51 protein-coding genes (1 of these 51 only partly in view) are annotated in these 56,977 nt (G+C 63.0%); 35 read left to right on the top strand and 16 right to left on the bottom strand.

Features of this window, described 5'->3' with window-relative positions; genetic code table 11:
• Positions 1-35: 35 nt before the first annotated feature.
• Complete coding sequence (locus JAO73_RS06320; RefSeq protein ID WP_198976252.1) at positions 36-611, bottom strand: hypothetical protein; 576 nt, start codon at positions 609-611, stop codon at positions 36-38.
• A 118-nt stretch (positions 612-729) separates the two neighbouring features.
• Here JAO73_RS06320 and JAO73_RS06325 point away from each other — a divergent pair, with 118 nt between their 5' ends.
• From JAO73_RS06325 to JAO73_RS06360, 8 genes are all read left to right on the top strand, one after another.
• Positions 730-1,302, top strand: coding sequence for an RNA polymerase sigma factor (locus tag JAO73_RS06325; RefSeq protein ID WP_198976253.1), 573 nt, complete (start codon positions 730-732; stop codon positions 1,300-1,302).
• A gap of 138 nt (positions 1,303-1,440) precedes the next feature.
• Entirely contained in the window at positions 1,441-2,181 is a 741-nt protein-coding gene (locus tag JAO73_RS06330) for a hypothetical protein (protein WP_198976254.1), read from the top strand.
• Positions 2,178-3,392, top strand: coding sequence for a hypothetical protein (locus JAO73_RS06335; RefSeq protein WP_198976255.1), 1,215 nt, complete (start codon positions 2,178-2,180; stop codon positions 3,390-3,392). The genes JAO73_RS06330 and JAO73_RS06335 overlap by 4 nt, the downstream gene beginning before the upstream one ends.
• Positions 3,393-3,430: 38 nt before the next feature.
• Positions 3,431-3,985 carry a PPC domain-containing DNA-binding protein gene (locus JAO73_RS06340; protein ID WP_198976256.1) on the top strand — a complete coding sequence of 185 codons (555 nt, stop codon included), beginning with the start codon at positions 3,431-3,433 and terminating at the stop codon, positions 3,983-3,985.
• A 112-nt stretch (positions 3,986-4,097) separates the two neighbouring features.
• Entirely contained in the window at positions 4,098-7,400 is a 3,303-nt protein-coding gene (locus tag JAO73_RS06345) for a tetratricopeptide repeat protein (protein WP_198976257.1), read from the top strand.
• A gap of 71 nt (positions 7,401-7,471) precedes the next feature.
• On the top strand, positions 7,472-9,412 hold the full coding sequence (locus tag JAO73_RS06350) for a DUF3857 domain-containing protein (RefSeq protein ID WP_198976258.1): 1,941 nt from the start codon (positions 7,472-7,474) through the stop codon (positions 9,410-9,412).
• 176 nt (positions 9,413-9,588) lie between these two features.
• Entirely contained in the window at positions 9,589-11,565 is a 1,977-nt protein-coding gene (locus JAO73_RS06355) for a DUF3857 domain-containing protein (RefSeq protein WP_198976259.1), read from the top strand.
• A 154-nt stretch (positions 11,566-11,719) separates the two neighbouring features.
• A complete protein-coding gene (locus tag JAO73_RS06360; protein WP_198976260.1) occupies positions 11,720-12,220 on the top strand; it encodes a PaaI family thioesterase in 501 nt (166 codons plus the stop codon).
• A 419-nt stretch (positions 12,221-12,639) separates the two neighbouring features.
• Here the strand turns inward: JAO73_RS06360 and JAO73_RS06365 are convergent, their stop codons facing one another.
• Together JAO73_RS06365 and JAO73_RS06370 are read right to left on the bottom strand one after the other, a co-directional pair.
• Positions 12,640-14,136, bottom strand: a complete 1,497-nt coding sequence (locus JAO73_RS06365) for a DNA integrity scanning protein DisA nucleotide-binding domain protein (protein ID WP_198976261.1) — start codon at positions 14,134-14,136, stop codon at positions 12,640-12,642.
• Positions 14,137-14,193: 57 nt separating this feature from the next.
• Complete coding sequence (locus tag JAO73_RS06370) at positions 14,194-15,006, bottom strand: energy transducer TonB (RefSeq protein ID WP_198976262.1); 813 nt, start codon at positions 15,004-15,006, stop codon at positions 14,194-14,196.
• A 173-nt stretch (positions 15,007-15,179) separates the two neighbouring features.
• On the opposite strand from JAO73_RS06370, the gene JAO73_RS06375 reads away from it, so the two are divergent.
• Complete coding sequence (locus tag JAO73_RS06375; protein WP_198976263.1) at positions 15,180-15,602, top strand: RidA family protein; 423 nt, start codon at positions 15,180-15,182, stop codon at positions 15,600-15,602.
• Between the two features lie 97 nt (positions 15,603-15,699).
• The gene (locus JAO73_RS06380) at positions 15,700-16,653 is read left to right on the top strand and encodes a bestrophin family protein (protein ID WP_198976264.1); all 954 of its coding nucleotides are present in this window, start codon (positions 15,700-15,702) and stop codon (positions 16,651-16,653) included.
• 96 nt (positions 16,654-16,749) lie between these two features.
• Here the strand turns inward: JAO73_RS06380 and JAO73_RS06385 are convergent, their stop codons facing one another.
• Positions 16,750-18,444 (bottom strand): T9SS type B sorting domain-containing protein, encoded by a 1,695-nt coding sequence (locus JAO73_RS06385; RefSeq protein ID WP_198976265.1) that lies wholly within the window; start codon positions 18,442-18,444, stop codon positions 16,750-16,752.
• 364 nt (positions 18,445-18,808) lie between these two features.
• Here JAO73_RS06385 and JAO73_RS06390 point away from each other — a divergent pair, with 364 nt between their 5' ends.
• The 4 genes from JAO73_RS06390 to JAO73_RS06405 all read left to right on the top strand — a co-directional run bounded on the left by JAO73_RS06390 (position 18,809) and on the right by JAO73_RS06405 (position 23,949).
• Positions 18,809-20,383, top strand: coding sequence for an FAD-dependent oxidoreductase (locus JAO73_RS06390; protein ID WP_198976266.1), 1,575 nt, complete (start codon positions 18,809-18,811; stop codon positions 20,381-20,383).
• Between the two features lie 71 nt (positions 20,384-20,454).
• The gene (locus tag JAO73_RS06395; protein WP_198976267.1) at positions 20,455-21,345 is read left to right on the top strand and encodes a cyanophycinase; all 891 of its coding nucleotides are present in this window, start codon (positions 20,455-20,457) and stop codon (positions 21,343-21,345) included.
• A 39-nt stretch (positions 21,346-21,384) separates the two neighbouring features.
• A complete protein-coding gene (locus tag JAO73_RS06400; RefSeq protein ID WP_198976268.1) occupies positions 21,385-21,675 on the top strand; it encodes a hypothetical protein in 291 nt (96 codons plus the stop codon).
• Between the two features lie 87 nt (positions 21,676-21,762).
• Complete coding sequence (locus JAO73_RS06405) at positions 21,763-23,949, top strand: FUSC family membrane protein (protein ID WP_198976269.1); 2,187 nt, start codon at positions 21,763-21,765, stop codon at positions 23,947-23,949.
• Positions 23,950-23,974: 25 nt separating this feature from the next.
• Here JAO73_RS06405 and JAO73_RS06410 read toward each other — a convergent pair whose 3' ends face one another.
• From JAO73_RS06410 to JAO73_RS06430, 5 genes are all read right to left on the bottom strand, one after another.
• Positions 23,975-25,915 carry a sensor histidine kinase gene (locus JAO73_RS06410; protein ID WP_198976270.1) on the bottom strand — a complete coding sequence of 647 codons (1,941 nt, stop codon included), beginning with the start codon at positions 25,913-25,915 and terminating at the stop codon, positions 23,975-23,977.
• Between the two features lie 276 nt (positions 25,916-26,191).
• Positions 26,192-26,539, bottom strand: a complete 348-nt coding sequence (locus JAO73_RS06415) for a DUF5615 family PIN-like protein (RefSeq protein WP_198976271.1) — start codon at positions 26,537-26,539, stop codon at positions 26,192-26,194.
• 3 nt (positions 26,540-26,542) lie between these two features.
• Positions 26,543-26,785 carry a DUF433 domain-containing protein gene (locus JAO73_RS06420; protein ID WP_198976272.1) on the bottom strand — a complete coding sequence of 81 codons (243 nt, stop codon included), beginning with the start codon at positions 26,783-26,785 and terminating at the stop codon, positions 26,543-26,545.
• Between the two features lie 69 nt (positions 26,786-26,854).
• Positions 26,855-28,918 (bottom strand): S9 family peptidase, encoded by a 2,064-nt coding sequence (locus JAO73_RS06425; RefSeq protein WP_198976273.1) that lies wholly within the window; start codon positions 28,916-28,918, stop codon positions 26,855-26,857.
• 121 nt (positions 28,919-29,039) lie between these two features.
• Positions 29,040-29,228 (bottom strand): hypothetical protein, encoded by a 189-nt coding sequence (locus tag JAO73_RS06430; protein WP_190925864.1) that lies wholly within the window; start codon positions 29,226-29,228, stop codon positions 29,040-29,042.
• Positions 29,229-29,364: 136 nt separating this feature from the next.
• Here JAO73_RS06430 and JAO73_RS06435 point away from each other — a divergent pair, with 136 nt between their 5' ends.
• The 4 genes from JAO73_RS06435 to JAO73_RS06450 all read left to right on the top strand — a co-directional run bounded on the left by JAO73_RS06435 (position 29,365) and on the right by JAO73_RS06450 (position 32,451).
• A complete protein-coding gene (locus tag JAO73_RS06435) occupies positions 29,365-29,619 on the top strand; it encodes a hypothetical protein (protein ID WP_168672096.1) in 255 nt (84 codons plus the stop codon).
• 27 nt (positions 29,620-29,646) lie between these two features.
• Complete coding sequence (locus JAO73_RS06440; RefSeq protein ID WP_190925866.1) at positions 29,647-30,375, top strand: hypothetical protein; 729 nt, start codon at positions 29,647-29,649, stop codon at positions 30,373-30,375.
• Between the two features lie 26 nt (positions 30,376-30,401).
• The gene (locus tag JAO73_RS06445) at positions 30,402-31,145 is read left to right on the top strand and encodes an SHOCT domain-containing protein (protein ID WP_198976274.1); all 744 of its coding nucleotides are present in this window, start codon (positions 30,402-30,404) and stop codon (positions 31,143-31,145) included.
• Positions 31,146-31,269: 124 nt separating this feature from the next.
• Positions 31,270-32,451 carry an SMP-30/gluconolactonase/LRE family protein gene (locus JAO73_RS06450; protein ID WP_198976275.1) on the top strand — a complete coding sequence of 394 codons (1,182 nt, stop codon included), beginning with the start codon at positions 31,270-31,272 and terminating at the stop codon, positions 32,449-32,451.
• Positions 32,452-32,556: 105 nt separating this feature from the next.
• Here JAO73_RS06450 and JAO73_RS06455 read toward each other — a convergent pair whose 3' ends face one another.
• The gene (locus JAO73_RS06455; RefSeq protein WP_190925873.1) at positions 32,557-32,985 is read right to left on the bottom strand and encodes an RlpA-like double-psi beta-barrel domain-containing protein; all 429 of its coding nucleotides are present in this window, start codon (positions 32,983-32,985) and stop codon (positions 32,557-32,559) included.
• A 553-nt stretch (positions 32,986-33,538) separates the two neighbouring features.
• Between JAO73_RS06455 and JAO73_RS06460 the strand changes: the two genes are divergently transcribed.
• From JAO73_RS06460 to JAO73_RS06500, 9 genes are all read left to right on the top strand, one after another.
• Positions 33,539-36,454 carry a 2-oxoglutarate dehydrogenase E1 component gene (locus tag JAO73_RS06460; protein WP_198976276.1) on the top strand — a complete coding sequence of 972 codons (2,916 nt, stop codon included), beginning with the start codon at positions 33,539-33,541 and terminating at the stop codon, positions 36,452-36,454.
• Positions 36,455-36,508: 54 nt separating this feature from the next.
• Positions 36,509-38,209, top strand: a complete 1,701-nt coding sequence (gene odhB, locus JAO73_RS06465) for a 2-oxoglutarate dehydrogenase complex dihydrolipoyllysine-residue succinyltransferase (protein WP_198976277.1) — start codon at positions 36,509-36,511, stop codon at positions 38,207-38,209.
• A gap of 183 nt (positions 38,210-38,392) precedes the next feature.
• Positions 38,393-39,100 carry a Crp/Fnr family transcriptional regulator gene (locus JAO73_RS06470; RefSeq protein WP_198976278.1) on the top strand — a complete coding sequence of 236 codons (708 nt, stop codon included), beginning with the start codon at positions 38,393-38,395 and terminating at the stop codon, positions 39,098-39,100.
• 591 nt (positions 39,101-39,691) lie between these two features.
• On the top strand, positions 39,692-40,006 hold the full coding sequence (locus JAO73_RS06475) for a hypothetical protein (protein WP_198976279.1): 315 nt from the start codon (positions 39,692-39,694) through the stop codon (positions 40,004-40,006).
• 45 nt (positions 40,007-40,051) lie between these two features.
• Positions 40,052-40,426 carry a roadblock/LC7 domain-containing protein gene (locus JAO73_RS06480; RefSeq protein WP_198976280.1) on the top strand — a complete coding sequence of 125 codons (375 nt, stop codon included), beginning with the start codon at positions 40,052-40,054 and terminating at the stop codon, positions 40,424-40,426.
• 108 nt (positions 40,427-40,534) lie between these two features.
• The gene (locus JAO73_RS06485) at positions 40,535-40,993 is read left to right on the top strand and encodes a hypothetical protein (RefSeq protein ID WP_198976281.1); all 459 of its coding nucleotides are present in this window, start codon (positions 40,535-40,537) and stop codon (positions 40,991-40,993) included.
• A gap of 170 nt (positions 40,994-41,163) precedes the next feature.
• Complete coding sequence (locus tag JAO73_RS06490; protein WP_198976282.1) at positions 41,164-41,865, top strand: carboxypeptidase-like regulatory domain-containing protein; 702 nt, start codon at positions 41,164-41,166, stop codon at positions 41,863-41,865.
• 124 nt (positions 41,866-41,989) lie between these two features.
• Positions 41,990-42,370 carry a hypothetical protein gene (locus JAO73_RS06495; RefSeq protein ID WP_190925889.1) on the top strand — a complete coding sequence of 127 codons (381 nt, stop codon included), beginning with the start codon at positions 41,990-41,992 and terminating at the stop codon, positions 42,368-42,370.
• 152 nt (positions 42,371-42,522) lie between these two features.
• Complete coding sequence (locus tag JAO73_RS06500) at positions 42,523-43,068, top strand: DUF4126 family protein (RefSeq protein WP_198976283.1); 546 nt, start codon at positions 42,523-42,525, stop codon at positions 43,066-43,068.
• A 7-nt stretch (positions 43,069-43,075) separates the two neighbouring features.
• Here JAO73_RS06500 and JAO73_RS06505 read toward each other — a convergent pair whose 3' ends face one another.
• Positions 43,076-43,999, bottom strand: coding sequence for an EamA family transporter (locus tag JAO73_RS06505; protein ID WP_198976284.1), 924 nt, complete (start codon positions 43,997-43,999; stop codon positions 43,076-43,078).
• A gap of 86 nt (positions 44,000-44,085) precedes the next feature.
• On the opposite strand from JAO73_RS06505, the gene JAO73_RS06510 reads away from it, so the two are divergent.
• The 3 genes from JAO73_RS06510 (at position 44,086) to JAO73_RS06520 (ending at position 47,613) form a co-directional block, all read left to right on the top strand.
• Positions 44,086-45,747, top strand: a complete 1,662-nt coding sequence (locus JAO73_RS06510) for a M1 family metallopeptidase (protein WP_198976285.1) — start codon at positions 44,086-44,088, stop codon at positions 45,745-45,747.
• 20 nt (positions 45,748-45,767) lie between these two features.
• Positions 45,768-46,640: an AraC family transcriptional regulator gene (locus JAO73_RS06515; RefSeq protein ID WP_198976286.1), complete on the top strand. Its 873-nt coding sequence runs from the start codon at positions 45,768-45,770 to the stop codon at positions 46,638-46,640.
• A gap of 112 nt (positions 46,641-46,752) precedes the next feature.
• Positions 46,753-47,613: an SDR family oxidoreductase gene (locus JAO73_RS06520; RefSeq protein ID WP_198976287.1), complete on the top strand. Its 861-nt coding sequence runs from the start codon at positions 46,753-46,755 to the stop codon at positions 47,611-47,613.
• A gap of 52 nt (positions 47,614-47,665) precedes the next feature.
• Here the strand turns inward: JAO73_RS06520 and JAO73_RS06525 are convergent, their stop codons facing one another.
• Entirely contained in the window at positions 47,666-49,171 is a 1,506-nt protein-coding gene (locus JAO73_RS06525; RefSeq protein ID WP_198976288.1) for a phage tail-like protein, read from the bottom strand.
• Positions 49,172-49,428: 257 nt separating this feature from the next.
• Here JAO73_RS06525 and lpdA point away from each other — a divergent pair, with 257 nt between their 5' ends.
• The gene (lpdA, locus tag JAO73_RS06530) at positions 49,429-50,835 is read left to right on the top strand and encodes a dihydrolipoyl dehydrogenase (protein WP_198976289.1); all 1,407 of its coding nucleotides are present in this window, start codon (positions 49,429-49,431) and stop codon (positions 50,833-50,835) included.
• A gap of 83 nt (positions 50,836-50,918) precedes the next feature.
• On the opposite strand, the gene JAO73_RS06535 is transcribed toward lpdA, so the two are convergent.
• Complete coding sequence (locus JAO73_RS06535) at positions 50,919-51,485, bottom strand: hypothetical protein (protein ID WP_198976290.1); 567 nt, start codon at positions 51,483-51,485, stop codon at positions 50,919-50,921.
• Positions 51,486-51,766: 281 nt separating this feature from the next.
• Here JAO73_RS06535 and JAO73_RS06540 point away from each other — a divergent pair, with 281 nt between their 5' ends.
• Positions 51,767-52,654 (top strand): helix-turn-helix domain-containing protein, encoded by an 888-nt coding sequence (locus JAO73_RS06540; protein ID WP_198976291.1) that lies wholly within the window; start codon positions 51,767-51,769, stop codon positions 52,652-52,654.
• A gap of 91 nt (positions 52,655-52,745) precedes the next feature.
• Entirely contained in the window at positions 52,746-53,486 is a 741-nt protein-coding gene (locus JAO73_RS06545; protein ID WP_198976292.1) for an SDR family oxidoreductase, read from the top strand.
• A gap of 80 nt (positions 53,487-53,566) precedes the next feature.
• Here JAO73_RS06545 and JAO73_RS23330 read toward each other — a convergent pair whose 3' ends face one another.
• Complete coding sequence (locus tag JAO73_RS23330) at positions 53,567-54,163, bottom strand: DUF805 domain-containing protein (protein ID WP_317191205.1); 597 nt, start codon at positions 54,161-54,163, stop codon at positions 53,567-53,569.
• Between JAO73_RS23330 and JAO73_RS06555 the strand changes: the two genes are divergently transcribed.
• Both JAO73_RS06555 and JAO73_RS06560 read left to right on the top strand, forming a co-directional pair.
• Positions 54,135-55,028: an AraC family transcriptional regulator gene (locus tag JAO73_RS06555; protein WP_198976294.1), complete on the top strand. Its 894-nt coding sequence runs from the start codon at positions 54,135-54,137 to the stop codon at positions 55,026-55,028. The genes JAO73_RS23330 and JAO73_RS06555 overlap by 29 nt on opposite strands.
• A 76-nt stretch (positions 55,029-55,104) precedes the next feature.
• The gene (locus JAO73_RS06560; RefSeq protein WP_198976295.1) at positions 55,105-55,848 is read left to right on the top strand and encodes an SDR family oxidoreductase; all 744 of its coding nucleotides are present in this window, start codon (positions 55,105-55,107) and stop codon (positions 55,846-55,848) included.
• 63 nt (positions 55,849-55,911) lie between these two features.
• Here the strand turns inward: JAO73_RS06560 and JAO73_RS06565 are convergent, their stop codons facing one another.
• Entirely contained in the window at positions 55,912-56,379 is a 468-nt protein-coding gene (locus JAO73_RS06565) for a peroxiredoxin family protein (protein ID WP_198976296.1), read from the bottom strand.
• A gap of 596 nt (positions 56,380-56,975) precedes the next feature.
• Positions 56,976-56,977, bottom strand: a 2-nt sliver of a protein-coding gene (locus tag JAO73_RS06570) for an NmrA family NAD(P)-binding protein (RefSeq protein ID WP_198976297.1). 880 nt of this gene lie beyond the right edge of the window; only 2 of the gene's 882 nt are visible here; its start codon lies beyond the right edge, outside the window — the gene reads right to left on this strand; the stop codon is cut by the window's right edge — 2 of its three bases fall inside, at positions 56,976-56,977.

Below are 56,977 nucleotides of genomic sequence, written 5' to 3' on the forward strand. Positions count from 1 at the left end.
ATTTACAATCAGCAAATTGAATTTTGAATGAGGGCTTAGTGATTTTCCTCAATCTTGATATCGCCGTGTCCTTTGTGGTAAAGCGTGGTGCCGTGGTACATCACGTAGTATACCCGGTAGAGCTGGCCCCGCCGAAAAGAACTGCCGCTGATGTCGAACTGAAACTCCTGATTGGGCGAAAGGCCCGGTGAAGTAGCCTCGATAAGAGGCTGATACACTTGGTTCACGACCACCACTTTGCAGCGCACCGCTTGGGGGCTTTGCCACGAGCTATAGGAGAACCTAAACGCGCCAATGGCTGGATTGGGGTAGCCGGCGGTGGAGATTTTGCCAGGGTTTTGCACGGGCCCGTTCAGGTCGAGCCCCAAGGATTGGAAAAGCTTTTGCTCCGTGGTGTTCCATTTGCCGTCGAGCGTCCAGTCGGTGGGGTCCGTCGGGCCCATGGGCAAGTTGGTGCCGGTGCGCAAGTCGTGGCCTTCGCCCGGGCCAAAGTTGATGAACAGGCTGGACGACGCGTCCGAGTCGCTTTTGGAGCAGCTGCTGAGTGACAGGCTGGTGCCAAGGGCGAGCAGCGAGAGGCCGAAGGAACGCAAACGGAGTGGCAGAGGCATGGTGGAAAAAGGTTAATTTGCGAACAAGTTACGGCCGTTGGGCCGGGCTGCAACCCTGTCCCTGCGAGTGGGGTCCTTCGCTCGCTATAGCTTTTCAACACTTCGCCTTTCTCTGCACATGGAAGCCGCCGTTGCCTACGTTGACATCAATGCTCCGCTGGTGGAGCGCTGCCGCCTGAACGACCGCCAGGCCCAGGCCGAAATTTACCGGCGCTACGCCAAGGCCATGTTCAACGCGGCCCTGCGCATCACCGGCGACTACGCCGAAGCCGAAGACGTGCTGCAGGAGTCGTTTCTGAGCGCCTTTCGGGAGCTCAGCAGCTACAAGGGCGACTCGTCGTTTGGGGCCTGGCTCAAGCGCATCGTCGTCAACAAAAGCATCAACTGCCTGCGGCAGCGGCGCCTGGCGCTGGTGCCCCTGGGCGAGCAGCACCACGACGAACCGGCCGAGGGCGTCGGCCCTTCGCCCGAAGACGAAGCCGACGTGAGCTACCGCGCCGACGTGCTGCGCCGCTGCATTCAGGAGCTGCCCGACGGCTACCGCGTGGTGCTGAGCCTCTACCTGCTCGAAGGCTACGACCACCTCGAAATTGCCGGCATTCTGGGCATTTCCGAGTCTACTTCCAAGTCGCAGTACAGCCGGGCCCGGGTGCGCCTGCGCGAGCTGGCCGCCCAGCGCGGCCTCAGCTAAGCCACATCCATTCGTGTTTCCATTCGTTATTCTTATTTCCTCACTACTCTTCATCCTTTTTCGCCCGGCCGCGGCAGCCACCCCATTATCCCCGCGGCCCCTTTGGAACCTGGACGAACCGTGCGTTTGCAACCATCCATGAACCCGAACAAGCCCAATTCGTTAGAAAACTTCGTCGACCGGCACCGCGCCGACTTCGACGCGCACGAGCCGCGCCCCGACCTGTGGGCCGCCCTCGAGCAGCAGCTTGCCGAACCCCTGACCCCGCCGGCCCTGCGCCGGGCCGAAGAACTCATTGCCGCCCCAGTGCCCGCCGCGCCGGCCAGTTGGCTGCAGCGCTACGGCGTAGCCGCTTCGCTGGCCCTGCTGGTGTTTGCCGCCGGCGCCAGCGAAGCCTGGAAATCAAACCATGCATCGCCCGCGCTCACGGCCGTTGCTACGCCCAAAACCAGCACCGGCGCCTCGGCTGAGTCCGATGCGGCCCTGTACCAGGGCGGCAATCCCATGGCCATGGCAGCTGCCGAACGCACCACCGGCGCCGACAGCCAACTCGTGCGGGCTGTGCGCGGCATGGAAGCTTACTACACCAATCAGCTGGCGCGCCGCCAGAGCGAGCTGAATGAGATGCGCGGCCCCGGCACCGCCGGCATGACCGCCGACTGGCAGCGCGAGCTGGTGTCGCTCGATTCGAGCTACCGCCAGCTGAAGGCCGAACTGCTGCACCACCCGCAGCCCGACGCCGTGCTCACGGCCATGAACCGCAACCTGCAGGTGCGGCTCGACATTCTGGACCAGCAGCTGAACCTGGGCACCCGTGCCGCCGAGGACCGCAGCACGGGCTCGTTCGTTCTGGCCGACAGCCGCCACGATTCGGAATGAAAAGGCTGATTCGTTCCTGGCGGCTGGCCTTGGTCGCGGCGCTGTTCGCGACGCTGGGTGCGCGGGCGCAGGCCGTGCAGAGGGCCAGCTTCGGCTCGCAGGGCCTGGCCATCGAAGCCTTTATTGCGGTGGAAGTTGCCGCGGGCGGGCCCCAAAACCCGCTGCCGGAACAGGCCACCGAGCAGCAGGAAACCATGCTGCAGGTAGAGCAGCGCCGCCGTCTCAGCCGTAGCTACGCGGTGCCCAAGGCGGGCCGCCCGTTCTCGCTGGACACGCGCTACGGCCGGGTGCAAATCAACCCTTGGAACAAGCGCGAAATCAAAGTAGAGGCCGAACTGATAGCGCGCTCCGAAACCGACCAGGGCGCCCGCCAGGTGCTCGACGCGCTGGGCGTGCAGTGGCTAGACTACGACGCCAAAACCGGCGGCGTGGCCGTGAGCACGCAGTTTGGCCCCCTGCTGCGCGGGCGGCCCGGCGGCTGCCGCTACGAGGTGAACTACACCGTGTGGCTGCCCCGCACCACGGCGCTGCGCGTGCACAACAACTTTGGCGAAGTGAGCATTGCCGGCGACCTCAGCGGCCCCACCGAGCTGGCCGTGGACTACGGCGCCCTGCGCACCGGCCGCCTCGACGGCCCCCGCAACCTGCTGCGCATCGGCAACGGCGACTGCACGGTGGCGTTTGCCGCCCGCGCCAGCATCGACGCCAGCTACGCCCGCCTGCGCCTCGACCAGGGCACGACCGTGGACCTGCGCAACAACTATTCCGACATCGACATCGGCACGGTGCAGGACCTGACCGTGCACAGCAAGTACGGCGACGTGGCCCTGGGCAGCGTGCGCAACCTGCGCGGCTCGTCGGGCTACTCGCGCTTCACCATCGACAAAATCGGCGAGGCCCTCGACATGGCCGTGCGCTACTGCCCCGATTTTGTGGTGCGCGACATGGGCGCCAACTTCCGGCAGGTGAACCTGGACGGGGGCTTCAGCACCATTCGGCTGGGCTTTGCCGAAGCGCCGGTGTTCCGGTTCGACGTGAGCACCGAGCAGGGCCAGCTGCTGGTTGACAAAAGCGCGGTGCGCGTGCTGTCGCAGGAAAACGGCCCGCAAACCAGCGACGTGCTGGGCGTGTTTGGCGGCCCGGTGCCGGCCCCCAACTGCGGCAATGTGAACATCAAGGTGCGCTACGGCACGGTGCGGTTTAGCCGGTAGGGGAGGCGTTTCGCGGCCGCGTGCCGTTCTTTGAAACGATGCATTTCTTTCGTTTCATCTTTCTGTGCCTGCTGGCCAGTTCCGCCGCGGCCCAAGTTGCTCCTGCCGTGCCCCACGCCGCCCAAACCTCCGCGCCCAAAGCCCACGCGCTGCGCCTGCGCCCCGGCGACGACCTGCGCCAATCCCTGACGGCGTATGCGCAGGCCCACCACATCCGGGCGGGTGCCATGGTGACGTGCGTGGGCAGCCTCACGGTGGCCACGCTGCGGCTGGCCAACCAGGAGGGCCCCACCGTGTACCGCGGGCATTTCGAGATTGTGTCGCTGGTGGGCACGCTTTCCAGCAACGGCTCCCACCTGCACTTGGCCGTTTCGGACAGCACAGGGCGCACCATCGGCGGGCATTTGCTGGATGGGTGCCGCGTATACACCACGGCCGAAATCGTGCTGAATGAGCTGCCCGAGCTGGAGTTCCGGCGCGAAACCGACCCCACATTTGGCTACCAGGAGCTGGTGGTTCGTCCTACGGCCGAGCTTAAAAATGAGCCGGTTTCGGGGGGCGCAAAAAAAAGCCGGGCGCAACCAAAAAAATGAGAACGCGAAGATGAAGGCATAGCGGCACATGCTTATACTTGTGGTACTGTAGGCGCCGCTGCTACGGCCGGAGGCCGGGGAGTTGCCTTCTCCGTCTTCCTCTATCATCGTTATGTCTACTGTTACCCGCGGGGCCTCGTTGGCACTGCTCGTGGCGGCCCCCTTGCTCGGGATGGGCCAGCAAACTCCTACCACCCTGCCCAAGCCGGGCCAATTGGTGAACGAAGGCGTGGCCTTGCACGACAAGGAAGACTACGCCGGTGCCATTGCCAAATACCAAGCCGTGACGCCCGGCGACTCGTCCTACGCCTTGGCCCAGAGCGAGCTGGCGCTCACCTACTACGTATCGGGCAAGCACGCAGAAGCCGTGGCCGCCGCCAAGCGTGCCCTGGCCCTCAACCCTTTTGAGCCCGTCACCTACAACACCCTGGCCAATGCCCAAGACGAGTTGAAGCAGGTGGACGCTGCCTTGGCCACGTTTAAGCAGGGCCTGCAGTTGTTTCCCTACAATCAGAATCTGTACTTCAACCAAGGGGTGACGTACCTGCAGCAAGGCCGCACCGCCGAAGCCTTGGCCAGCCTGCAGCACAGCGCAGAGCTCAACCCCACGCACCCCGGCACGCACCGCCTGCTGGCCGTGGCCGCTGCCCGCCAGGGCCAAACCGCCCACGCCCTCATCAGTTGGCTGGCCTACCTGGCCCTTACCGACGCGGGCACGGCCAGCCACAACGTGCTGGTGCAGGCCGAGCGCCTCTCGCAGGGCGTGGCCGTGGTGGAAGACAACGAAAAAGTGAAGCCCGTGGCCCCCAACGCCGCATTTGCCGAACTCGACCAGCTGCTGGAAAGCAAGGTGGCGTTGCAAAAGGAATACGTGTCGAAAGTGAAGTTTCAGGCCGCGGTGGTGAAGCAAACCCAGCTGCTGGTGGAGAAATTTCCGACCGAAGGCGCAGCCGACGATTTCTGGGTGCGGGCCTACGGCCCCATGGTGGCCGTGCTGCGGAAAGACGACAACCTGACGCCCTTCACGTATCTCATTCTGCAATCGGCGGACGAAGGCAAGGGTGCCGGCCCGTGGGTGAAAAGCAACAAAGCCAAGGTGCAGGCCATGCTGAATGCCGCCGTGCCGGCCCTGATGGAAATGCGGCGGCAGCAACAAGTGGCGGGCGGCCCGACGGGCCAGCGTCTGGAGGCTTGGTTCAACGACAACGGCAAGCCCGATGGACTGGGACCGGCCGTGAACGAGAAGGGAAAATTCCGCTCGACCGGCGACTGGATTTCGCTCAGCAGCCAAGGTGCCGTCGACGCCGTGGGGCGCTTCAACGCGGCCGGCCAGCGAGTGGGCCCCTGGAAGGTGCTGCGCCCCGACGGCACGGTGGAGAAAACGTTTGTCTACAACGACAAAGGCGAGCGCGAAGGCTTGGCCCGCGAGTTCCACCCCAACGGCCAGCCGTCGTACGACATCAACTACAAGGCCGATAAGATTGACGGCTTGCTGACGGCCTACAACGAGTGCGGCGCCCGCACCGGCAGCCGCACCTTCAAGGCCGGCAACCTGGAAGGGCCTTACGCCACGTACTACGACAACGGCCAGTTGCTCCTGCGTGCCACCCTGCACGCCGACAAGCAGGACGGCCTGGAGGAAGGTTTCTTCCAGGACGGCACCCTGCAATACACCACCACCTACGCCAACGGCGTGAAGCAAGGGCCGTTTACCACGTTTTACGCCGATAAAACACCGCTGAACAAAGGCACCAACGACAAAGGCGAGCACGACGGTCCCTACACCGAATATCACCCCAACGGCGCCGTGAGCGAAGAAGGCCGCTTCGCCCACGGCAAGCGCACGGGCACCTGGCGCAGCTTCTACCTCAACGGCAAGCCCAACGCCGAGAAGAACTACGACGAAGCCGGCGAGTTCCACGGCGTGTACCACGACTACGACGAAACCGGCCACCTCTACGCCGACACCGACTACGCCCACGGCCGCGTGGTGCGCATTCGCTACTACGACCAAGCCGGTAAAACCTTGGTAGACCAAGCCGTGAAAAAGGGCCGCGTGACTATGCAGGGCCTCGACCCGCAGGGCCACAAGGCCTCGGTGGGCACGTTTGTGGACGGGCAGATGGCCGGCGAATGGAAATGGTTTTACGCCGACGGCGGCGTGCGCGAAATTTCCCATTTCGACGACAAGGGCAACAAGAGCGGCACCTCAGAATTCTACTACCGCGGGGGGCAGCTGCAGCGCCGCACCCGCTTCGGTGCCGATGGCCAGGAAGACGGCTACTACGAGCAATACTACCTGGATGGGCAGCCCGCCGTGACCGGCTACTACCTGGCCGGCGAGCGCCACGGCCCTTGGAAAGACTACTACGTGGACGGCCGCGTGAGCGAGGAGTACGAGTACTATAAAGGCGGGCTCAACGGCCCGGCGCGCAGCTTCGAGCCCGGCGGCAAGCTTACTCAGGAACGCCTGAACGAGTTTGGGGCCCTGCGCCGCATCGTCACCTTCGACTCCGTGGGCAAGGAGATGAGCCGCGTGGAACTCAAGCCCGACAGCAAGGAAATCAACCTGCGCTACCCCAGCGGCAAGCCTCTGTACCGCGCGGCCCTGACCTGCTACAGCAGCAACGGGCCATCCATGTGGTTTCGGCCCGATGGCAGCACCGAGTCATCGTTCGGGCAGGCGAGCGGCCGCCGGCAAGGACCCTTCCGCTCCACGTTCGCCAACGGCAAGCCCGAACGCGTGGGCGAATACCGCGACGGCCAGCCTCATGGCGAATGGCTCACCTACTATTCCAACGGCCAGCTGCGGCGCAAAGGCCGTTACCGCGCCGGCGAGGAAGAAGGCGAGTGGACGTATTACTTCCCCAACGGCCAAGTGGCCATCGTGGAGCAGTACGACGGCGGCAACCTGCACGGCAGCAGCAAGCGCTACAACCCTGCCGGCGAGCTGCTGGAAGAGAAAACCTACGAATATGGCTCCCTGGTGAGCTTCCGCGGGCCGGGCGAGGGCGCGGCCTTCCAGCCGCTGGCCAACCAGACCGGCACCATTGCCGTGGCCTTTGCCAATGGCAAGCCCGCCGCTTCGGAAAGCTTCGACCACAACCAGGCCACCGGCCCGGCCACCTACTACTACGCCTCGGGCGAGGTGTTCCGGCGCACCGCGTTTGCCAAAGGGCTGCGCACGGGCCTGCTGGAAAGCTTTTACCCTGGCGGCAAGCGCATGGAAGAAGAAAACTACCTGCACGGCGAGCTGCACGGACGCTGCCGCTACTACCGCCCCGACGGCACCCTGGAGCGTGAGGAAACCTACCGCAGCGGCGAGCGGCGCGGCCCCACCACCTACTTCGACGCCGCCGGCAAGCCCCTGCGCACCGAGACCTACTGGAACCTGATGGTGTACGATACCAAATAAGGTGAACCGGCGTTCGGTGTGTACCTTGTAGTGGCCTGATACTTACGTAGTCAATTCTTATTTTTTTGTACATGTATTCGTCTACTCTATTCCTGTCGCTGTTCCTGCTTGTGGGCCTAGCGGCGCAAGCCCAGGCGCCTGGCGCAACGGTGGCCGAGATGAAAAAGCAATACCCCGGCGAGAAAGCGGTGTACCTGGAAATGCGCCAGGACCTGACCGTGGAAATCCGTAACGATTCGGTGCAGGTGCTGGCCCGGCACCACGCCGACATGCTGCACCTCGACGAACAGTCGGGTGCGTACGCCAACGACCGGGTGTTCAGCTCGCACTTCAACCGCCTGCAGAAGCTGGAAGCCCGCACCATGGTGCCCAACGGCGACAAGTTCAAGGCCGTGAAAGTGACCGATTTCAAGGACAAGTTTGAGATTCAGTCCGGGGTGTTTTTTGACGATACCCGGTCGACTTCGTTCTCGTTTCCGGCCGTGTCGCCGGGCGCCCGCACCATCACCGATTACACGGTGAAGCACGTGGACGCCCGCTTCGTGATGCCGTTTTTTGTGGGCTCCTACGTGCCCGTGCGCCACGCCGAACTCACCATCACGGCGCCCAGAGGCGTGGTGATTGGCTACAAGACGTTTCACGCCGAAAACACGCCCATCAAGTACACCAAAGAGGAAAAGGGCAGCCAGGTAATCTACCGCTGGACGGCCGACAACCTCACCAGCCCGCCGCGCGAGGACGACGGCCCCGAGGCCAGCTACTACCTGCCGCACATCGTGTTTTTTGTGCAGGAAGCCACTGTGAACGGGCAGCCGCGCAAGCTCCTGGCCGGCGTGCCCGAGCTGTATAACATGTACGCCGACTTCGTGCGGCGCATCGACCGGCAGCCCAGCCCGGCGCTGCAGCACCGCGTCGACTCGCTGGTGGCCGGCGCCAAGACGGAGGAGGAAAAGGTGCGCCGCATCTACTACTGGGTGCAGGACAACGTGAAGTACATCGCCTTCGAGCAGGGCCTGCGCGGCTTCATTCCGCACGATGCCGGCCTGGTGTATGCCCGCCGCTACGGCGACTGCAAGGACATGGCCAACCTCACCAACGAGATGCTGCACCTGGCCGGCGTGAAAACCGCCTACCTGACCTGGGTGGGCACCCGCGACCTGCCCTACAAGTACGCCGAGCTGGCCACGCCCGGCGTCGACAACCACATGATTGCGACCTACGAGCCCAAGCCGGGCCAGTACGTTTTCCTGGATGCCACCAGCAAGCACACGCCCTACGGCATGCCCTCGGCCATGATTCAGGGCAAGGAGGGCCTGCTGGGGCTCGACCCCAAGAATAGCCTGGTGGTGCCCATTCCGGCCATGGACAAAACCCGCAGCGGCTTCGACGACGCCTCCGTGCTGACCCTGGACGGCACCACGCTGCGCGGCACCGGCAAGCTGAACCTGGCCGGCTACACCAAAGTCAACCACAGCTACGGCCTCGATGGGCTGGACCGCACCGCCGAGCCCAAGTACGTGAAGGCGCTGCTGGAGCGCGGCAACAACAAATTCTTCGTTGACAAATACAGCATTGCCAACTTGGAAGCCCGCGACCAGCCCCTGAGCATCAGCTACGACTACCGCCTGCAGGACTACGTGCAGCAAGTGGACGACGAAGTGTACGTGAACCTGAGCCTGGAGCGCCCCTACGCCACCGACCGCATCGACTCGACCACGCGCAAGCTGCCGCGCTACAACGAGTTTGCCCACACCGACCACACCCGCACCGAACTGGTGGTGCCCGCCGGCTACGAGGTGAGCTACCTGCCGCCCACGGTGCAGGCCCAGGGCGACGCCCTCGGCTTTAAGGTGAGCTACGAGCGCAAGGGCGACAAAATCATCCAGGACCGCGAGGTGTACGTGAACTACCTGCTGCTCCAGCCCAAGCAATTCGGCAGCTGGAACGCGGTGGTGAACAAGCTGGGCAGTGCCTACCGCGAGGTGGTGATTTTGAAGAAGAAAAAGACCTAACGTGCCGCTGGCAGCAGGCGGGCGCCTCACCCCCTGCCCCCCTCTCCTAAGGGAGAGGGGGCACCGGTGATGCTTCTGTCGAAATTCGTCAGGCTCCCCGCTCCCTTTGGAGAGCGGCCGGGGGGAGGCGCCACGGAAGAACACCATTAAAAAACAGACTATAAACTCCACCCTCAATGCGCCCATTTCTACTCGCCGCTCTCCTCTTCCTCGCCGGCCTGGCCCAGGCCCAAACCCTGCCGCCCGACCTCGTGCACGCCGGCTACAACTGGGACGTGGGCCGCAAGCAGCGCCTGCCCATCTCCAAAGAGGACGCCGAGCTGCCGGCCATCATTCTGCGCGATTTTACCAGCCTGGAGTATTACTACGACAAGTCGCGCAAGGACCTGCGCCTGTTCACCACCGAGCACCGCATCGTGCGCGTCAACAGTTCCGATGGCATCGAGCGCTTCAACAAAATTGTGGTGCCGGTGCTGGAGTCGGGCGCACCCGTCGACATCAAGGCCCGTACCATCAGCCCGCGGGGCGAGGTGCATGAGGTGAAAGCGGCCGACATGAAAGAGCTGAAGGACCAGGAAGGCGGCCGCGGCTTCCGCGTGTTTGCCGTGGATGGCGTGGAGAAGGGCAGCGAAGTGGAGTACTTCTACACCCGCGAGCGCAACTTCAACCACTTCGGCTACGAGGTGCTGCAAACCGAAACCGCGGCCCGCGACGTGGTATTTGAGCTGATTTCGCCCGAGGCGCTGACCTTCGAAGCCCGCGTGTACCACGGCCCCGCCGTGACCGTGGACACCACCATGACCGGCCGCCGCGCCCTGCGCCTGACGCTGAAATCGGTACCTGCCCTGCGCGAAGAAGCCTTCGCCAACGTGCAAGCCCAGCGCATGCGCGTGCACTACAAGCTGGCTTACATGGCCAACAAGGGCCAGGTACGACAGTTTACCTGGGCCGACGCCAGCCAGTTTGTGTACCGCAACATGACGTCCCTGAGCAAAGACGACGTGAAGGCGGTGGCTAAAGTGCTGGCCGCTGCCAAGCTGCCCACGTCGGGCCCGCTGCCGGAGCGCATCGCCGCGGCCGAAAACTACGTGAAGCTGAATTTCAACCTTGATGAAAACGCCAGCCCGGCCCTGACGCAGGTAGTGGCCACCCACAACGCGCCGGAGGGCGGCTTTGTGCACCTGCTGGCCGCCATCTACCGCACCCTGGGCATCGACTACGAGCTGGTGGTGACCAGCAGCCGCGCCACCAACCCCTTCGACAGCTCCTTCGACACCTGGGACTACCTCGACAATTTTGCCCTCTACTTCCCCGGCACCGGCCAGTACCTGGCGCCCGGCCGGCCCGACTACCGCTACGGCATGCTGCCGGCCGAATGGACCGCCAACTCGGGCCTGTTCATCAAGGGCGTGACCCTGGGCACCATTGAATCGGCGGTGGGCAAGGTGAAGGAAATTCCGGCCCTGGACGCCGACAAAAGCCCGCAGAACATTGACGTGACCGTGGCTTTCGCGCCCGACCTCAGCAACAGCACCCTGCAACTGCGCCAGACCCTGGGCGGCTACCCGGCCCTGCAGATTCAGCCCTTCTGGGCCATGATTCCGGAGGCCAAGCGCACCGAGCTCATGCAGCAGCTCCAAAAGGGCGTGGTGGCCGATGCCACCAACTTTCAGAAAACGACCGTGCGCAACGTGGAGCGCGGCCTGAGCCCGCTCGACAAGCCGTTCATCATCGAAGGCCAACTCGACTCGCCCTCCCTGCTCGACAAGGCCGGCCCGCGCTACCTCTTCAAAATCGGCACCTTGCTGGGCCCGCAAACCGAACTCTACCAAAAAGAAGAGCGGCAGTTCGACGTGGAAAACGACAACAACCGCCGCTACCTGCGCACCATTCGCTTCGAGGTGCCGGCCGGCTACACCGTGCGCAACCTCAACGACCTGAACGTGGACGTGAAAGCCGGCGGCGACGCCGCCAAGCCCGATTACGACTTCAAGTCGTCTTACGTGCAGCAGGGCCAGACCATCACCGTGACGGTGGACGAAAACTACCGCCAAATTCGCTGGCCCAAAGCCGACTTCGAGGCCTTCCGCGCCGTGGTCAACGCCTCGGCCAACTGGAACAAAGTGGTGCTGGTGCTGGACAAGAAAAGCTAGTTCTGAGAAGAATAACAGAACGTCATGCCGAGCGCAGCCGAGGCATCTCGCGTGTAGCAGTACAATCAATCATACGATTGGATTACTTCAGCACGCAAGATGCCCCGGCTGCGCTCGGCATGACGTTCTTTATGGCCCACAAACTTGTCTATTCATGCCCAATTCCACCGCCGATACCCCCAAAGCCGCCGACTTCCGCCGCCAGGTCCTGAACCCGATGAAGCTGCGGCTCTTCCTGATGCGGAAGCTGCCCATGGCGTGGCTGGCCGGCCTGCGCCTCACGCAGCTCACGCCGGAGTCGGCCACGGTCACCATTCGCTACAAATACCTCACGCAAAACCCGTTTCGCAGCCTCTATTTCGCCTGTTTGGCCATGGCGGCGGAGTTTGCCAGCGGCATTCAGGCCATGATGCACGTGCAGGCCGGCGGGCCAGTCTCGATGCTGGTGGTGAGCCTGCAGGGCGACTTCACCAAGAAGGCCGTCGGCCTCATCACCTTCACCTGTCCCGACGGTCCCCGCATCGCCGAGGCTGTTGCCGAAAGCCGCGCCACTGGCGAGGGCCGCGTAGTAGAATGCGTGAGCACTGGCGTGGACGAGGCCGGCGACGTGGTGGCCGTGTTCCGGCTCACGTGGTCGTTTCGGGCAAAGCGGTAAAGGCGTTGTCGGTCATTGCAATCCTGTAGAATGCTTTTTTCTGGTAGCGCCAAGAAAAACCTCTCAGTGAATTACCTCCCACAAAATGGCTGCTCCAAATGCCAACAAGCAGGCTAGGCCAACGGCAGCTTTGATGCGGTCATTTTGACGAATTTTTCTCCGGTATGTAGTGGCCGAATCTTGTGACAGCAAGTAGCCACGCCAGGCATTGTCTGGCGTTGAAAGAGCCCAAATTTCGCCACATGTTCGGCATTGGTACAAGGGAGCATCTTGATACTGGGCTGCGTCGGTGTCTTGTTTCAGCTCATGCAATTTGCCTTGCCGAAGTTTATTCCAAACGGCTGTTTCTACCTGAATAAAATCCTGCTCACTGCTGAACCGGTAGATATTCTGTTGGAAACAGTCATCACACATCGTGTCTACTCCTGCTCCGACGTGATGATGTCCACCAATCCGTCTTCGCTCACCACCACGGCCAGGCAGGGGTAGTCCGAGCTTTCCACGTAGCGCAGGGCGGAGTTGTAGCGGGCGCCGCGGGTGCTGTCGCCGCGGCCCGAGGCGCGGCCGTCAAGAATGACGCCGATGGAGTAGCAGTAGCCTTCCGGGTCGAGCAGCACGGCGCCGTCAATGCTGGTGACGAGGCGGGTGATAAGCGGCGTGAGCGGCACCGGCTCGATGAGCGTGCACTGCAGCTTGAGGCGGTCGGCTTCGGCCAGGGCTTCGGTGGTGATGACCAGCAAGGTGCCGTGCTTCTGGCGGCTGGCTTCGAGCACCACGTCCCAGAGGCGCTCTATTTTGGCGTGGTCGGTGAGGGCGAAGGTGCGCTTGAGCGCTTTGCGGAAGCCGGTGCGGTTGAGGCGGGTGCGGGGCAGGCCGGGCAGGCCGTAGTGCGAGCGCAGCAGCACGTGGCCGTCGTGCTGCAGCTCCCAGGCGTAGTGCGTCACGAAGTTGATGACGAATAAATCTTCGCGCTCGGCGTCGTACTTGCCGGTGAGGCGGCCCAGGGCGTACACGTTTTCGCCGTCGGCGAGCAGATGCACGTCGGGCGTGGTCATCTCCAGCAGCTTGCGCACGGCCCGGTAGTCGGTGAGGTCGGTGGGGCAGGTGAGGGCGAAGATTTCCTCGATGTTGGGGTGGCCGCGGCGTGCCAGCAGCAGCTTGCCCACGCCCTCGGCCCCTTCGTAGCGCAGGCTGCTGATGGTGTTGCAAGTGGCAAAGAGCGTAGCGGCCGCCGGGTCGAGGCCCAGCGCCTGGGCGGGCGTGTCGAGCAAGGATTTACCGGCGCTGCGCAGCAGCTCTTCGCTTTCGCGGGGGCGCACAAACAGGCCCGCCCCGGGCTCGGCATCGTTCAGGGCTTTAAAGATTTCTTCGTTGAAGCGGTACATGGCCGCCACCAGCAGGGAGGGCGCCAGGGGCCGCCCGTCGGTGTAAAAACGGTAGGGGCGCAGCGACGGGTACGCGCGCAGCGGCTTGCGCTGCAGCCGCAAAATGGTGACCACGAAGTAGCCCTTGATTTCCACCGGCCAGCCGGAAAAGTGCTGGTGCAGCGCGTTTTCGTCGAGCGCGTCCAGGATTTCCTGCACGGCGTCGCGGATGCCCATGCCCTCGTGCTTGCGCCGAATCATGGCCGGGGTCACATCGCTGCGCTCGGCGTAGGGGCTGGGCGTGGTGAGCTGAATGATGCGCCCCCGGGCCACCACATTGGCGAAGGCGTCAGCGGGCAGTCCGCAGTCGCCAGGCTCCAGGCAGCGGGCAGGCAGGTCGGTTTCAACGGGAAGCGCCATCACCACCACCTGCGGCTGCAGGTCGTCGTCGAGGGCGTCGAACAGGTCGCGCGCCAGGGACTGCGCGGCGGTGTGGTAGCGCGTTTGGTGGGGCCAGAGAAGGGTGGGGGCAGGGGCGAGCACGGGAATCATAGCACTACAACAAGCAATGAGCAAAAAGCTCCTCTCCCCGGCGCCGGAAAGAAGGCCTTACAATTGAAACAAGACGGGCAAGAGCATCTTTTGCTTGATGGGCTTGCCCTGAAACATGGCCGGCTCCCACTTTGGCGCGGCCTTGATGAGGCGCAGGGCCTCTTCATCCAGCCCGGAGCCCATCTTTTTCACCACCCGCATGTCGGTCAGGCTGCCGTCGGGCTGCACCATAAATTCCACCATCACCTTGCCCTGAATTTTGCGCTGCTTGGCCAGCAACGGGTATTTCTGGTTTTTCTCAATCCAGTCGAAGAAGGCCTGGGTGCCGCCCACGGGCTGAGTGGGGCGGTCGGGGGCCACCACGGCGCGCACGTTGGGGTTGGCCGAGGCGGCAATGTCGGCGGCGGGCGCGGCAATGGGCGTGGTTTTGCCCGCGGTGGTGATGGTGGTGGTGCTGCCCGGCGACATCACAAACGACACCGGCACTACCACGCGCTGGCGCACCACCTCGTTGCGGTGGTGCCGCGCCGGCGTCCATTTCGGGCCGCTTTTGATGAGGCGAATGGCTTCGGCGTCGAGTTCCGGCGACAACGGGTTTTCCACTTTTACCTCGTTCACGGTGCCGGTTTTCTCCACGATGAAACTCACCTTCACGGTGCCCTGAATGCCTTTTTGCATGGCGCTGGCGGGGTATTTCTGGTGGGCCGCCAGAAACTGGGCGTATTTCTCGGTGCCGCCAAGGGGCACGGCCGGCTGGGCCACCGAGTCGTACACGGTGGTGGCCGAGGGCTTGGGCGGCATCTTGAGCTTTTGGGCGTGGGCCCCGAAGCCCACCAGGCAGCCGAACAGTAGAGGAAGAAAGCGCTTCATATCGATGAACGTGAGGGCGAACAGATGGATAAATTCAGGAATAATGTGTGCAAATAACGATACAGAGAACGCAGCCTTCTGAAAAAACCTTGCCATTCGCGTCAATTATCATGGTTCGCGTTGCGCCCAGCGGTTACTTTCGCTGCCGTTCCCGCCGCTTTAAGCCCTCGCCCATGACCGAGTCCCAACCCTCCCGCGCCCCCGAGCCCGTCGGCGCCTACCCCTACACGCGCCGCGTGGGCAACCTGCTGTTTCTCTCCGGGGTGGGCCCGCGCCAGCGCGGCCAGAAGGCCATTCCCGGCGTCGAGGTCGACGAAGACGGCAACATCCTGCAGTACGACTTCGAGAGCCAGTGCCACGCCGTGTTTCAGAACGTGCGCTACATTCTGGAAGAGGCCGGCGCGCAGTGGGACGACCTGGTGGACGTGACCGTGTTTCTGACCAACATGAAAGACGACTTTCCGGTCTACAACCGCCTCTACGCCGAGTACTTTGCCACGGCCCAGCCCTGCCGCACCACCCTCGAAATCAACTGCCTGCCCACGCCCATCGCCATCGAGCTGAAGTGCATCGCGGCCCTGGGCGAAAAAGGCTAAGGCGCAAACGGCAGAGGCGCGCCCGCCGCTGGCCGTAGCGCCAAGCCCGACATAACGGACCGGTTTCCGTATGCAGGTCAATTACTACTGACTTTGCATGTACGTTCGAAAAAATATACGCTTCGGCGTGGTATGGCGCCTGGTGTGGCGCAGCCTGCTCCTGTTCACCCTCTACGACTCGGTTATCTGCCTGCTCTACGAGTTTGGCGGGGCGCACTGGATTGACATTCCGTGGGCGCCGGTGGCCACGCTGGGCGCGGCGGTGGCCTTTTACATTGGCTTCAAAAACAACGGCAGCTACGACCGTTTCTGGGAAGGCCGGCAGCTGTGGGGCTCCATCGTGAACCTGAGCCGTACCTGGTCGATTCGGGCGTTCGACTTTGTGGAGGCGTCCGGCGGCGGCCTGCTGGCGTCTGAGGCCGAGCTGCGCCGCCTGCACCGGCGCCTGGTGTATCGCCACGTGGCCTGGGCCAACGCCCTGCGCCTGCACCTGCGCCGCCAAACCGCCGAGCTCTGGGATACGGATGTGGCGCCCTTCCTCGACCCCGCCGAAGACGCCGACGTGCGCCGCCTCAGCAACCCGCCCACGCACCTGCTGCGCCAGCAAAGCAACGAACTGCGCCAGCTGCACCAGCGTGGCCTGCTCACCGAATTCCGCCACGTGGCCCTGATGGACACCATTCAGGACCTGTTCAACGCCCAGGGCGGGTGCGAACGCATCAAGAACACGCCGTTTCCGCGGCAGTACGCCTTCTACAGCTTCGTGTTTGTGTGGGTGTTTGCGGTGGTGCTGCCCTTGGGGCTGGTGGCCGAATTTGCCAAAATGGGGCCGGGCCACATCTGGCTCATGGTGCCGTTTGCGGTGCTGGTGTCGGGGGTGTTCAACACCATCGAGCTGGTGGGCCACACCAGCGAAAACCCCTTCGAGAACGAAATGAACGACGTGCCCATGACGGCCATCTGCCGCAGCATCGAAATTGACCTGCGCGAGCTGCTGGGCGAAACCGAGCTGCCCGCCAAAATCGAGCCCGTGGACGACGTGCTGTACTAGCGGCGGCTGGCGCCCGGCAGGCCAGGAATAACACGAAAAAGGGACTTCCTGCTGAGGCAACGCTCAGCAGGAAGTCCCTTTTGTTCAGGAAAGCAGCTATTTCACCACTTCCACCCAGCTTTTGTATTCCTGCAGGCGGCCGGCGCAGTCGGTGTAGCTCACGTGGTAGTAATACATGCCGGCGCTGTTGTCGGCGGCGGTCCAGCCCTGGGCGGCGTCGTAGCCCTCGTACACCTTGCGGCCCCAGCGGCTGTACACGCGAATGTGGTAGCCGGTCACGTCGGTTATTTTGAGGCGCAGCGCGTCGTTCTTGTCGTCGTTGTTGGGGGTGATGACGGTGGGGAAAACCGGCAGCGCGTCGCTTTTCACCACCACTTGCGCCGTGGCCACGGCCGGGCATGTGCCCCCGCTGGTGTAGCTCACCGTGTAGGTGCCCGCCGTGGAGTTGGCCAAATCGATGGCGCCCGAGGAAGCATTGATGGCCAGCCCCGCGGTGCTGCCAAACGTGCCGCCCGCCGGCGTGGCCGCGGGTACACCGCTGCTGCCCGTGCGGCAGAAAGTGGTGGCCGGGTAAGCCAGGGTGGGCACGTTGCGCACCAGCGTGACCGTGGTGGTGCCCACGGCCTGGCAGGCATTCAGCAGGTTGTAGGTCACGGTGTAGGTGCCCGGCGCCGACGCGCCCAGGTCGATGGCGCCCGTGCTGGCATTCAGCACCAGGCCGGCAGCGCTGCTAAACGTGCCCCCGGCGGGTGTGGCCGTGAGCGGCGTGGCCGTGAGCGCGGTGCCGGGTGCCGGCAGGCAGATGGGACCGGGCGCGTAGGCCACGGTGGCCGCGGCGGGCAGCACGGTCACGGGCACGGCGGCCGAGTTGCTCGACTGCACGCGGCACGTCACCACGGCCCGGTACTGCGTCGAGACGGTGGGGCGGGCCGTGTAGGGCACGGTGGTGGCGCCCGCAATGTTGGTGAACGTGGTGCCGCCGTCGGTGGAAGCCTGCCACTGGTAGGTGATGCTGCCCGACACGGTGGCGCCCGTCAGGTTCAGCACCACGGGCAGGCCGGGGCACACGCTGGGCGTGCTGGCCGTGGCCGCGCCGCCGGTGGGCACGCCCAGGCAGTTGGAGCCCAGGCTGATGCCCATCACGTTCAGGACCGGGTCGATGGCGGTTTTGGTTATCGTGATGCTTTGCACCGACTTGCTGTAGTTGGCCACCGCCAGGCTCAGGCGCACTTCGTACAGGCGCGGGTTGCCGGGCGTGAAGTCGACGGCATTGGTCACGTAGCTGACCCGGCTGCCCACGTTGATGGCGGGCGTAATCGTGCCATTGAACCAGTCGGGCACCACTACGTCCGTGAACGTTTGGAAGCTGCCGTCGGTAAAAGTGATTTTGAAAGTTTTGTCGGCGGCCGTGGTGCCGTTGCCTTCGGTGGCCAGCACCATGACCTCGCTGCAGGGCTGCGGGTTGGTCAGGGTGAGCACACTGGGGGTGTTCACGTTATTTCCGGCAATGCGCAGCGAGTTATTGCCCGTTGCGGGGGCCATCTGAAAGGTCAGCCCCGGTGTGCTGATGCTGTTGATTGTGCCGGAAGCGGGCAGCGCATTGCTGGCGTTCAGGCCCGGAAACGTGGCGTTGGCAAAACACCACCGCACGGAGGGAATGCCCCGGTCCACGGTGTTGGTAGTGGAGTTGGCCACCACGGGGTCGTTGCCATTGGCAATGACGTCGTCGGTGTAGCCGGTCACGGCCACCGGCACGTAAGTAGTTTGGGCGAAGGCAGAGTGCCAACCCAACGGGCCAAGCATCGCAAACGCAAGGGCAAAACGGGTAAAAGGTATTCTCATTGGGTGGTGAGGGGGTGAAAAATGAAGGGGTGATGAAGAAAAAATGCGAATGGGTGGTTAACAGGGGGTAAATTAAACACAATAACCTAGGTAATTACGTGAATACTTGCATGCGTACACCGCGCTTATTAATTACTTAAAAAAATGGTCCCGGCTTATGGCCAGTATTGGCGCGGCATTTCGAAAATGTGTTGATGGCCGGCGACACGGAAGCAGCAGAGGCTGCGCCGCAATAGCTGCCGCCAACTAAGCTCGACCTAACGCCAAGCCGCGGCCGGGCGTAAGCACAGGCTCTATCTTCTTCCTTTCGCTCATGCCCACCAAGCTTCCCAATCCCGCCCGTACCTCGGGGGCCACGCCCACTTCGTGGTTTGGCACCGCACCGCCCCTGCCCACATTCCAGCCGCTGAACGAAAACACCGACGCCGACGTGGTGGTGGTGGGCGGCGGCATTGCCGGGCTCACCACGGCGTACCTGCTGAGCCAGGAAGGCGTAAAAGTGCTGCTGCTGGAAGACGGCGAGCTGGCGAGCGGCGAAAGCGGCCGCACCACCGCCCACCTCTCCAACGCCCTCGACGACCGGTACACCACGCTCGAAAACCTATTTGGCCAAGAGGGCGCGCGCCTGGCCGCCGAAAGCCATACCACCGCCATTGCGGCCATCGAAGGCATTGTGAAGAAGGAGAACATCGATTGCGACTTCACCCGCCTCGACGGCTACCTGTTTCTGCCCGCCACCGGCAGCAGCAAAGAGCTGAGCCAGGAGCTGGAAGCCGCCCACCGCGCCGGCCTCGCCGCCGTGGAGCACCTCTCGGAGGCCGGCACCACGGGCTTCGAGCCCGGCGAATGCCTGCGCTTCCCCGGCCAGGGCCAGTTCCACATCCTGAAGTACCTCAACGGCCTGGCCGCCGCCATCACCAAAAAGGGCGGCCGCATCTGCACCCACACCCGCGTGAGCGAGGTGCACGGCGGCGCCCATGCCCGCGTGCTCACCGCCGACGGCGCCGAGGTGAAAGCGCGCAAAGGCATTGTGGTCGCCACCAATTCTCCCTTCAACGACCGGGTGGTGATGCACACCAAGCAGGCCGCCTACCGCACCTACGTGGTGGCCGCCCGCGTGCCCAAGGGCAGCGTGAGCAAAGCCCTGTATTGGGACACGGCCGACCCCTACCACTACGTGCGCCTGCAGGACGTGCCCGCCGGGCCCCGCGGCGGCCAAACCGATTACGACCTGCTCATCGTGGGCGGCGAAGACCACAAAACCGGCCAGGAAGACCACCCCGAAGCCCGCCTGCGCTGCCTGGAGGAGTGGACCCGCGACCGGTTTGCGATGGTGAAGGACTTCGAGTACCGCTGGTCGGGCCAAGTGATGGAACCGCAGGACGGCCTGGCCTTCGCCGGCCGCAACCCCTTGGATTCCGACAATGTGTTCATCATCACCGGCGACTCGGGCCACGGCATGACGCACGGCACGCTGGGCCCGATGATAATTACGGACCTCATCCAGGGCCGCCCCAATCCCTGGGCCGACCTCTACGACCCCGGCCGCATCACCGTGAAGCGCGAAAGCGCCCAGGAGTTCATCCGGGAAAACGTGAACGTGGCCCTGGAATACACCGAGCTGCTGACCGGCGGCGACGTGAGAAGCCCGGAAGAAATTGCCGCCGGCGAGGGCGCTGTGCTGCGCCGCGGCGTCAGCAAAGTGGCTGTGTACAAAGACGAGCAGGGCGCCACGCACGAGTGCTCGGCCATTTGCCCACACCTGGGCTGCGTGGTGCACTGGAACAGCCTCGAAAAAAGCTGGGACTGCCCCTGCCACGGCTCCCGCTTCACGGCCCTGGGCGAGCTGCTAAACGGCCCGGCCGCCAGCGGGCTGGCCCCGGCCTAGAAAACCGCTGTCATCCCGAGCGCCGCGAAAGATGACCAGCGGTGTTTGCCCTTTCCAAATCCACCCTTCCCATGCCTTCCCGCAAACCCAAAACGCCTGCCAAGGCCCAACAGTCCGAATCTACCTGCCTGCCCCCAAAGGGCGTGCTCATCGCCATTGGGGGGCACGAAGACAAGTCGCCCCGCCCCGGCCTTGAGGACGAGGCCAACAGCGCGCCCGATTCTATCCTGCGCCGCTTCGTGGACGAAGTAAAGGGCAAGAAAAACATTCTTGTGCTGCCCATCGCCTCGCAGGAGCCCGAAGAAGCGGCCAAGGAGTACGTCGACCTGTTTGCCAGCCTGGGCGCGGGGCGGGTGGAAGTGCTCGACCTGCAAATGCGCGAGCAAGGGCACCAGGAAGAGGCCCTGCGCCAGCTGGAAGAGGCCGACGGCTTCATGTTCACGGGCGGCGACCAATTGCGCCTCACGGCCCTGCTCGGCGGCACCCCCTGGCTGAAACGCCTCAAGGAGCGGTTCACGCACGAGGAAATCGTGATTGCGGGCACCAGCGCCGGCGCGGCGGCCATGAGCACGCCCATGATTTACCAGGGCCGCGACAACCAGGGCATGCTCAAAGACGAAATCCACGTCACGACGGGCTTGCAGTTTGTGCACGACGTGGCCATCGACACGCACTTTGTGGCCCGGGGGCGCATCATCCGCATGGCCCAGATTATTGCCACCAACCCCGGCTGCATCGGCCTGGGCTTGGAAGAAGACACCGCCGTGGTGGTGCGCGAAGGCCGCGAGCTCGAAGTCATCGGCAACGGCGTGGTCACCATCGTGGACGGCCAGGACTGCACCGACACCAACATCCACCGCATTCAGTCGGGCGAGGCCATCACCATCCGCGACCTGCGGGTGCACATTCTCAGCTGCGGCGAGCAATACACGCTGCCCGTGCAGGAAGACCTGCACCGCTAGGCTAGGGCAGGCGCCGGCCGCGTGCGTATTTTTGAACCAATGAAACCCTCTCTTCCTGCGTTTGTACCTGCGTGGGGCGTGCGGGCCGCGCTGGTGCTGGCCGTGGCCCTGGCCCTGCCCGCCTGCCAAGACCCCCGCCTGGCCCGGCTCGAAGCCGTGCAGCAGCAGCAGGCCCGCGAGCTGGCCCGGCTGCGTCAGCAGCTGGCGGAACGGGACGAAGAGGTGCAGCAGCTGGAAAACTGCGTCGACGACCTGGAGAGCACCGTGTACGCAGACGACTCGACCGCCGACGACGAGGAGCCCAGCCGGCCCAGCACCACGCTGCTCTAGGCGCCTCGGCCCGAAAGGAAGCCGGGGCCGGCCCAATCAAATTGGCCGGGTTCCCGTTTATTCGCAGCCAGTCCGCGCTTCCTCCGAATGAACTCCCACTCCCGTCGCCTCCGCTACTTCCTGTCCGGGCAAAACTTCTCCGACGGCGTGCGCACCACGGTGGCCATTTTGCTGCCGGCGCTGCTGCTGGCCCAGTGGGGGCACTTCGACCTGGGCCTCACCGTGTCGACCGGGGCCGTGTGCGTGAGCGTGACCGACACGCCCGGCCCCGCCGCCCACCGCCGCAACGGCATGCTGGCCGCCCTGGCCGTGGTGGTGCTCACGGCCCTGCTCACCAGCCTGGCGGCCACCAGCGTGTGGCTGCTGGGGCTCGAAATCGGGGTGCTGAGCTTTTTGTGCACCATGTTTCTGGTGTGGGGCGCGCGGGCCGGGGCCGTGGGCACGGCGGGCCTGCTCAACGTGGTGCTGCTGCTGGCCCACCCGCCGGCCCTCCGCGAGGTGCTGCCGCACGTGGGCCTGCTGGCGCTGGGCGGGCTGTGGTACGCCGGCCTGGCCATGGTGGCCTACCAGGTGCTGCCCTACCGCCCGGCCCAGCAGGCGCTGGGCGAGTGCATTCACGCCCTGGCCCGCTTTCTGGAGCTGAAGGCCAAGTTCTATTCCCCCGAAACGGCCCTTGATGAGGACTACCGCGAGCTGGTGGCCCAGCAGGTGGTGGTGAATGAAAAGCAGGAAGCCGCGCGCGACTTCCTCTTCCGCACCCGCCAGATAGTGAACGAAACCACCAGCACCGGCCGCCGCCTGGTGCTCACCTTCGTCGAAACCGTCGATTTGTACGAGCGCATCACGGCCGGGTACTACGACTACGGCACGGTGCGGGCCACCTTCGGCAAGAGCGGCGTGCTGCCCGACATTGCCGCCCTCATCCGCCACATTGCCACCGAGCTCGACCACCTCGGCGTGGCCATCCAGACCAGCCGCCGCTACGCCGGCCCGGGCTCCGACCTCAGCCAGGAGTGGGGGCGCCTGCAGGCCCGCATCAGCGCCCTCGACGCCGACGGCGAGGGCCACACGCGGGTGCTGAAGAAAATCCTGGTGAACCTGCGCGACATCATCCGGCGCGTGGGCAACATTCGCCGCTACTTCGACGAAAGCCTCGCGGCCACCGACGCGCCCGCCCCCAGCCGCGCCGCCGAGCACGCCCGGTTTGTGGCCCACCAGGAAATCGAGCGGCAGGCCTTCAGCCAAAACCTCACCCTGAAATCGAGCGTGTTCCGCCACTCGGTGCGCATGACGCTGGCCTGCCTGGCGGCTTTTGTGCTGGCCGAAAGCCTCTGGCACGGCCAGCACAATTACTGGATTTTGATGACCGTGACCATCATGCTCAAGCCCGGCTTCAGCCTCACGCGCCAGCGCAACCAGGAGCGCATCATCGGCACGCTGGTGGGCGGGGCGCTGGGCGGGGCCATCCTGTGGGCGCTGCCCTGGACGGAGGCCCGGTTTGGGGTGCTGGTGGTGTTCATGGTGCTGGCCTACAGCTTCCAGCGCACCGTGTACCTGGCCACGGTCGTCTTCCTCACGGCCTACCTGCTCATCATGTTCAGCTTTTTGGGCTTCAATTACATTGGCGTGGCCGAGGAGCGCATCACCGACACGCTCATGGGCTGCGCCATTGCGTTTTCGGCCGGGTACTTTCTGTTTCCCAGCTGGGAGTCGGAGCAGCTCACCGACTACATGGCCGCCGCCCTGCGCGCCAACTTGGCGTATCTGCGCCAGCTGGCCAACCGCCTCGCCGGCCGCCCCTTGCCGCCCAACGAGTACCGCCTGCTGCGCAAGGACGTGTACGTGAGCGGCGCCAACCTCGCGGCCGCCTTCCAGCGCATGCTCACCGAGCCCAAAAGCAAGCAGCACCGCCCCACCGAAACCCACGAATTTGTGGTGCTGAACCACATTTTGTCTTCCAACATCGCCGCCCTCACCGCCACCCTGCGCGAGGCCGCGCCCGCCGTGCCGCCCTTTGCCGCCGAAAGCCGCCGGGCCCTCACCAGCGCCCTGGCCGCCCTGCAAAAAAGCCTTGCCCGCATGGCGCCCGCCACCACTGCTCCCGCCCCCGAAGTAGGCCTGGGCACTGCCGAAGCGGACGCCGCCGACGATAAAACGCTGCTGGAGCAGCTCAGCTTCCTGCAAAAAGTGAGCACCGACATCAGCAAGATTTCCGAGGTGCTGGTGGAGCAAAAGCAGGCCCGGCTTGTAGCGCCGAGCGCGGCCGAGGCCTGACGAACCGCTTTCGCGGCGCAACCCCTCAGAACGGCAGCTGCACCACCACGCGGGTGCCGGTTGCGTTCGGCGTTTCGATGCGCACGCTGCCGCCCAGGTAGGCGGCGCGGGTGCGCACCCCGCGCAGGCCAATGCCGGTGGCCGGCGTGTCTTCGCCGCGGGCAAAGCCGCGGCCGTCGTCTTCCACACACAGCTCGAGGTGGGTGGGGTGGCAGCGCAGCTGCACCTGCACGTGGCGGGCCTGGGCGTGGCGCACGGCGTTATTCACCAGCTCGGCCACGATGCGGAAAGCGGCCGACTGCACCGCCTGGGGCAGGGCGTCGAGGCCGGGGTCGAGGCGGGTGTCCACGTGGGGCGGGCCGTTGAGGTTGAAGGCGTCGCACAGGGCCCCGATGGAATTGTGCAGGCGGTTTGTGCCCGGCTCCATGGGCAGCAGCGAGTGGCTGAGCTGGCGCACCTGGCTATAAAGCTGACCCAGAATTTCTTCGGTGAGCAGGCCGATGGTGGCCGCGTTGGGGGCGGCGGCCAGCGCGTCGCGCACGGCGTGGCTTTGCCAGGCCATGTGCAGGGCGGCCAGGTTGGGGCCCAGGGCGTCGTGCAACTCGCGGGCCAGTTGCTCGCGCTCGGCATCCTGCGCGGCAATGAGGCGCCCGCCTTCCTCGTTGCGCTGCTGCAGCTGCCGGATGCGCAGCTGCGCATTCTGGCGCAGCGTGTAGCGAAAGCGGCCCGTGAGCAGGGCGCTCAGCACCAGCAGCTCGGCAAACAGGCCCCAGGCCAGGGTGTTGGGGTAGATGGGGTTGAAACTGCTCAGCCCCAGGTGGTTCAGCCAAAACACCGCGTACCCCACAAAAAAGCAGCAATACGTGAGCGAGTAGTACGCCGCCAGGCGCCGCCGGTGCCGCGACAACAAGGCCGCAATGAGCGTCACCCAGCCGTAGCCGAACACCAGCAGCATCAGCACCTCGCGGCCGTAGTTGAGGCCTTCCACCAGCGGCAGGCTGTGGCGCACGGCCCACGGAAATACCGCCGCGTAGGCCGCCACCAGCCCCACCGCGGCCCCGGCCAGCCACACGCCGGCGCGGTACAGCTTCGCCGCCTTCGGCAGCCGCAAAAACAGCTGCATGATGCGAATGCCCGCTGCGCCGGCCAGTATCAGGAAGTTGTATTGGCCCACCGACCAGAGCAGGCGGTAGAGCGGGCCGGGCAGCAGCAGGGCGTCGAGGCCGTCTTCCATTATCAGAAACAGCGCCACGGCCGCCACGTAGGCCACGTACCAGAGGTAGATGCGGTCGCGCAGAAACGCAAACAGCACCAGGCTGAACACCGCGCTGCTCAGGTAAAAGCCCAGCAGCCACACCCAGTGCCGCTCAAACGGGAAGCCCATTTCCCAGGCCAGAAAATGCTCGGCCGTTTCGATATAGGTGGGCAGGTACACGCCGCCCGTGTGCACATCGGCGCGCAGGTAGAGCACGGCCGCTTCGCCGGGGCCCAGCTCAAACGGAAAGCTCAGCGAGCGGGCCGGGAACTGCCGCTCGGCCGCCGGTGCCCACGAGCTGGCGGCGCCCAGGCGCGTGAAGCGCGTGTCGCCCGGCCGCCGGATGTAGAGGGCCGCGCTGTCGGTGAAGTTGAAGATGCTCCACAGGAAGCGCAGGCGCCGGGCCTCGGTGTTGCGCACCGGCAGGCGCAGCCACACGCGGCGGTGCAGTAGGCCCAGGTTCAGGGTTTTGTGCCAGGGGCCGGCGCGGAAGCGGCCGGCGCGGTACTGGGCTTCGGCCCGCTCGGGGTCGGGCGCGAGGCCGAAGGGCTCGGTGTAGTAGCGGTAGGCTTCGGAGAGGTGCGCGCCTTTGGGGTCTTTCAGCAGCAGGGTGTCGCGCAGGCGGTGCGGCGGGTTGTCGGCCGCCCGGGCAGACCCGGCCGTTCCGGCCCACAAGCCCAGCATCAGCACCGCGAAGTAGCAAAACCGCATAGGCAATAAACGAAAACCGCTAGCACCAGAGCCGACAAATAACTATAGGTTTATCTGCATTTCATCTGGTTTCGCCCTAAAATTCTCCAAAAAACCAACCGGGGTGCTGCGGCCACCACTGGCCACCACAACACCCCGGCATCGAACACGAAGCCTGTCAACTATTTCGCCGCCGTGCCGTCGGGCTTGAACGTGCGGCCCAGCCAGTCGAAAAACACGCGCTGCCAGAGCACGGCGTTCTGCGGCTTCAGCACCCAGTGGCCCGCTTTTGCTTTGCTAAAGGCTGATGCGCAACCGCTCGTTCTGAAACACTGCAAAACGGCCCGGCAATTCTTCTGCGTGCTGCTCCAGAATCAGGCGCACCACAGTGGCCCGCTCAGGCCCGGTGGCTTCTTCCAGGCGCAGCAGTAATACGCCGTGGTGGGGGCGCATCTCCTTGAAAATTAAGTCGCCAAAGTCCTTGTCCATGGTGACGACGATGGCCGTTTTTCGAGCGGCCAGGGCCAATACCTCCACGTCGGGCATGTGCGGGTTCAGGTCGCGCACGGCGGTGGTTTCGTGCCCCAGCTCCCGCAGCAGCTTCTCTACGCTAGTGCCCACGCCGGCATCGATTACAAACCGCACGGATTAGGCGCTGAGGCGGTATACCCGCTGCTCGTCCACCACGTTGGCGGCGTAGAGCAACACGCTTTGAAAGTCTTCCGGCTCCAGCTCAGGATATTCCTGCATGAGTTCGGCAGGGCTTTGGCCGGCCGCCATGGCCTTGAGTAGTTGCTGGACCGATATGCGGAGGCCGCGCACAGTGGGCTTACCGGTGAGCACACGCGGGTCGACGGTGATGCGGGCGAGGAGCGAATCAGCGGTTTGCATACAGGCAAGATACGCAGAAGCGCCCGTCGGGAAGCCCAGCGGGCGCTTTTTAGGTGACCAGGACCCGGCTTACTTCGCCGCCTTGCCACCATCCGGCTTGAGCGTGCGGCCCAGCCAGTCGAAAAACACGCGCTGCCAGAGCACGGCGTTCTGCGGCTTCAGCACCCAGTGGCCCTCGTTGGGCAGGTAGAGGAAGCGGCTGGGAATGCCCCGCATCTGGGCCGAGCCGAAGGCTTCCATGCCTTGGCTTTCGGGCACACGGAAGTCTTTGCCGCCGTGAATGACGAGGATGGGCGCGTCCCACTTGCCCACGAAGTTGATGGGGTTGAACTCGGTGTAGGAGCGGTGCTGGGGCACGTTCCAGGGCGCGCCGCCGAGGTCGTGGTTCACAAAAAACATCTCCTCGGTGGTGGTGTAAAAGCTGTTCAGGTCGAACATGCCGTCGTGCGAGATGAAGGTCTTGAAGCGGCCCTCGTGGTGGCCGGCCAGGAAGTACACCGAGTAGCCGCCGTAGCTGGCGCCCACGCAGCCGCGCCGGTCCTTGTCCACGTAAGGCTCTTCCGAAATCTTATCAATCGCCGAGAGATAGTCCCGAATGGGCTGCCCGCCGAAATCACCCGAAATGGCGTCGTTCCACTCGCGCCCGAAGCCGGGCAGGCCGCGCCGGTTGGGCGCCACCACAATGTAGCCGTTGGCCGCCATCAGCTGGAAATTCCAGCGGTAGCTCTGGCTCTGGGTGATGGGGCTTTGCGGGCCGCCCTGGCAGTAGAGCAGGGTGGGGTACTTCTTGGCGGGGTCGAAATCGGGCGGGTAAATCACGAACACCTGCATCTGCTTGTTGTCGGTGGTAGTCACGCGGCGGTCTTCTACCTTGCCCAATTTGATGCCGGCCAATTCTTCTTTGTTGATGGCGGTGAGGGGCGTTTCCTTGCCGGTTTTCAGGTCGAGCCGCACGATGTCAGCGAAGGCCGACAGCGTGGTACGGTTGGCCACGGCCTGGTCTTTGCCCACCAATTCAAACGAGTTGTAGTTCTGCGCGCCGGTGGTGAGCTGCTTGATTTTGCCGCCCTTGCTCGGCACTGAATACAGCTGTTCGGTGCCGGCCACCACGGCCATGAAGTAGATGGTTTTGCCGTCGGCGCTCCAGCGCATGTTGCCGGCGCTCAGCTCCGAGCCTTTGGTGACGTCGACGCGCTTCTTCGTGGCGAAATCGTACACCACAATGCCGTTGCGGTCGCTCTCGAAGCCGGGCGTGGCCATGCTCAGCCAGGCCACCTGCCGGCCGTCGGGCGCGAAGGCGGGCTCGGTGTCGTAGCCGCCCAGGCCTTCGCTCAGGTTCACGGTCTGGGCGTTGTGAATGTCGTAGAGGTAGATGTCGGAGTTGGTGCTCACGGCCTCGGCCTTGCCGGTAAGCTTGCGGCTGGTGTAGGCAATTTTATAACCGTCGGGCGAGAAAGCCAGCTGCTCGGCGCCGCCGTCGGGCAGCAGCGGCGCGTCGAATTTCTCGCCGGGCATCAGGTCTTTGCCGTAGCCTTCGGGCCGGCCGTCGGCATTCAGCGGCTGGAAGAACACGTGGCTGGCCAGGTGGTCGTCCCACACGTTCCAGTGGCGGTAGTTGAGGTCGTCGATGATTTTGGCGTCGGCCTTGGGCAGGTCCGGAAACAGGTCCAGCGTGGTGGGCGTCACCTTCACGTCCTGCGTGTAGAGAATGAAATTGGCCTTGGGCGCGTATTTCAGATTGCTCAGGCCCTGGTCGGGGAAATCGCTGAGCTTGGTTTTGCCGCTGCCGTCGGCGTTCATCACATACAGCTGGTCGGTCCCGCTTTCGCCCGAAATGAACGTGAGCTTGCCGTCGGGCCGCCAGTTCAGGGTGTTTTCCGAGCCGGGCGTGTCGGTGAGCTTACGGGGCACGCCGCCGGCCACGGGCACGGTCCAGATGTCGGCGTTGCCCTTGTTCTCGGCCAAGTTGTACTTGGTGACGGTGTAGGCCACGGTTTTGCCATCGGCCGACACCTGCATTTCGCCCAGGCGGCCGAGCTGCCAGAGCTTTTCGGGGGTGAGGACGGCGATGGGGGTTTGGGCAGACGCGGCCAGCGGGAGCAACGCCAAACCCACAGTGAGGAGCTTGTTCATGCCCGAAAAATACACAACATCCCGGCCCGCACCGGCCAAAAAAGAAGCCCCGCCAACCGAGTTGGAGGGGCTTCTTTCTGTGGGTGACAGCCACTTGCCAGCGCATAAGCGCAAGTAAGAATCATTTACTGTCCTTTTTACGGCCCGAGCCGCCGGGTTGTTTCCCGCCGCCGTCGTTTTTGTTCACCGTGGCCCAGGCGCGGGCTTCGGCTTCGTCTTTGGGCACGCCGCGCTTCTCGTAGCCTTCTTCGATGTGCTCGGCCTGGCGCTTCTGCTTGTCGGTGTATTTCGACTTATCTCCCTGGGGCATGGCAATAAGTAGGTATAAGGTGGAAAGGAACGGGTGCGGGGCGCCGCACCACGCATTTTTTTACGCGCAGGGCGGGGGAGGAGTTAGGTTGAGCTTACTATCTTCGTGCCCGGCTCCCGGCCTTTTTTCGTTGTTTATGCGCCACGTTGCCGACATTCCGCACCCCGCCGTCAAAATCACCCTGCTGGCCTGGAACGGCAAGTTTCTGCTGAAATTGGAGCAGGGCAACCTGGAGCAAACCTACAAAGTGGCCGAGCTCGACCTGCTGACCGGCACCGACGCCGAAGCCCGCGAGCTGCTCGACGACGAATTTCTGGCCGCCGCCATTGCCCGCTTTCAGGCCATGCGCGCCGACCTGCAGGCCGCCTTCGACCGCCACGAGCTGCGCTAACTCCGACGCCACACACGCCCTTTTCTCATGCAAAAAGTCTATTTCCTCCTGCTGTTGCTGGCCGGCTGGCTGGCCCCGGCCCTGGCCTCGGCCCAACTCTACGACGTGCGCCCCGGCGAAGTGAACTACAACAAAAAGCCCCGCCCGGCCCTCAAGGTGCAGGTAGACGGCAAAGCCACCGACGTGCGCGAGTTCTTCCAGGACTGGATGAAGAGCAGCTACAACGTGAAATTTAAAACCGGCGGCGTGCTGGGCATGGGCAAGAGCGACGTGCTGATGGCCAAGCAAACGCCGGCCAGCACCATTTCGGGCAAGCTCGTGGACCTGTACGCCACCGTCATTGCGCCGTCCGACTCGGTGTCGGAAGTCTCCTTGTTTGGCGGGTTCGACGACAACACTTTCTTCGACCCCGACAAAACCGCCACCGAATACAACGCCCTGCGCGCCATCGCGCAGAACTTTGCCGGCGCCGCCCGCCTCAAGGCCTACCGCGACATGATTGCCGAAGCCGAGAAGAAGCTGAAGGCCGTGGAAAAGGAAAAGGAGCGCCTCGAAAAAGAGCAGGCCTACCTCAAAACCAACACCGAGGCCAACCTGGCCCGCATTGAGGAACTGAAGAAAAAGAACGCCGAAAACCTGCTGCAATCGCGCGCCGACTCGGCGGCGCAAACCAAAAACCGGGTGCTGCTCGACGAGAGCCGCCTGCGCCTGCAGCGCCGCCGCGACCGCCTCTCCGCGCTCGACCGCAAAAACTAGCCCCGCCGCCGGCCGTATTCAGGTTCATGGACAACCCCTCTTCGCCCCTCGACACGCTGCGCCAGCTCAAGGAAATGCTCGACGCCGGGGCCCTCACGCCCACCGAGTTCGAAGCGCTGAAGCAGCGGCTGGTGTTTCAGGAGGCCGCCCCGGCCAGTGGGCCCCCGGCTCCGCCGGCCGTGCCGCCCGTGGCGCCCCCGGCCACGAGCAGCCCGTTGCCTCCGGCACATTCTGCAACGCCGCCGGCCGAGCCGGTGCAGCCGCAGTTTTACCCGCTTGCCTCCGATGCCGCCGAGCCGGAACCGGAATTTGTGCCGCCCGTGGTGCGCCGCGCTTTCGAGGCCGAAACACCACCGGTAGCGCCTCCAGCCGCTTTTGTGCCCGAGCCCATGCCCGACCCCGAAATGAATTCCGCCTACGTAGCCGACGAATTTCCTGAGGCGCAGGTGCCCTCCGCCAAAAGCCCGCTGGCCTTGATTCTGTCAATTGGCGGCCTGCTGGCGCTGCTGTCGCTGGTGCTGTACCTGTCGTTGAACCGTCGGCCTTCCGAGCGCATTTCCAGCACCAGCCTCACGCCCGCCGATACGCTGGCCGCGCCCATCGAAACCGGCCCGCAGGCCGCGGAGCTGCCCGCCACCGCCGCCCCCGAAACCATTCGGGTGGCCCCGGCCAACCCCGCGCCGGCCATTCAGCCCCGCCCCGCCCCGGCCGTGCGCGACTCTGTGGCGGCCCCCGTCACGGCGCCCACCGATTCGTCGGATGCGCCGTAGCCTTTGGCTTATGAGTTGATTTATGGCGGCTTGGCTCAACGTGCGAGCCGAAAGGTCGTATGAGAAGCCTTGGCTTTTGAAGGCCGGGGTTTCTTTTTTCCTTTCCAATTCAACCGCTTCTTTCATGACGTTTTCCCGCTTCTATCCGCTTGGCTTTTCGGCGGCGTTGGCGGCTGCTGTGCTGAGCAGCTGCTCTTCGCCTTCCACCAACTCGGACACGGCCGCCGCCGGCGCGGCCGCCGACACCACCGCCACCGGCAGCACGGCTGCGCCGGCCAATTCCCCGCTGCAAGTGGTGGCCGAGTTCAACGACCCGCAAATGGTGGGCGTGGCCGTGGCGCCCGGCGGGCAGGTATTTGCCTGCTTTCCGCGCTGGGACTGGAACCCGTCCTACCCCATTGCCAAAGTGGGGGCCAACAACACCCTCACGCCGTACCCCAACGCCAGCTGGTGCATGTGGAACGACTCCGTAAAATCGGAGCCGCTCAAGCACTGGATTTGCCCGCAAAGCGTGTTTGCCGATAAATCGGGCATGGTGTGGGTGCTCGACCCGGCCTCGCCCGGGCTGAAATTCACGGTGCCCGGCGGCCCCAAGCTCGTCAAAACCGACCCCAAAACCGGCCAAGTGCTGCTCACCATTCCCTTCCCCGAAGCGGTGGCCCCGCGCAAGTCCTACCTCAACGACGTGCGCATCGACCTGCAAAACAATTACGCCTACATCACCGAGTCGGGCCTCGGCGCTTTGGTTGTGGTCGACCTGAAAACGCTGAAATCGCGCCGCCTGCTCGATAAGCACCCTTCTACCAAAGCCGTGAAGGGCCTGGTCATCAAGGCCGAAGGCCACCCCATGATTGACCTGCAGGGCAAGCCCGCCCAGTTCAACGCCGACGGTATTGCCCTGAGCACCGACAATGCCTACCTCTACTATTGCCCCCTCACCGGCCACACGCTCTACCGCATCAAAACCGCCGCCCTGCGCGACCCGGCCCTCACCGAAGCTCAACTAGGCCAGCAGGTCGAAACCGTGGGCGAGATTCCCGGTACCGATGGCCTGGAAATCGACGCGGCCAACAACGTCTACCTCACCTCCTTCGAGCAAAGCGCGCTCCTGCGCCGCACCCCGGCTGGCAAAATCGAAACCCTTGTAAAAGACTCGCGCCTGCAGTGGCCCGATACCTACAGCTTCACCGCCGACGGCACGCTGTACGTCACCAACTCCGGCATCCACAAGACGCCGAACTGGAACAAGGGCGTGGGCCAGCCCCGCCAGCCGTTTCGCATCTTCAAAATGGCCCTGCCTAAGTAAAGATTCAGCCTCAAACAGCCTCCTCTACAACCAGAAAGCCCCGCCATTGCTGGCGGGGCTTTCTGCTATAAGCATGCGAATAAAATAGGATAAAACTAGCTGCACTTACTGCAAGGCCACTTTTTGAATCTTCACGCCCTTGGTAAAAATGTCGAGGTTCTCGCTCGGGTGCGCCAGGATGTCCATGCAGTGGCGGTGGCGCCGGTTCATGGTATCATGAATGGTATAAACGCCGTCGAGTTCGGGCGAGATGCCGCGCACCCGCACCTTATCACCAAAGTCGAACTTGCCGCCCCAGGGCTTGAGCAAATCCCGGGAAAGCGCCATCCAGCGTTTTTTGGTCCCGTAGTGGCGCTTGATGTGGGAGTTATCGGCGGTGATGAACGGCTCGTTGTCCGTCTGGCTAGGCACGGCCTCGTAGATGGTGGCCGTCACCGTGTAGGTGAGGCTGCGGGGCACCAGCGCTTTGGCTTTTTTGGCCTTCACAGTGGCCGTGTGGCGGGCCATGCCGCGCGTGGAGAGGAAGGCCTTCATGCCCGTGGCCGTGGCGGCGGGCGCCGAATTGACCGAATTAAAAAGCGGCGCTGCAAGCGTCGCAACTGCTAGAAATACATCTATAAATAACCGTGCATTATACATTTATCCAGGGTTCGTTCAACCGCCTGTTAAGCCCGGCGGAATGGGCAAAACCCTTGCTTTTTGGGCAAGGGCGAAAAAGGTTAACGTTGAACACGTTGGATAAGTTTGCTAAAAATAAATTATCCAATTGCTAACGGCCTTGGAAGTAGCTGTCGGCCCATACATAGCAAAAAGTTTATAGAAGAAGCGGCTTCCGAGCCCCGTGAAATGCCTGTTTGTGAAACGAAATTCTCTGGCGCACTCAGACGTCGCCGGCGCCCACCCGTATCCGTTGGTTACGCCAAGCCCGCGAAAATCTATAAATTGCCCTTCGCCCATTCTGTAAGCATAGCACTACGTTTGAATGAATATGCTTGACTGTTAGGTTTATTTGTAAACCCGAATTCAGGTTTTTGGCTCTGTATTAGGCCTGTTACTTTTGCTGAGCTTTACCTAAGCTCCTTCTCTCATGGACGCATACTCGTATATCGCCAACGCCGACGCCGCGGCTATCGAAACCCTCTATCAGGCTTACCAGCAAAACCCGGAATCGGTTGATTACGGCTGGCGCAAGTTTTTTGAAGGGTTTGATTTCTCGCAGCAGTTTCCGGAAGGCGCCCCCGTGGTGCCCGGCAGCAGCACCACGAATGGCAACGGCGCCGCAGGCCCCAAGGCCGCCGCGCCGGCTGCCCCGCAGCCAGCCGACTACGGCGTGCTCCAAACGGCGGCTTCTACCAACAACGCGCCCGGCATCAGCAGTGGCGAAGCGGCCTCCGATAAGGAAACGGCCGTGCGCAACCTCATCCACGCCTATCGTAGCCGCGGCCACCTGCGCGCCAAAACCAACCCGGTGCGCGAGCGCAAAGACCGCAGGCCCCGCCTCGACCTGAGTGACTTCGGCCTGGGCGAAGCCGACATGGACACCGTGTTCAAAAACGGCGAAGGCTTGGGTCTGGGCCCGCAGGCCAAGCTGCGCGACATCGTGGCAGCGCTGGAGAAGATTTACACTGGCGCCATCGGCTTCGAGTACATGTACATCCGCGACCCGCAGGTGCTGGACTGGTTCCGCGAGAAAGTGGAGAAGGACTCGCTGGCTTTCAACCCCGGCGTGGAGTACAAGAAGCGCATCCTGAAGAAGCTGAACGAAGCCGTTGTTTTCGAGAACTTTCTGCATACCAAGTTTCTGGGGCAGAAGCGTTTCTCGCTGGAAGGTGGCGAAACGACTATTCCCGCGCTGGATGCCATCATCGGCAAGGGCGCGGAGCTGGGCGTGAAGGAAGTGATGATTGGCATGGCCCACCGCGGCCGCCTCAACGTGCTGGCCAACATCATGGGCAAGACCTATGAGCAGATTTTCTCGGAGTTCGAAGGCACCGCGGTACCTGACCTTACCATGGGCGACGGCGACGTGAAGTACCACATGGGCTACTCGTCCGAAGTGGAAGCCAGCGGTGGCCAGAAAGTGAACCTGAAGCTGGCCCCCAACCCCTCGCACCTCGAGGCGGTAAACCCGGTGGTGGAAGGCTTCGTGCGCGCCAAAATCGAGCACCAGTATGGCGGCGACTACCACCAGATTCTGCCCATCCTCATTCACGGCGACGCCGCGCTGGCCGGCCAGGGCATTGGCTACGAGGTGACGCAGATGTCGCAGCTGGAAGGTTACAAGACGGGCGGCACCATTCACTTCGTGATTAACAACCAGGTAGGTTTTACCACCGACTTTGAGGACGCCCGCTCGTCGATTTACTCGACGGATTTGGCTAAAATCATTGATGCGCCGGTGGTGCACGTGAACGGCGACAACCCCGAAGCGGTGGTGTTTGCCGTGCAGCTGGCCACCGAGTACCGCCAGCAGTTCCACGCCGACATCTTTATTGACATGGTGTGCTACCGCCGCCACGGCCACAACGAGTCAGACGAGCCCAAGTTCACGCAGCCCACGCTCTACAACCTCATCTCGAAGCACCAGAACCCGCGCGAGGTGTACAACGCCATGCTGGTGCAGCGCGGCGACGTGGACGCTGAGCTGGCCAACCAGATGGACCGCGAGTTCCGCGACACGCTGCAGGCCCGCCTCGACATGGTGAAGCAGCAGCCGCTGCCGTATAAGTATCAGGCGTTGGAAAACGAGTGGCGCAGCCTGCGCCGCTCCACGCCGGAGGATTTCGACCAGTCGCCCGAAACCGGCATCAGCGAAGACGTGGTGCAGAAAGTGGCCAAGGCCCTGACCACGATTCCGGAAGGCTTCAAGCCCATCAAGCAGATTGACAACCTGCTGAAAGAGCGCCGCAAGATGTTCTACGAAACCCGCGTGCTGAACTGGGCCGCTGGCGAACTACTAGCCTACGGCTCGCTGATGAGCGAGAAACACATTGTGCGCGTGAGCGGCCAGGACGTGCAGCGCGGCACGTTCTCGCACCGCCACGCGGTGCTGCACGACGCCGAAACCTCGGCGCCCTATAACTCGCTCAACTTCATGGAGGGCGAGCACGAGCAGCTAAGCATCTACAACTCGCTGCTGAGCGAGTACGCGGTGCTGGGCTTCGAATTTGGCTACGCCATGGCCAACCCCACGGCGCTGGTGATTTGGGAAGCCCAATTCGGCGACTTCGCCAACGGCGCCCAGACCATGATTGACCAGTTTGTGGTGAGCTCCGAGAGCAAGTGGCAGCGCATGAACGGCGTGGTGATGCAGCTGCCCCACGGCTACGAAGGCCAGGGCCCCGAGCACTCCAACGCCCGCCCCGAGCGGTTCTTGCAACTCGCGGCCGAGTATAACATTATAGTGGCCAACATGACCACGCCGGCCAACTTCTTCCACGCCCTGCGCCGCCAGCTCACTTGGAGCTTCCGCAAGCCGCTGGTGGTGATGTCGCCGAAGTCGATGCTGCGCCACCCGCTGTGCGTGTCGCCGGTGGAAGAGTTCACCAGCGGCGGTTTCCGCGAAGTGCTCGGCGACACCTTTGCCGAAGCCAAGAAGGTGAAGCGCGTGCTGCTGTGCTCGGGCAAGGTCTACTTCGACCTGCTGGAAGAGCAGCGCGCCTCCAATCGCACCGACGTGGCCATTGTGCGCCTCGAGCAGCTGCACCCCTTCCCCAAAAAGCAGCTCGACGCCGAGCTGGCCAAGTACCCCAAGGCCAAGCTGTACTGGGTGCAGGAAGAGCCCGAAAACATGGGCTACTGGAACTACATGCTGCGCTTCCTGCGCCGCGAGCTGGAAGACGTGGTGGCGCGCAAACCCTCGGCCTCGCCGGCCACGGGCTACAACAAAATCCACGTGAAGGAGCAAAAGGACTTGGTAGCCCGCGCCTTCGACAAGCCCAAAGAAGCCGTGGCCGACGCCAACATCAAGGAAACGGCAGAAAAGGCCAAAGCCACTGACTGATAATCCTGCCCGACTTCCTTCTCCTTACACCGATTCAATCCAAAACGCCTGCACATGGCCCTCGAAATCAAAATTCCCGCCGTTGGCGAATCCATCACCGAAGTCACCATTGCCAAGTGGCTCAAGCAAGACGGCGACGCCGTGAAGCGCGACGAAGTCATTGCCGAGCTGGAGTCCGACAAAGCCACGTTTGAGCTGCCCGCCGAAGCCGACGGCGTGCTAAAAATCCGGGTGGCCGAGGGCGAAACCATCGGCATCGGCACCGTCATCGCCGACCTGGACGGCGTGGCCAGTGGCAGCGCTGCGGCCCCGGCCGCGCCGGCTGCCGCCCCCGCCGCTTCGGCGGCTGACCCCGTTTCGAAAGGGGAGGAGAACCCGGCGGCCAGCAACCAGTCCGGCTACGGCGGAGCCCCCGCGGGCAACGAGAGCAAAGACGCTTCGACGCCCGGCGCTCCGGCTGCTTCAGGTGCTGGCGCGGAGGCCCCGGCTGCTGGCGGTGGCTCCATTGAGATGAAAATCCCCACGGTAGGGGAGTCCATTACGGAAGTGACCGTGGCCAAGTGGCTGAAGCCCGACGGTGCCCAGGTGAGCCGCGACGAAGTAATTGCTGAGTTGGAGTCGGATAAGGCCACCTTCGAACTGCCCGCCGAAGGCAGCGGCACGCTACGCCACGCCGTGAAGGAGGGCGAAACCATTGCCATCGGGACGGTCATTGCGCGCATCGAAGGCGGTAGCGGTGCGGCTGCGTCGGCTCCGGCCGCGGCCGCTCCTGCAGCTACTCAGGCTGCCCCGGTTGCGGCCTTGGCTTCGCAGCCCGCCAGCGGTGGCGCGGCTACTTACGCTACGGGGGTGCCTTCGCCGGCTGCAGGTAAGATTCTCGACGAGAAAGGCATTGCCGCCAGCAGCGTGAGCGGCACCGGCCGCGACGGCCGCATTACGAAAGAAGACGCGCAAAACGCGCAGGCTAAACCGGCCACACCGGCACCACAAGCGACGGCAACTCCCGCTGCTTCGGCCCCAGCCGCACCTTCCGCGGCTCCGGCCGCCGGTGGCAGCCGCAACGTGCGCCGCGAGCGCATGAGCAACCTGCGCAAGACGGTGGCCCGCCGCCTGGTGTCGGTGAAGAACGAGACGGCCATGCTCACCACCTTCAACGAGGTGAACATGCAGCCCATCATGGACCTGCGCAACAAGTTCAAAGACAAGTTCAAGGAGAAAAACGGCGTGGGCCTCGGCTTTATGTCCTTCTTCACCAAGGCCGTGTGCGTGGCCCTGCAGGAGTGGCCCGCCGTGAATGCCCAGATTGACAACGGCGAAATCGTGTACTCCGATTTCTGCGACATCAGCATCGCCGTGTCGGCCCCGAAAGGCCTCGTGGTGCCCGTGATTCGCAACGCCGAGCAGCTGTCCTTCGACGGCATCGAGAAGGAAGTGGTGCGCCTGGCCGGTCTGGCCCGCGACAACAAGCTCACCATTGAGCAGATGAGCGGCGGCACGTTCACCATCACCAACGGCGGCGTGTTCGGCTCCATGCTCAGCACCCCGATTATCAACGCGCCGCAGTCGGCCATCCTGGGCATGCACAACATCATTCAGCGCCCCGTGGCCGAGAATGGCCAGGTAGTGATTCGCCCCATGATGTACCTGGCCCTGAGCTACGACCACCGCATCATCGACGGTCGCGAGTCGGTGAGCTTCTTGGTGCGGGTGAAAGAATTGCTCGAAGACCCCACGCGCCTGCTATTGGGTGTGTAGTCTCGCAATAGGATTTTTAAAAGCCCTGTTCCCGATGTGGGAACAGGGCTTTTTCATTTTTGGAAGCGAGGGTGCTCGAAACAATGTATTTCTGATGTTTTAATGCAAGGCTAAGTTTATTAGAATTGAATTTTTAAAAGAAAGCGTATCTTTGGAGTAGTAAACACGATGACCTTATAGCCCATGGGAAAATTCTTTACTCCTGTTTGCCACGAATGCCCCAGCCGCAACACGCCATTGATGGGCTGCTGCCAGGCCGAAGAGTTGGACTTTATATCTGCCAATAAAGTTTCTCATCGTTTTCAGAAGGGCCAGCACATTTTTCAGGAAGGCGGGCCGGCTTTGGGCCTGCACTGCGTGCAGCAGGGCAAAATCAAAATTACCAAGGTCAGCGGCGATGGCAAAGAGCAAATCATCCGGCTGGCCAAAGGCGGCGACATGCTAGGCTTCCGGTCGGTGCTAGCCGGGCCACACTACTCCACTTCGGCGGTGGCGCTGGACGATTGCGTGGTGTGCTTCATTCCGCGGGCCGACTTTTACCGGCTCTGGCAGTCGAACCTGCAATTTTCCACCTCCTTGATGCACATGATGGCCCGGGCCCTGGGCGAGGCCGAGCTGCAAATGCTGCACTTGGCTTACAAGCCCGTGCGTGAACGCCTGGCGGGCGCCCTGCTGCTGCTGCAGCGCACCTTCCGGCAGCCAGGCGATGCCGGGCCGTTCAGCACGTCGATTTCCCGCGAGGACCTGGCCGCTCTGGTGGGCACTGCCAAAGAAACGGCCACCCGCCTGATGTCGGAGTTCAAAGAAGCCGGCATCGTGGCCACACGCGGCAGCCAGGTGACCATTCTAAAGCCGGACAAGCTTAACCAACTCGCCTCGCTCTACGACTAGCAAGGCAGACGATGGCAGTGGGACTAGTGACAGGGCCGCAGTAGCCCCCTAGTGCGTAGTTGAAACAGAACCCGGGCCGCCGGGCGGGTAGTCGCCGACATGTGTCGACTACCCGCCCGGCGGCCTTTTTTGGTCGCGTAGCCGTCGCGCGCGGAGAAATGGGCAACAAGGCAAACGCGGGGTTATTCCAAGAATGGGAGTCATTTTCTGACTTCAGGAATTAAATGGGCTTAAGTTATAAAAAATATTATATTTTACTCCGGCACGTTTTAAGCTCAGTTGCGTTTCGCAAGGTCATCGGTTTGATGTAAATCATTATAAAAAGTGACGTATGTCATTTTTATAGGCTGTAAGTACGGTAGAGCTTTGTAACAGAAAAACTGCTCGAAAAACATTAATATTTGTTCGTTTATGCGTTTTAAGGGCTAATTCCTGCTGATTATTAGTTGAATAGATATGCGTGTTGCGGCCGAAAAATCCGTGTCTACCCCCGTCGGAAGCACGCGCATTGTAATGGGCCCCGCCCCATTGGCTGCCTCCGGCGTCACTCCGGATAAAATCAAAAAAGTGATAAAGCGGACGCTTCTCGAATTGCCCGCGCTTACAACTGTTTCGGTGGTAGAGCTAGCCACCGGCAATACCCTGGCTTACTGCAGCCGCCGGCGTGGCTTCAACCCCGTCGCCACGGCCGCCCACCAAGCCGAACTGCTGCGCCAGCAGCAACAGGCCATGGCCGCGCTGGCCCTGCGCGGCGAGCGGCTGGAAGACATCCTCATCCCTTTTCGAAAACAACTGCAGCTATTCCGCCTCGCCAAAAACGGCCAGTGGTTTGTGTTTCTGGCCGTGCGGGCCAAAAACACGCCCCTGGCGCTGGCCCGCGAGCTGCTCAAGTCCATTGTTGCCTAAAACCCAATCATTCATTTCAATAACCCATTCTCTTTTTTTCTTATAATGGCTTACTCGACAAATTCCCCCGCTGGCAAAGTAGTACAAGACGTGTTGAACGATTTGCCGGGCCTGGTGGCCGTGGCGGTGGTCGACATCACCTCGGGCATGGCCCTGGCCTCGCACTCGAATTCGCCGGCCCTCAACCCCGAAACCGCCGCCGCCTACAACACCGAAGTGGTGAAGCAAAAGCAAAAAGCCATGTCGGCCCTGAAGCTCAGCGGCGAGAACATCGAGGACATCCTCATCACCCTCACCAACCAGTTTCACCTCATCAAGCTGGCCGGCAACAAGTTCATCTACCTGGTGGTGAACTCGCGCGAAACCAACCTGGCCATTGCCCGCGAGGTGTTGCGCTCGACGGCCGACAACCTGAACTAATGCTGCTTGCCCCAACGGTGCGGCCGTTGGGCTACCACCCCCGGCCGGGCGCGCCCGCTACCCCGCGGCGCGCCCGGCCACCAGCCGGGACCACCCACCCCGCGCCCCATGAAAATCCCTTTTCTCAAGCAACTGCAGCGGCTCACGGGGCCCGTGGCCCACGAGGTGGTGCTGGCGGCCCCCGGGCCGGAAAGCGCCCGCATTGAAAGTGCCATCCGGCACCTGCTGGGCGAACTGCCCGACCTGCTGATGGCGGCCGTGGTAGACGTGGCCACCGGCAAAGCCCTGGCCACCTACACCGCCGACCGCGACCTGCGGCCCGGGCCGCTGGTGGGCTTCAACGCCGAGGCGGTGCGGCAGGTGCAGGCCGGGCTTCGGGCCCAGGGGGCGGCGCCGGAAAAGGTGGAAGAAATGCTTTTTACGCTGCGCTCGCAACTGCATTTGCTGCGGCTGGTGCCTTCGGAAAAGCAGTTTGTGTACTTGGCCGTGGACTCGCGCGACACCAACCTGGCCATTGCCCGCGAAGTGGTGCGCGGAGGCATTGCCCTACTAGAGCCCTCCAGGTAGGGCGCGGCGAAGGTGGAGACAAGTAGGGCGACTGAGAACACGCCGGCCTTTCCAGTAGCCTCCGGCGCCGGGTGCACGGCCCGTTCTGCATTGCTATCTGCTGGATAAGGCCCGTGGCTGGCCAACTAAAGCCACAAAACTCATTTTTCACCCTTTTTTTCTGTTCCCCAATGAAGCTTACCGCTACCCCATTTGACCCGCAGACCGGCGAATTGCTGCCGGTGTACCGCGACGCCTACCTGCGCGGCGACCTGGCCCGTTCCTCGGCCCGCGCCGTGGAAGAGTACCTCCGCAAGGACGCCACGCAGGCCCACACCACCGTCACGCGCTGGCACGAAATGTCGACCGAGGAGGCCGAGGCCGCCGCGCCGACCACCTGGGTGCAAAAGCAACTGCTCTTCATTCGGGAACAGCCGCAGCGCTTCCGCCGCCGGGCGTTCTCGATGGTGGGCGCGGCCGCGCTGGTAGCGGGCGTGTCGATGGCCGGCACCCGCCTGCCGTCGCACAACGCGCCGGCCGTGCCGGCGGCGCTGCCCGAAATGACGTCGCTGGCCGCCGCCAGCACCGCCGCTGCCGAGGCGGCGGCCGAAGCCAACGCCTCCCGCCTCGTGACCGTGAGCGGCCGCATTCTGAACGAGGCCGGCCAGCCGCTGGTGGGCGCCACCGTGCTGCGCAAAGGCACCAGCCTGGGCGCCAGCACCGACGCCAACGGCCGCTACACCCTGCGCCTGCCCGCCGCCGTGGCCGCCACGGCCACGCTGCAATACGGCTACGCCGGCTACCACGACCAGGAGTTGAAAGCCGCCGACGCCTCGGCCCAGGGCGTGACCCTGCAGCCCCGCGCCAAGCGCAAGCACTGGCTGTTTTTCTAATCCCAGGCCCCGGCTTCCTGCCCGGGTTATCCTATACTCAGTGAAAGCAAGGACCTACCGTAAGCACGTTGCGAATAAGCTTAAAGAATCTTCTCTTACCAATTCCCTCTCTTCAATAGCCGATATGGCCTACTCTACCAACAGTCCTGCCGGGAAGGCAGTCGATGGAATCATCACCGATTTGCCGAGCCTGGTGGCCGTGGCGGTGGTCGACGTTACCTCGGGCATGGCCCTGGCCTCGCACTCGAACTCGCCGGCCCTCAACCCCGAAACCGCCGCGGCCTATAACACCGAAGTGGTGAAGCAGAAGCAGAAAGCCATGTCGGCTCTGAAGCTGGCCGGCGAGAAGATTGAGGATATTCTGATTACGCTGACCAATCAGTTTCACCTCATTAAGCTGAATTCGGCCGGCAACAAGTTCATCTACCTGGTGGTGAACTCGCGCGAAACCAACCTGGCCATTGCCCGCGAGGTGCTGCGCTCGCACGCCGACGAAATCAACTGATTGTTGCGGTAGCCGTTTTGCCCGGAAAAGCCCGTTCACCGTTGTGAGCGGGCTTTTTGCTTGTGCTGCCAGGCGGGGCCAGGTGGGGGCGGAGCGGCCGGCTTATCCGGCGGCTGGGAAATTTCGTTAAGCAAAGCTCATTTCTTCCCGCCATGCAAAAGAATTCGAAACGCTCGTATGCCACGCCTCCCCGGCGCGCGGCTACTTTTTGGCCCACCGTCGGCTTTGCCACCCTGGCCGGCATGCGCAGCATGAGCGCCCCGGCCTTTCTGAGCCATTATTTGTCGCGCCAGCCCCACGCGGGGCTGGCGGGCTCGCGGCTGCGCTTTCTGCAAAAGCCCGTCACGGCCGGGCTGCTCAAAGCGGTGGCCGCGGGCGAAATGGTGGCCGACAAGCTGCCCAGCACCCCCAACCGCATTGCGCCCGAGGTGCTGGCCGGTCGGCTGCTGTCGGGGGCGCTGGTAGGGGCGGCCTGGTACCGCTCGCGGCATGGCAGCGCTTTGGGCGGCGGGCTGCTGGGGGCGGCAGTGGCGTTTGCGTCCACCATCGTGAGCTACGCGCTGCGCACGGGCATCAGCGAAAAATCGGGGGTGCCGGTGGCGCTGGTGGGCGTGGGCGAAGACGCGCTGGTGCTGGCCGGCGGCGCCGCGCTGATTGGCTCCCGGCGTCCGGCCGTGAGCGAGTGGCGCCCACTGTGAGGCGCAGTCAGGCCTTTTGCCGGCCGCCCAGCACCACCAGCACCACGGCCAGCACGATGAGCGCGGCGCCGCCCAGCATTTGGGGGTTCAGCACTTCGCCGGCGAAGGCCCAGCCCAGCAGCACGGCCACCACGGGATTGACGAAAGCATAGGTGCCCGCCAGGGCCGGCTCTACCACGCGCAGCAGCCAGATGTAGGCCGTGAACGCCACGATGGACCCGAACGAAACCAAATACGCAAACGCCACCCACGACTTGGCCGTGACCTGCGCCAGTTCGAACCCGGCCGCTTCGCCCTTCAGGAAGCCCACCACGAGCATGGCCACGCCGCCGCACAGCATTTGCATGCCGCCGGAGAGAAAGGGCGAGGCCGACGGCCGGTGGTTTTTGGCGTAGAGCGAGCCGATGGACCACACCAGCGAAGCCAGCAGCACCGCAAACACCCCCAGCCCGGTGTGGCCGGGCTGCTTCACGGCCGCGGCGTGGGTGTGGGCCACCAGCAGGTACATGCCCGCCATGCCGGCGGCCAGTCCCAGCGCCACCCACTTGGTGGGCCGGGGCGAAAGCCCGCTGGCCCAACCCAGCACCGCCAGAAACATAGGCACCGTGGCCACCAGCAGCGCCGTGATGCTGCTGGGCAAATACACCACCCCCAGCGTGGTGCCGCCATTGCCAAAGCCCAGCAGGCACAGCCCTATCAAGGCCGCGAAGCCCCAGCCCTGGCGGGTGGGTGCCGGCTCGCCCCGCCAGCGCATAAACAGGTAGAGCAACCCGCCCGCCAACGCATAGCGGGTGCCGGCCATGAGCAGCGGGGGCATGCTGGCCACGGCAAACTTCATTACCAGATAAGTAGAGCCCCAAATGAGGTAGACCAGCGCAAAGGCCGTGAGCAGCGCGGCCCGCGACGGCGCGGCCGGAGTAGGTTCGGACATGGAATGGAAAGGAATGACCGCAAAACTACGTAAGCCCACCTGCGGGGCCGGGCGCTTATTCCTGCTGCTCGTTGTTGTTTTGTGTAATGAAGAAGAACCTCCTGTTGGCTCTGCTGTGGCTTGGGGCGCTACGCCCGGCCGCCGCCCAGCTCCTGCAGCCCAAGCCCGCTTTCACCCGCGCCGACTCGCTGCGCGGCAGCCTCACCTCGCCGCTGCGCACTTGCTACGACCTCAACTACTACCACCTCGACGTGAAGCTGGACCCGGCCAAGAGGTTCATTAGCGGCACGAACCTCTTTCGATTCACGGCCACGCAGGATTTCACGCGGTTGCAATTCGACCTGTTTGCCAACCTGCAGGTAGAGAAAGTGCTGTACAAAGGCAAGGAAGTGCCTTTCGCCCGCGAGGCCAACGCGGTATTCGTCACCTTCCCGAAAACCATTGCCAAGGGCAGCCGCGACGAGTTCACGGTGCAGTATTCCGGCAACCCCACGGTGGCCAAAAAGGCGCCCTGGGACGGCGGCATGGTCTTCACGCAGGACGCCGCCGGCAAGCCCTGGGTGGCCACGGCCTGCCAAGGCACGGGCGCCAGCATCTGGTGGCCCACCAAAGACCAGCAGGCCGATGAAGTGGACAGCATGCTCATCAGCGTGAGCGTGCCCACGGGCCTGAAGGACGTGTCGAACGGCCGCCTGCGCAAAACCACCAAGTTGAAAGGTGGCTACACCCGCTTCGACTGGGCCGTGCGCAACCCCATCAACAACTACGACGTGGCCCTGAACGTGGGCGACTACCAACATTTTTCGGACTCGTACCAAGGCGAGAAGGGCTTGCTGACGCTCGACTACTGGGTGCTGCCCGAAAACGTGGCCAAGGCCAAAGCCCAGTTTGCCGCCAACGTGAAGCCCATGCTCAAAAGCATGGAGCACTGGTTTGGCCCGTACCCGTGGTACCAGGACGGCTACAAACTCGTTGATGCCCCGCACCTGGGCATGGAACACCAAAGTGCCGTGGCCTACGGCAACAAGTACCAGAACGGCTACCTGGGCCGCGACCGCAGCAATACCGGCTGGGGCTCAAAGTGGGACTTCATCATCATCCACGAAAGCGGGCACGAGTGGTTCGGTAATAACATCACCACCCAAGACATTGCCGATATGTGGGTGCACGAAAGCTTCACCACGTATTCTGAGGCGCTGTTTGTGGAAAGCCAGTTTGGCAAAACCGCCGGCCAGGAATACATCCACGGTCAGCGCCGCAACATCCAGAACGACGGGCCCATCATCGGGCCCTACGGCGTGAACCAGGAAGGCTCGGGCGATATGTACGACAAGGGCAGCGCCCTGCTCAACACGCTGCGCACCCTCCTCAACAATGACGAGAAGTGGCGCCAAATCCTCCGCGGCCTCTCCAGCACCTTCTACCACCAAACCGTGACCGGCCAGCAGGTGATGGACTACCTCAACCGCGAGAGCGGCCAGGATTTTACCAAAGTCTTCGACCAGTACCTGCGCCACGCCAGCCTGCCCATCCTGGAAGTCCGCTTCGAGGACGGCAAAACCCTAGCCCGCTGGGTGAGCGAAGTGCCCAAGTTTGACATGCCGGTGCGCGTGCGGCGCAAAGGCGGCGACTATCAGCTCATCAAGCCCACTGCCCGTTTCACCGAGATGAAGGAAGTGGCCGGCGCCACCCGCGAAACGCTGGAAGTCGACACGTTGAACTTCTACATCGGCGTGCTGGTGGACTGACCCGCGCCAGCCCTTCCCCAATGAGCGAACATATCCCAACCTACCAGCTGCAGGCGTTTGCCAGCCCCGAAGGAGCCCCGGTGGAAGTCTACTTTCCCGATTACGCGGCCCCCATAAAACCGAAGATTCCGCTGGACCGCCCGTACCGCGGCGACTACTACAAAATCAGCCTCTGCCTCCGGGGCAAAGCCGAGCTAAAGGCGAATCTGGAAACTTACACCATCGGCCCGAACTGCCTGATACTGGCCACGCCGGACGTCATCAAAGAGTGGCAGTACATTACCGACGATTACGAAACACTGTCCATTTTCTTCACCAAGGACTTCATTACGAACAACAACGCGGCCACCGGGAAACTGCGCTTTCTTGTTGCGCCGCCCACTTACGTGCTCCAACTTTCGGCCGCCCAGGCCGAGAATATAGCGGACTCTTTCCGCTTTCTGCAGCAGAAGTACAAGACGCGCAGTACCGAGCGGGACAATATTCTAAAAAGCATTCTCAATAGCTTGCTCTTTGAGATTGGCGCGCTCTACGATGACCTACAGCCCGCGCCGCTCCCGGCCAGCCGCACCCGCAGCCAGCAATTAGCGGCGGCCTTCCGGCAGCTGGTGCAGGCGCACAGCGCCACCGCCCGCAGCGTACGCTTCTACGCGGCCGCCCTGTGCATCACGCCCAAATACCTCAGCGAGCTGGTGAAGGACGCAACCGGCCGGACCGCCAGCGAGTGGATAGCCGAAGCCGTGGTGCTCGAAGCCAAGGCCCTGCTGCAAAACCCGGTTTTGCCCATTCAGCAAGTGGCCGCCAGCCTGCACTTTGCCGACCAGTTCGCTTTCAGCCGGTTCTTTAAAAACAGCACGGGCCTGTCGCCCACCGCCTACCGGCAGGCGAGCTGAAACGGCGGTTGCCGCCTTTTCGCCACAGCCTGCCGCCCTCTGGCCATTCCCGAGGCGGTTCCTGGCGGAGAATTTTGCAGTCGCTATTCACCCCCACGCAACCTTCCTCGTCATGATTTTAGTAACCGGAGCCACCGGCCACCTAGGCACCGCCGTGCTGCAAACCCTGCTGCAAAACACCCCCGCCACCCAGCTAGCCGCCTTGGTGCGCGACGCGCAAAAAGCCGCCGCGCTGCAAGCGCAGGGCGTGAGCATCCGCGTCGGCACCTACGGCGACCCGGCCGCGCTCGACCGCGCCCTGCAGGGCATCGAGCAGGTGCTGCTCATCTCGGGCGGGGGCGAAGACGAGGCCCTGCAGGAGCACAAAAACGTGGTAGATGCTGCCCAGCGCGCCGGCGTGCAGTGCCTGGCCTACACCGGCCGGGCCCTGAAAGACCCCAGCACCCTGGTCAACAAGCTCATGGTGCGCCACTTCGATACCGAAGCCTACATTCAGGCCAGCGGGCTGCCGCACATTCTCTTTCGCAACATTCTGTACATGGATGTGCTGCCGCTCTTCACCGGCCCCAACGTGCTGGAAACGGGCATCAACCTGCCCGTCGGGGAGGGGCGGGTGTCCTTTGCCCTGCGCCGCGACATGGGCGAGGCCATTGCCAACGTGCTGCTGGCGCGCGACTTCACCAGCCGCACCTACCGCTTCACTGGCGCCGAAACCTATAGCTTCCACGACGTGGCCGCCGCTCTCACGGAAGCTTCCGGGAAACAAGTGCGCTACACGCCCATCGACGACGTTGCCTTCGCGGCCGGCATGCGGCAGCGCGGCGTGCCCGAACTGGCCATCGAGCGTACCATCGGCTTCTTGGCTGATATTAAAAACGGCCAGGAATCGGAAGTATGCCCCGATTTGGCCACGGCGCTGGGCCGGCCGCCCACGTCGCTCAGGGAAGGGGTAAAGCAGCTGTATAAGCTATAGCGGCCATTGAGCCGCAAGCAAAACGGCGCAGACCGAAGGGTGAAAGGCTGCTTCAGCGCTGGGCCTGCCCGCCCACCAGGGCTTCGAGGCGGCGCAGGCGCTCTTCCAGCGCGGCCGTGGTGGCGCTGGCCGGGGCCGCGGGCGCCGGTTGCTGGCGGCGCAGGGCGGCGTTTTCGGCTTCCAGGGCCAGCACGCGGCGGTAGAGGGCCTGAATGGCAATGAGGTTCACGCCGTCGAAATCGGACTGGTTGATGGTGGTGTCGTTGCCAATGGTGCCCACGCCGTCGTGCCCGAAGGCGGCGTAGAAATCCTGTGCCATGGGGCCGTAGTGGCGCATGGTGCGCGCGTCCTGGCCCTTGTAGTTCCACGAACCCAGGCGCATGCCGTCGATGCGGGCCAGGAACTGGTTGCCGTCGGCCAGACGACGCCGCTCCTTTTTGGTCGAGTCGGAAATAACCTGCCAGGCGTTGCCGCCGTTGGCCGCCAAACTCACGCCCACGGTCATGGCTGCGTTGGTGAAAAGGCGGTAGCCACCCACGTAGCGGGCCGAAAACTGGTTGTTGGCCGAAGCGCGCAGCGAGTCGTTTCCGGTGGCGTCGGCGATGACGAAGGTGCCGCTTCGGCCGTTGGCCGAGGCGAAGCGGCCTAGGGCGATGGCGTTGGCGGCGTTGGCAGTGCACCGCTCGCCCAGGGCCACGGAGTAGTTGCCTTGCACCTTGCTGTTGAGGCCTCCGGCAAGATTGTAGTTGCCCTTGGCGCGGCAGTTCCGGCCGATGACCAAGGCCCCGGAGGAGAGCTGGTCGACGGCGTTGTCGCGGCCCAGGCAGGTGGCGTAGCTGCCCCGCACGTTGTTGTTGTAGCCGGCGGCCAGGCTGTAGAGGCCCGCGACCAGGTTGTTGTAACCGAAGGCGGCGGAGTAGAAACCCATGTTGGCAGCGTCCCACTGGGTGCCATCGACGCCGCCGGCCCGGAAGGAGCCGTAGTAGGGCGTCCACATCAGCCGGTCGCCCTGGCCCGAGGCGGGCGGCGTGGTGGAGCCGTAGCCGATGCTGGTGCGCACGAGGAAACCCGCGTCGACGTCGGTGAGGTAGAGGCCGGCGGCGTTGTCGTAGACGCCGAAGGGGCGGGGAGCAGTGGCCAGGCGCACCAGGCCGTTGCCATCAACGCGCAGCCCCACGGCGCCGGGCGCGGCGGGCGTGCCTCCCACCAGGCGGTTGCCGGCCAGGTTGAGGTTGCGGGTGGCGGTGTGGTTGCCCAGGTTGTCGCCGCTGCGCGTCTTGTCGGGAATGTAGAGCCAGGCGCCGCCCACGCAGTACCAGAAGCCCTGACGCCCGTCGGTTTGGAACACCATCAGCCCGTCGGGCGGCGCGGCAATGCCGGCGCGGGTGGCCGAGTCCATGCGCGGGATGAGCAGGCCCTTGCCGGTGGCCGAAATGTCGAGGGCCGCAGCGGCATCGGGGGCGCCGGGCGCGCCAATGCGCACGCCGCCGGAGGTGGTTTGGGCCAGGGCGGGGGTGGCGGCCAACAGGCCGGCGGCCAGCAAGTACAGGTATTTCATAGCGTGGGTTCGAGTTGAAAGAATAACCCGAAATAATTCCAGGCCCTCGCGCCCGCCAAGCTTCGATAGTCAACAACGGCGGGTGGTATGTGAACGGCCGCGCGGCGGTAGTGGGCGGGGAGCCGAAACGCTTGCTGAATTGTTATCAGCGTGCGCCGGGAAAGCCAACGGCACGTGGCAGGCGGTTCTTTTATGCACCACCCACCTTTGCTGTGCCGTACCTTCGCGGCCGCGAACCATCACCGAACTTCCGGCTCATGAATCAATACGACGTCACCGTCATCGGCTCCGGCCCCGGCGGCTATGTAGCGGCCATCCGCTGCGCCCAGCTGGGCCTCAAAACGGCCCTCATCGAGAAATACCCCACCCTGGGCGGCACCTGCCTCAACGTGGGCTGCATCCCCAGCAAGGCCCTGCTCGACTCGTCGGAGCACTACCACAACGCCCACTCGGCCTTCGCCGACCACGGCATTGGCCTCGACAACCTGCGCGTGGACATGAACCGCATGATTGACCGCAAGGCCGGCGTGGTGAAGGCCAACGTGGACGGCATTTCCTACCTGATGAAGAAGAACAAAATCGACGTCATCACCGGTGTTGGTTCGTTCATCGACGCAACCCACATCAGCATCGTGCCCCGCGAAGGCGGCGAGGCCCAGCAGATTGAAACCAAAAACGTCATCATCGCCACCGGTTCCAAGCCCACGGTGCTGCCGTTTATCGCCCAGGACAAGGAGCGCATCATCACCAGCACCGAGGCCCTGAACATCCGCGAAGTACCCAAGCACATGATTGTGATTGGCGGCGGCGTGATTGGCCTCGAAATGGCCTCCGTGTACGCCCGCCTCGGCGCCAAAGTGAGCGTGGTAGAGTTCATGGACAGCATCATCCCGACCATGGACCGCGGCCTGGGCAAGGAACTGAAGCGCGTGCTGGGCAAAATCGGCATCGAATTCTTCTTCTCGCACAAAGTGACCGGCGCCACCCGCGACGGCGACACCGTGACCGTGACGGCCACCAACGCCAAGGGCGAGGAAGTGAAGTTTGAGGGCGACTACTGCCTCGTGGCCGTGGGCCGCGTGCCCTACACCGCCGGCCTCAACCTGGAAGCCGCCGGCGTGCAGATGGAAGAGCGCGGCCGTATCAAGGTCGACGAGCACCTGCAAACCAACGTGCCCGGCATCTACGCCATCGGCGACGTCATTCGCGGCGCCATGCTGGCCCACAAGGCCGAGGAAGAAGGCGTGTTTGTGGCCGAAACCATCGTGGGCCAGAAGCCGCACATCAACTACCTGCTCATCCCCGGCGTGGTGTACACCTGGCCCGAAGTGGCCGGCGTGGGCTACACCGAGGAGCAGCTCAAGGAGCAGGGCAAGGCCTACAAAGTGGGCTCGTTCCCCTTCAAAGCCAGCGGCCGGGCCCGCGCCAGCGGCGACACCGACGGCTTCGTGAAGGTGCTGGCCGACAAAACCACCGACGAAATCCTGGGCGTGCACATGATTGGCCCGCGCATCGCCGACCTCATCGCCGAAGCCGTGACCGCCATGGAGTTCCGCGCCTCCGCCGAGGACGTGGCCCGCATGAGCCACTCGCACCCCACCTACGCCGAGGCCATGAAAGAGGCTTGCCTGGCCGCCACGGAGAACCGGGCAATTCATATGTAATTGTTGCCGCCCTACGGCAGAAACAGCAAGAGGCTGAAGCTACGGGAGCTTCAGCCTCTTGCTGTTTCTAGCAAAGTAGATTGCTATGCCAAAAGCCAGAATCGCCAGTTTTCCCAATACCGATTGTAATGTTTAGCAAAAGATTCGAATTGGGTTTCTACTGGTAAACCTAGCTTTTGGGCAGTTGAATTATAGGCGGTGCTGTCGGCAAAGGGTTGGTAGTGTCTTGCCGCTAAGTCATAGGTGAAGTATCGACCGTCATTCATTTTTGCACAGAGTATATCGTTGGAAACCTGGTAAGAAACAACCTCAGTAATTACATCCGATTGTTCAGTCATTGAAACAGGTTCAAAATAGGCCGTTGTACCATTCAACTCCTCAATTGCCAGGCCATGCCCTAGGGGAATCCGAGCGTAATCGCCCAAGCCGTGATTACCCCAAGGAGTGTTTGCAATTAAGCAGAGGGCCAGAGAAGCCGCTAATCCGCTTTGCCACCAAACCCGCTTGCCATTAGAAGTGAATTTTGCCAGCCCTGAATCTGGCGAGAACCTAGCCCACACGCTGATTAGAACGAGGAATAACGTGGCGTAAACCGACGCCTGTACCGCAACCTTAAGCAGCGTAAAAATCAGCCCAAATACGTATTCCATTAGGCAACTGTAGTGAAGGGCCTAGAAAGTAATGCCACAGACGCAAATGTAGAGTCGGGCTAACCGCATCGAAGTCCCACCAGCGGCTTCCGGATGCCCGCCAACCGGTTCCGGACCACAAACCTTCCCTTCCGAACACCCGCCAACCGCTTCCGAAGCCTCGCCAACGGCTTCCGAACCACAAACCCTGGCTTCCGAACGCCCGCCAACCGCTTCCGAACCACAAACCTTCGCGCCGAACCACAAACCTTCGCTCGGTTTGATGTGCTTACTTTTGAAGCATGTCGACCCTGTCCCTCACGCCCGCTAACGCCCCCGTCGCCACGGGCAGCTTCAACGTGTACGCCCGCGAGCAGTTCATCAGCGACAAGGTGGCGTTTGGGCGGCGCGACTATTACAAGATTTCGCTGCTCACCGGCAGCAGCCGCTACAACTACGCCACCCGCGGCGTGCTCATCGACCGGCCCGCGCTGGTGTTTTCCAACCCACTGATTCCCTATTCCTGGGAGCCCGTTTCGGAAGAGCAGGGCGGCTACCTGTGCATGTTCACGGAGGAGTTTCTCATCGTGAACGACCGGGCGGCCAGCCTGCAGGAGTCGCCGCTGTTCCGGCTCGGCTCCGACCCGGTGTATCTGGTGGACGAGGCGCAGTACGCCGACCTGAGCTACTTCTTCCGCAAGATGCTGCAGGAGATGAACTCGGGCTACGTGTACCAGCAGGAGGTCATCCGCAACTACCTCAACCTGCTCATGCACGAGGCGCTGAAGCTGCAGCCGCAGGCCAGCTACTACCAGCACCCCAACGCCGCCACGCGCATTGCGGCCCTGTTTCAGGGCTTGCTGGAGCGGCAGTTTCCCATCGACTCGCCCACCCACGGCCTCAAGCTGCGCACGCCCGGCGACTTCGCCCGCCAGCTCTCGGTGCACGTCAACCACCTCAACCGGACCGTGCGCGACCTCACCGGCAAAACCACCTCCGTGCACATCGCCGAGCGCCTGATTCGCGAGGCCCGGGCCCTGTTGCAGCACACCGACTGGAGCACCGCCGAAATTGCCTACAGCCTGGGCTTCGAGTATCCAACTTACTTCAACAACTTCTTCAAGAAGCAAACCGGCACCACGCCCTCGGCCCATCGGGCAATGGTGGGCCGCACCCTGCCGGCGGTTTGAATTTCTTACTCTTTCGTTTGAATCTTGTTAGGGCGCCGCGGCGGGGGAGGGGACTTTTGTGTTGTTCTACTAACCCAGTTAAAACCCTCTCATGAAATTCGCCCTCATCACCGGTGCCAACAAAAGCATTGGCTTCGAAACCGCTCGCCAGCTGCTCCAACACGGTTTTTACGTGTACCTGGGCAGCCGCAACCTTGAAAACGGCCAGCAGGCCGTGGCCCAGCTCCATGCCGAAGGCCTCACCCAGGTCGAGCCCGTGCAACTCGACGTCACCGACGCTGCTTCGGTAGCCGCTGCCCGCCAGACCATCGGCCAAAAGACGCCTGTGCTCGATGTGCTCATCAACAACGCCGGCATCAGCGGTGGGGGAGTACCCCAAACGGCCATCGATACCAGCGTGGCCACGTTCAGAGAAGTGTACGACACCAACGTATTCGGCGTGGTGCAGACCACCCAGGCCTTCCTCGACCTGTTGCGGGCCTCGGCCGAGCCCCGCATTGTGAACGTGACTTCGGGCCTGGGCTCGGTGAGTTTAAACGCCGACCCCACCTGGAAATACTACGCCGTGAAGACGGCCGCCTATGGCTCGTCCAAAGCTGCGCTCAACATGTACACCATCAACCTGGCCTACGAGCTGCGCGACACGCCCTTCAAAGTGAACGCCGTGGACCCCGGCTACACCGCCACCGACTTCAACCACCACAGCGGCCCCGGCACCGTGCCCGATGCGGCCGCCCGCGTGGTAAAAGCGGCCCTGTTGGCTTCGGATGGCCCCACCGGCCAGTTTTTCAGCGACGACAACGCGCCCGAAACGGGCATCAGCCCCTGGTAATTCTAGCGCCTGACGCAACGAAAAAGCGGCCGAAGCTAGAGAAGCTTCGGCCGCTTTTTCGTTGCGTCAGGCCGGTTTTACTAGAACGCCAAGACCTGGCCTTTGGGGTTGGGGCCGTACTGGTTGTCGCCGGGGGTGCCTTCGGTGCACATCAGCACCAGCAGCCAGATGGCGCCCACCAGCGGAATGAAGGCGATGAGCAGGAACAGGCCGCTTTTGTTGACGTCGTGCAGGCGCCGCACCGCCAAGGACAGTCCGGGCAGCAGCATGGCCAGCGAGAACAGCACGTAGATGTAGCCGTACGGCAGCGGGGCAATGGCCAGGCCGAGCATGCTGTCCAGCGTCATGGCGACTATGCCGAAGATGAGTTGAAAGAGAACGAACATCCAGTATTCTTTCCGGCGGGCGCGCCCGCTGAACACTGCATAATTCCGAAGTGCTTGTAAAAAGTATTGCATGAAAAAAATGGGGTAGCAAATCCTACTCGTAAGGCTTTTCGGTAACGCCCCGTTTTTTAGCGTGGGTTCTGGGCTCCACTTCCCCAACCGGCAGAGGCGCCGGATGAATGCCGGGGAAAAGTACGCATCCGAATTCAGTTCGCAATATTGTGTCCCTGCGTTAGCACGATTTGTTAACCTGCCTTGCCCCATGCCCACGCTACTGCTCGACCAGCCCATCCCGCTTTACCCCCTGACGCCGCCGGACGCTCCCGGCAACCGCTACTTCCAGCTAACGCGAGCCGAAGGCCAGCAACCGGCCTTCCGGCAAAACATGCTGCAGCCGCACCGCAAGGACTACTACCACCTGGTGTTCGTGCAGCGCGGCGGCAGCCGGCACTGGGTGGACATGACGCCCTACGTGCTCAAGGAAAACGCGCTGTACTTCTCGGCTCCCGGCCAGCTGCAGCTCAAGGAAAAGCTCGCGCCGCTGTGGGGCGTCAGCGTGGCGTTTACGCGCGAGTTTCTGGCCCGGCAGCCCAATGAGGCCCTGGCGCAGCTGCCGCTGCTGCGCAACCCCCAAAACGGCCACGAGCTGCTCCTCACGCCCGCCGATGTGGCCTTTGTGGAAGATACCCTGGCCCGGCTCGAAGCCGAGTATCAGCGGCCCGGCGAGTGGCAGCAGCCCATGCTCACGGCCCACCTCACCGTGCTGCTCACCTACCTCAGCCGGCTCTACACCGAGCAGTTTCCGGGCGACGAGCCCTCGGCCGACCAGCTGCTGCTGCGGAAATACCGGGCCCGAATTGAGGAAAACTTTCGCGAGCGGCACGAGGTGGGTGCCTATGCGGCCCTGCTGCACATCTCGGCCGGGCACCTGAGCGAGGTGGTGAAGGCCCAGAGCGGCAAGCCGGCCATTGCCCACATCCAGGAGCGGCTGGTGCTGGAGGCCCGGCGCCTGCTGTTCCACACGCCGCAGTCGGTGAAGGAAATTGCCTACGACCTGGGTTTTGCCGATGCGTCCTACTTCAGCCGCTTCTTCAAGCGCGAAACCGGCCTCACCCCGGCCGAGTACCGCGCCAGCAACCGCGAAATGTACCCGTGATGCCGCCAAATGTGCCGTAACGGCGCTACTGGGGCCCGGTAATTTTGTGTTGTTCAATAAGCAACACCCTCTTGCCATGAAAAAAGCCCTGATTACCGGCGCCAACAAAAGCATCGGTTTTGAAGCCGCCCGGCTGCTCCTGCAGCAAGGCTATTACGTGTACCTCGGCAGCCGCGACCCCGAAAACGGCCACCAAGCCGTGGCCCAGCTCCACGCCGAAGGCCTGACCCAGGTGGAACCCGTGCAGCTCGACGTGGCCGACCCCGCCTCCGTGCAGGCCGCCCGCGCCGCCATCGGCCAGCAAACCGACGTCCTCGACGTGCTCATCAACAACGCCGGCATCAACGGCGGCATGCCGCAATCGGCCCTCACCTCCGAAATCAGCCAGTTCCAGCGGGTGTTCGATACCAACTTCTTCGGCGTGATAGCCGTGACGCAGGCCTTCCTCGACCTGCTGCGGCAGTCGCCGGCGCCCCGCATCGTGAACGTCAGCTCGGCCCAGGGCTCGCTCACCCTGCACAGCGACCCCGTGCACGGCTATAAGTATTACAACCACAAAGCGGCCGTGTACCACTCCTCCAAGTCGGCGCTCAACATGTACACCATCAACCTGGCCTACGAGCTGCGCGACACGCCCTTCAAAGTGAATGCCGTGGACCCCGGCTTCGTCGCCACCGATTTCAACGGCCACCGCGGCACCGGCACCGTGCAGGAAGCCGGCGCCCGCGTCGTGAAATACGCCCTGCTCGACGCCCACGGCCCCACCGGCAAGTTCGTTAGCGAAGAATACAACCCGGCCACCGGCGAGATTCCCTGGTAGCCCTCGCCCCGCCCGGCGGCCAAAATAAAAAGAGGCTGAAGCTACGGGAGCTTCAGCCTCTTTTTATTCAGCATTTTCAATGTTAGACAGGCAGGCCTGAATAATTGGGGTGTACTCTTTGATTAGTAATTTTTTCCTTTTAAAGCTGCCAGGGCGTATATCAACAACCCTACCCTTGCTATTGATGAATATCACAAGAGGAGTTGTATTTTGGGTTATGTAGGCTTCTTTATCAGCTGTTGCGCCACCCACGGCTTGAGGAAAATCCAGCGGATGTTTCTTGAAGTATTCCCGGACGTCGGCTGAATTATTAACGGGAAATCCAATAAAATCTACTTGCCTAGAAAACTTATGATATAAAGCATTCAAAGCATCTATATGCTCTGCACTTGAACGCGCAAATTCTGGTGGGTCAAATTTGGTGGTGAGCCAGAAATACAGAACCATAGCTTTCCCATTAGCCGGCTTTGTGCTTACACTGTCCCCGCGATTAGTCATAGCTGTGAAAACAGGCCCAAGCGAGCCCTTCATGCAATCGTAATCCCAGTTAAGTCTCGAGTAATTGACAGTGTCTTTATTTGCACTTGGTCTTTTTTTACACAGCGCAAAATTCTCTTCATATGTGTTCTCTCTTCTAATTGAACAAGATGAGAGAGTATAAATGAATAATAATAAGAACTTGTAATTGCTCATATTTTGGTTTAGTTATTTAGATAGACGTGAGAAGAATTCATTAATTGAAATTCAGACATGGAGGGACGAATATAGCGTCTAAAGCTGCCGAAGCTACTGCCGCTTCCACCGCTTTTCCAGTACCTTAGTCCGGTGACAAAGGCTGACTTCTCAATGCCCGACACCCGCTTCCGGACAACAAAGCCTCAATGGTCGTAGCTCACGACGCGGGTGATTTTCCAGGTGCTGCCACACCATCACGAACTCTTGGAATTGCCGCAGTCGGGGCGGCCGTTTTCCTGGTGGCAGAAGCGTTGGGTGGCGATGTGCGTGGCCCCGTAGCCTTTGATGGCAGCCTTCGATTATGGCCCGCCCGCAAGGGCCGCCTTGCAGGTGCCTCAATGAAAAGAGGCTGCCTTCGCAAGGCAGCCTCTTCGCATAAAAGCCAGCAAGCGTC

Source organism: Hymenobacter miniatus, assembly GCF_016427455.1.
Lineage (GTDB): Bacteria > Bacteroidota > Bacteroidia > Cytophagales > Hymenobacteraceae > Hymenobacter > Hymenobacter armeniacus.

Coding starts and splice junctions, on each gene's coding strand:
- JAO73_RS06320 (WP_198976252.1), bottom strand. CDS start 611: ATGCCTCTGCCACTCCGTTTGCGTTCCTTCGGCCTCTCGCTGCTCGCC.
- JAO73_RS06325 (WP_198976253.1), top strand. CDS start 730: ATGGAAGCCGCCGTTGCCTACGTTGACATCAATGCTCCGCTGGTGGAG.
- JAO73_RS06330 (WP_198976254.1), top strand. CDS start 1,441: ATGAACCCGAACAAGCCCAATTCGTTAGAAAACTTCGTCGACCGGCAC.
- JAO73_RS06335 (WP_198976255.1), top strand. CDS start 2,178: ATGAAAAGGCTGATTCGTTCCTGGCGGCTGGCCTTGGTCGCGGCGCTG.
- JAO73_RS06340 (WP_198976256.1), top strand. CDS start 3,431: ATGCATTTCTTTCGTTTCATCTTTCTGTGCCTGCTGGCCAGTTCCGCC.
- JAO73_RS06345 (WP_198976257.1), top strand. CDS start 4,098: ATGTCTACTGTTACCCGCGGGGCCTCGTTGGCACTGCTCGTGGCGGCC.
- JAO73_RS06350 (WP_198976258.1), top strand. CDS start 7,472: ATGTATTCGTCTACTCTATTCCTGTCGCTGTTCCTGCTTGTGGGCCTA.
- JAO73_RS06355 (WP_198976259.1), top strand. CDS start 9,589: ATGCGCCCATTTCTACTCGCCGCTCTCCTCTTCCTCGCCGGCCTGGCC.
- JAO73_RS06360 (WP_198976260.1), top strand. CDS start 11,720: ATGCCCAATTCCACCGCCGATACCCCCAAAGCCGCCGACTTCCGCCGC.
- JAO73_RS06365 (WP_198976261.1), bottom strand. CDS start 14,136: ATGATTCCCGTGCTCGCCCCTGCCCCCACCCTTCTCTGGCCCCACCAA.
- JAO73_RS06370 (WP_198976262.1), bottom strand. CDS start 15,006: ATGAAGCGCTTTCTTCCTCTACTGTTCGGCTGCCTGGTGGGCTTCGGG.
- JAO73_RS06375 (WP_198976263.1), top strand. CDS start 15,180: ATGACCGAGTCCCAACCCTCCCGCGCCCCCGAGCCCGTCGGCGCCTAC.
- JAO73_RS06380 (WP_198976264.1), top strand. CDS start 15,700: ATGTACGTTCGAAAAAATATACGCTTCGGCGTGGTATGGCGCCTGGTG.
- JAO73_RS06390 (WP_198976266.1), top strand. CDS start 18,809: ATGCCCACCAAGCTTCCCAATCCCGCCCGTACCTCGGGGGCCACGCCC.
- JAO73_RS06395 (WP_198976267.1), top strand. CDS start 20,455: ATGCCTTCCCGCAAACCCAAAACGCCTGCCAAGGCCCAACAGTCCGAA.
- JAO73_RS06400 (WP_198976268.1), top strand. CDS start 21,385: ATGAAACCCTCTCTTCCTGCGTTTGTACCTGCGTGGGGCGTGCGGGCC.
- JAO73_RS06405 (WP_198976269.1), top strand. CDS start 21,763: ATGAACTCCCACTCCCGTCGCCTCCGCTACTTCCTGTCCGGGCAAAAC.
- JAO73_RS06410 (WP_198976270.1), bottom strand. CDS start 25,915: ATGCGGTTTTGCTACTTCGCGGTGCTGATGCTGGGCTTGTGGGCCGGA.
- JAO73_RS06420 (WP_198976272.1), bottom strand. CDS start 26,785: ATGCAAACCGCTGATTCGCTCCTCGCCCGCATCACCGTCGACCCGCGT.
- JAO73_RS06425 (WP_198976273.1), bottom strand. CDS start 28,918: ATGAACAAGCTCCTCACTGTGGGTTTGGCGTTGCTCCCGCTGGCCGCG.
- JAO73_RS06430 (WP_190925864.1), bottom strand. CDS start 29,228: ATGCCCCAGGGAGATAAGTCGAAATACACCGACAAGCAGAAGCGCCAG.
- JAO73_RS06435 (WP_168672096.1), top strand. CDS start 29,365: ATGCGCCACGTTGCCGACATTCCGCACCCCGCCGTCAAAATCACCCTG.
- JAO73_RS06440 (WP_190925866.1), top strand. CDS start 29,647: ATGCAAAAAGTCTATTTCCTCCTGCTGTTGCTGGCCGGCTGGCTGGCC.
- JAO73_RS06445 (WP_198976274.1), top strand. CDS start 30,402: ATGGACAACCCCTCTTCGCCCCTCGACACGCTGCGCCAGCTCAAGGAA.
- JAO73_RS06450 (WP_198976275.1), top strand. CDS start 31,270: ATGACGTTTTCCCGCTTCTATCCGCTTGGCTTTTCGGCGGCGTTGGCG.
- JAO73_RS06455 (WP_190925873.1), bottom strand. CDS start 32,985: ATGAAGGCCTTCCTCTCCACGCGCGGCATGGCCCGCCACACGGCCACT.
- JAO73_RS06460 (WP_198976276.1), top strand. CDS start 33,539: ATGGACGCATACTCGTATATCGCCAACGCCGACGCCGCGGCTATCGAA.
- odhB (WP_198976277.1), top strand. CDS start 36,509: ATGGCCCTCGAAATCAAAATTCCCGCCGTTGGCGAATCCATCACCGAA.
- JAO73_RS06470 (WP_198976278.1), top strand. CDS start 38,393: ATGGGAAAATTCTTTACTCCTGTTTGCCACGAATGCCCCAGCCGCAAC.
- JAO73_RS06480 (WP_198976280.1), top strand. CDS start 40,052: ATGGCTTACTCGACAAATTCCCCCGCTGGCAAAGTAGTACAAGACGTG.
- JAO73_RS06485 (WP_198976281.1), top strand. CDS start 40,535: ATGAAAATCCCTTTTCTCAAGCAACTGCAGCGGCTCACGGGGCCCGTG.
- JAO73_RS06490 (WP_198976282.1), top strand. CDS start 41,164: ATGAAGCTTACCGCTACCCCATTTGACCCGCAGACCGGCGAATTGCTG.
- JAO73_RS06495 (WP_190925889.1), top strand. CDS start 41,990: ATGGCCTACTCTACCAACAGTCCTGCCGGGAAGGCAGTCGATGGAATC.
- JAO73_RS06500 (WP_198976283.1), top strand. CDS start 42,523: ATGCAAAAGAATTCGAAACGCTCGTATGCCACGCCTCCCCGGCGCGCG.
- JAO73_RS06505 (WP_198976284.1), bottom strand. CDS start 43,999: ATGTCCGAACCTACTCCGGCCGCGCCGTCGCGGGCCGCGCTGCTCACG.
- JAO73_RS06510 (WP_198976285.1), top strand. CDS start 44,086: ATGAAGAAGAACCTCCTGTTGGCTCTGCTGTGGCTTGGGGCGCTACGC.
- JAO73_RS06515 (WP_198976286.1), top strand. CDS start 45,768: ATGAGCGAACATATCCCAACCTACCAGCTGCAGGCGTTTGCCAGCCCC.
- JAO73_RS06520 (WP_198976287.1), top strand. CDS start 46,753: ATGATTTTAGTAACCGGAGCCACCGGCCACCTAGGCACCGCCGTGCTG.
- JAO73_RS06525 (WP_198976288.1), bottom strand. CDS start 49,171: ATGAAATACCTGTACTTGCTGGCCGCCGGCCTGTTGGCCGCCACCCCC.
- lpdA (WP_198976289.1), top strand. CDS start 49,429: ATGAATCAATACGACGTCACCGTCATCGGCTCCGGCCCCGGCGGCTAT.
- JAO73_RS06535 (WP_198976290.1), bottom strand. CDS start 51,485: ATGGAATACGTATTTGGGCTGATTTTTACGCTGCTTAAGGTTGCGGTA.
- JAO73_RS06540 (WP_198976291.1), top strand. CDS start 51,767: ATGTCGACCCTGTCCCTCACGCCCGCTAACGCCCCCGTCGCCACGGGC.
- JAO73_RS06545 (WP_198976292.1), top strand. CDS start 52,746: ATGAAATTCGCCCTCATCACCGGTGCCAACAAAAGCATTGGCTTCGAA.
- JAO73_RS06555 (WP_198976294.1), top strand. CDS start 54,135: ATGCCCACGCTACTGCTCGACCAGCCCATCCCGCTTTACCCCCTGACG.
- JAO73_RS23330 (WP_317191205.1), bottom strand. CDS start 54,163: ATGGGCTGGTCGAGCAGTAGCGTGGGCATGGGGCAAGGCAGGTTAACA.
- JAO73_RS06560 (WP_198976295.1), top strand. CDS start 55,105: ATGAAAAAAGCCCTGATTACCGGCGCCAACAAAAGCATCGGTTTTGAA.
- JAO73_RS06565 (WP_198976296.1), bottom strand. CDS start 56,379: ATGAAGGGCTCGCTTGGGCCTGTTTTCACAGCTATGACTAATCGCGGG.